The sequence below is a fragment of the Lysobacter defluvii IMMIB APB-9 = DSM 18482 genome (assembly GCF_000423325.1).
GTDB classification, from domain to species: Bacteria; Pseudomonadota; Gammaproteobacteria; order Xanthomonadales; family Xanthomonadaceae; genus Novilysobacter; species Novilysobacter defluvii.
The window spans coordinates 225846-283307 of the sequence record NZ_AUHT01000007.1 but is presented as its reverse complement, the minus strand read 5'-3'; the positions used below and the strand labels follow the sequence as shown (position 1 = coordinate 283307).

Annotated in this window: 47 protein-coding genes (2 of these 47 running past the window's edge); 26 read left to right on the top strand and 21 right to left on the bottom strand. The window is 71.3% G+C overall.

The annotated features are described in order from the left end of the window. On the top strand, window positions 1–6959 hold the 3' portion of the coding sequence (locus G545_RS15635; RefSeq protein ID WP_052347289.1) for a YadA-like family protein. 1690 nt of this gene lie to the left of the window's left edge; 6959 of the gene's 8649 nt are visible here — the last part of the coding sequence; its start codon lies beyond the left edge, outside the window; the stop codon is at window positions 6957–6959. A gap of 46 nt (window positions 6960–7005) precedes the next feature. Then, complete coding sequence (locus G545_RS0107765; RefSeq protein WP_027069888.1) at window positions 7006–8868, top strand: S8 family peptidase; 1863 nt, start codon at window positions 7006–7008, stop codon at window positions 8866–8868. Between the two features lie 300 nt (window positions 8869–9168). Here G545_RS0107765 and rpmG read toward each other — a convergent pair whose 3' ends face one another. The 7 genes from rpmG to G545_RS14045 form a co-directional block, all read right to left on the bottom strand. Further along, the gene (rpmG, locus tag G545_RS0107760) at window positions 9169–9333 is read right to left on the bottom strand and encodes a 50S ribosomal protein L33 (RefSeq protein WP_019398349.1); all 165 of its coding nucleotides are present in this window, start codon (window positions 9331–9333) and stop codon (window positions 9169–9171) included. Between the two features lie 13 nt (window positions 9334–9346). Continuing rightward, window positions 9347–9583: a 50S ribosomal protein L28 gene (gene rpmB / locus G545_RS0107755; RefSeq protein WP_027069887.1), complete on the bottom strand. Its 237-nt coding sequence runs from the start codon at window positions 9581–9583 to the stop codon at window positions 9347–9349. A gap of 469 nt (window positions 9584–10052) precedes the next feature. Then, window positions 10053–11813, bottom strand: a complete 1761-nt coding sequence (locus tag G545_RS0107750) for a DUF885 domain-containing protein (protein WP_027069886.1) — start codon at window positions 11811–11813, stop codon at window positions 10053–10055. 98 nt (window positions 11814–11911) lie between these two features. Then, complete coding sequence (locus G545_RS0107745) at window positions 11912–12886, bottom strand: ParB/RepB/Spo0J family partition protein (RefSeq protein ID WP_052347288.1); 975 nt, start codon at window positions 12884–12886, stop codon at window positions 11912–11914. Next, complete coding sequence (locus tag G545_RS0107740; RefSeq protein ID WP_027069884.1) at window positions 12883–13698, bottom strand: ParA family protein; 816 nt, start codon at window positions 13696–13698, stop codon at window positions 12883–12885. Before G545_RS0107740 ends, G545_RS0107745 begins: the two co-directional genes overlap by 4 nt. A 117-nt stretch (window positions 13699–13815) precedes the next feature. Next, on the bottom strand, window positions 13816–14478 hold the full coding sequence (rsmG, locus tag G545_RS0107735) for a 16S rRNA (guanine(527)-N(7))-methyltransferase RsmG (protein ID WP_027069883.1): 663 nt from the start codon (window positions 14476–14478) through the stop codon (window positions 13816–13818). After that, on the bottom strand, window positions 14475–14975 hold the full coding sequence (locus G545_RS14045; protein ID WP_161625779.1) for a 4'-phosphopantetheinyl transferase family protein: 501 nt from the start codon (window positions 14973–14975) through the stop codon (window positions 14475–14477). The genes rsmG and G545_RS14045 overlap by 4 nt, the downstream gene beginning before the upstream one ends. 216 nt (window positions 14976–15191) lie before the next feature. On the opposite strand from G545_RS14045, the gene G545_RS0107725 reads away from it, so the two are divergent. Both G545_RS0107725 and G545_RS0107720 read left to right on the top strand, forming a co-directional pair. After that, window positions 15192–16535 carry an AMP-binding protein gene (locus tag G545_RS0107725; RefSeq protein WP_027069882.1) on the top strand — a complete coding sequence of 448 codons (1344 nt, stop codon included), beginning with the start codon at window positions 15192–15194 and terminating at the stop codon, window positions 16533–16535. Window positions 16536–16658: 123 nt separating this feature from the next. After that, window positions 16659–16928 carry a GlsB/YeaQ/YmgE family stress response membrane protein gene (locus tag G545_RS0107720; protein ID WP_027069881.1) on the top strand — a complete coding sequence of 90 codons (270 nt, stop codon included), beginning with the start codon at window positions 16659–16661 and terminating at the stop codon, window positions 16926–16928. 105 nt (window positions 16929–17033) lie between these two features. Here the strand turns inward: G545_RS0107720 and xth are convergent, their stop codons facing one another. From xth to G545_RS14040, 4 genes are read right to left on the bottom strand one after another with little or no spacing between them, the layout of a single operon-like run. Continuing rightward, window positions 17034–17810: an exodeoxyribonuclease III gene (gene xth, locus G545_RS0107715; RefSeq protein WP_027069880.1), complete on the bottom strand. Its 777-nt coding sequence runs from the start codon at window positions 17808–17810 to the stop codon at window positions 17034–17036. Window positions 17811–17863: 53 nt separating this feature from the next. Next, a complete protein-coding gene (tssA, locus tag G545_RS0107710; protein WP_331439850.1) occupies window positions 17864–18919 on the bottom strand; it encodes a type VI secretion system protein TssA in 1056 nt (351 codons plus the stop codon). Between the two features lie 41 nt (window positions 18920–18960). Next, complete coding sequence (locus G545_RS0107705; protein ID WP_027069878.1) at window positions 18961–20238, bottom strand: heme biosynthesis protein HemY; 1278 nt, start codon at window positions 20236–20238, stop codon at window positions 18961–18963. Continuing rightward, on the bottom strand, window positions 20235–21110 hold the full coding sequence (locus G545_RS14040; protein ID WP_154656539.1) for a uroporphyrinogen-III synthase: 876 nt from the start codon (window positions 21108–21110) through the stop codon (window positions 20235–20237). The genes G545_RS0107705 and G545_RS14040 overlap by 4 nt, the downstream gene beginning before the upstream one ends. Before the next feature lie 54 nt (window positions 21111–21164). On the opposite strand from G545_RS14040, the gene G545_RS0107695 reads away from it, so the two are divergent. The 5 genes from G545_RS0107695 to G545_RS0107675 all read left to right on the top strand — a co-directional run bounded on the left by G545_RS0107695 (window position 21165) and on the right by G545_RS0107675 (window position 24341). Continuing rightward, entirely contained in the window at window positions 21165–21641 is a 477-nt protein-coding gene (locus G545_RS0107695) for a YiiD C-terminal domain-containing protein (protein WP_036137260.1), read from the top strand. 31 nt (window positions 21642–21672) lie between these two features. Continuing rightward, the gene (locus tag G545_RS0107690; RefSeq protein WP_231553201.1) at window positions 21673–22119 is read left to right on the top strand and encodes a hypothetical protein; all 447 of its coding nucleotides are present in this window, start codon (window positions 21673–21675) and stop codon (window positions 22117–22119) included. Between the two features lie 78 nt (window positions 22120–22197). Continuing rightward, complete coding sequence (locus tag G545_RS0107685; RefSeq protein ID WP_027069875.1) at window positions 22198–22635, top strand: rhodanese-like domain-containing protein; 438 nt, start codon at window positions 22198–22200, stop codon at window positions 22633–22635. Window positions 22636–22735: 100 nt separating this feature from the next. Further along, on the top strand, window positions 22736–23284 hold the full coding sequence (gene secB / locus G545_RS0107680) for a protein-export chaperone SecB (protein WP_027069874.1): 549 nt from the start codon (window positions 22736–22738) through the stop codon (window positions 23282–23284). 22 nt (window positions 23285–23306) lie between these two features. Next, window positions 23307–24341 (top strand): NAD(P)H-dependent glycerol-3-phosphate dehydrogenase, encoded by a 1035-nt coding sequence (locus tag G545_RS0107675; protein WP_027069873.1) that lies wholly within the window; start codon window positions 23307–23309, stop codon window positions 24339–24341. A gap of 105 nt (window positions 24342–24446) precedes the next feature. Here the strand turns inward: G545_RS0107675 and G545_RS0107670 are convergent, their stop codons facing one another. Then, window positions 24447–25001, bottom strand: a complete 555-nt coding sequence (locus tag G545_RS0107670; RefSeq protein WP_027069872.1) for an OmpO family porin — start codon at window positions 24999–25001, stop codon at window positions 24447–24449. A 266-nt stretch (window positions 25002–25267) separates the two neighbouring features. Between G545_RS0107670 and wrbA the strand changes: the two genes are divergently transcribed. The 9 genes from wrbA (at window position 25268) to G545_RS0107625 (ending at window position 34238) form a co-directional block, all read left to right on the top strand. Continuing rightward, entirely contained in the window at window positions 25268–25867 is a 600-nt protein-coding gene (wrbA, locus tag G545_RS0107665) for an NAD(P)H:quinone oxidoreductase (protein ID WP_027069871.1), read from the top strand. 53 nt (window positions 25868–25920) lie between these two features. Beyond that, window positions 25921–26631 (top strand): GTP cyclohydrolase II, encoded by a 711-nt coding sequence (gene ribA, locus G545_RS0107660; RefSeq protein WP_081677784.1) that lies wholly within the window; start codon window positions 25921–25923, stop codon window positions 26629–26631. Between the two features lie 131 nt (window positions 26632–26762). Beyond that, complete coding sequence (locus G545_RS14035; RefSeq protein ID WP_052106774.1) at window positions 26763–27440, top strand: hypothetical protein; 678 nt, start codon at window positions 26763–26765, stop codon at window positions 27438–27440. A 77-nt stretch (window positions 27441–27517) separates the two neighbouring features. Next, window positions 27518–28510: a glutathione S-transferase family protein gene (locus G545_RS0107650; RefSeq protein ID WP_027069869.1), complete on the top strand. Its 993-nt coding sequence runs from the start codon at window positions 27518–27520 to the stop codon at window positions 28508–28510. A gap of 96 nt (window positions 28511–28606) precedes the next feature. Then, entirely contained in the window at window positions 28607–30070 is a 1464-nt protein-coding gene (gene zwf / locus G545_RS0107645) for a glucose-6-phosphate dehydrogenase (protein WP_027069868.1), read from the top strand. A 10-nt stretch (window positions 30071–30080) separates the two neighbouring features. Continuing rightward, window positions 30081–30779, top strand: a complete 699-nt coding sequence (pgl, locus tag G545_RS0107640) for a 6-phosphogluconolactonase (RefSeq protein ID WP_043711514.1) — start codon at window positions 30081–30083, stop codon at window positions 30777–30779. Next, the gene (gene edd, locus G545_RS0107635) at window positions 30779–32617 is read left to right on the top strand and encodes a phosphogluconate dehydratase (protein WP_036138861.1); all 1839 of its coding nucleotides are present in this window, start codon (window positions 30779–30781) and stop codon (window positions 32615–32617) included. Before pgl ends, edd begins: the two co-directional genes overlap by 1 nt. Then, window positions 32605–33567 (top strand): glucokinase, encoded by a 963-nt coding sequence (glk, locus tag G545_RS0107630; protein WP_027069865.1) that lies wholly within the window; start codon window positions 32605–32607, stop codon window positions 33565–33567. The genes edd and glk overlap by 13 nt, the downstream gene beginning before the upstream one ends. Before the next feature lie 35 nt (window positions 33568–33602). Next, window positions 33603–34238: a bifunctional 4-hydroxy-2-oxoglutarate aldolase/2-dehydro-3-deoxy-phosphogluconate aldolase gene (locus tag G545_RS0107625; RefSeq protein WP_407059635.1), complete on the top strand. Its 636-nt coding sequence runs from the start codon at window positions 33603–33605 to the stop codon at window positions 34236–34238. Window positions 34239–34292: 54 nt separating this feature from the next. Here the strand turns inward: G545_RS0107625 and G545_RS0107620 are convergent, their stop codons facing one another. Then, window positions 34293–36974 carry a TonB-dependent receptor gene (locus G545_RS0107620; protein ID WP_027069863.1) on the bottom strand — a complete coding sequence of 894 codons (2682 nt, stop codon included), beginning with the start codon at window positions 36972–36974 and terminating at the stop codon, window positions 34293–34295. Between the two features lie 305 nt (window positions 36975–37279). Here G545_RS0107620 and G545_RS14030 point away from each other — a divergent pair, with 305 nt between their 5' ends. Further along, window positions 37280–38239: a cation diffusion facilitator family transporter gene (locus G545_RS14030; protein WP_036137115.1), complete on the top strand. Its 960-nt coding sequence runs from the start codon at window positions 37280–37282 to the stop codon at window positions 38237–38239. Further along, on the top strand, window positions 38239–38664 hold the full coding sequence (locus G545_RS0107610; RefSeq protein WP_027069862.1) for a GFA family protein: 426 nt from the start codon (window positions 38239–38241) through the stop codon (window positions 38662–38664). Before G545_RS14030 ends, G545_RS0107610 begins: the two co-directional genes overlap by 1 nt. Here the strand turns inward: G545_RS0107610 and G545_RS0107605 are convergent. From G545_RS0107605 to G545_RS0107595, 3 genes are all read right to left on the bottom strand, one after another. Then, window positions 38634–38831: a heavy-metal-associated domain-containing protein gene (locus tag G545_RS0107605; RefSeq protein WP_027069861.1), complete on the bottom strand. Its 198-nt coding sequence runs from the start codon at window positions 38829–38831 to the stop codon at window positions 38634–38636. The two genes, G545_RS0107610 and G545_RS0107605, sit on opposite strands and share 31 nt — an antisense overlap. A gap of 90 nt (window positions 38832–38921) precedes the next feature. Next, window positions 38922–41669: a pullulanase-type alpha-1,6-glucosidase gene (pulA, locus tag G545_RS14025; protein ID WP_052106755.1), complete on the bottom strand. Its 2748-nt coding sequence runs from the start codon at window positions 41667–41669 to the stop codon at window positions 38922–38924. A gap of 9 nt (window positions 41670–41678) precedes the next feature. Then, window positions 41679–43310, bottom strand: coding sequence for an alpha-glucosidase family protein (locus G545_RS0107595; protein WP_027069860.1), 1632 nt, complete (start codon window positions 43308–43310; stop codon window positions 41679–41681). Between the two features lie 245 nt (window positions 43311–43555). Between G545_RS0107595 and G545_RS0107590 the strand changes: the two genes are divergently transcribed. Continuing rightward, on the top strand, window positions 43556–44986 hold the full coding sequence (locus tag G545_RS0107590; RefSeq protein ID WP_244874621.1) for an MFS transporter: 1431 nt from the start codon (window positions 43556–43558) through the stop codon (window positions 44984–44986). 98 nt (window positions 44987–45084) lie between these two features. After that, window positions 45085–46713, top strand: coding sequence for an alpha-amylase family glycosyl hydrolase (locus tag G545_RS0107585; RefSeq protein ID WP_052106656.1), 1629 nt, complete (start codon window positions 45085–45087; stop codon window positions 46711–46713). A gap of 51 nt (window positions 46714–46764) precedes the next feature. On the opposite strand, the gene G545_RS0107580 is transcribed toward G545_RS0107585, so the two are convergent. Genes G545_RS0107580 through G545_RS16110 form a run of 3 tightly spaced genes read right to left on the bottom strand, consistent with a single transcriptional unit; the run spans window position 46765 to window position 50365 of the window. Further along, window positions 46765–47817, bottom strand: coding sequence for a LacI family DNA-binding transcriptional regulator (locus tag G545_RS0107580; protein WP_027069857.1), 1053 nt, complete (start codon window positions 47815–47817; stop codon window positions 46765–46767). Window positions 47818–47854: 37 nt separating this feature from the next. Beyond that, window positions 47855–49951, bottom strand: a complete 2097-nt coding sequence (locus tag G545_RS0107575; protein ID WP_027069856.1) for a TonB-dependent copper receptor — start codon at window positions 49949–49951, stop codon at window positions 47855–47857. Window positions 49952–50008: 57 nt separating this feature from the next. Continuing rightward, a complete protein-coding gene (locus tag G545_RS16110; RefSeq protein WP_407059634.1) occupies window positions 50009–50365 on the bottom strand; it encodes a DUF2946 family protein in 357 nt (118 codons plus the stop codon). Between the two features lie 251 nt (window positions 50366–50616). Between G545_RS16110 and nirK the strand changes: the two genes are divergently transcribed. The 3 genes from nirK to G545_RS15960 all read left to right on the top strand — a co-directional run bounded on the left by nirK (window position 50617) and on the right by G545_RS15960 (window position 54464). Then, window positions 50617–51990: a copper-containing nitrite reductase gene (nirK, locus tag G545_RS0107570; protein ID WP_027069855.1), complete on the top strand. Its 1374-nt coding sequence runs from the start codon at window positions 50617–50619 to the stop codon at window positions 51988–51990. Window positions 51991–52145: 155 nt separating this feature from the next. After that, window positions 52146–53939 (top strand): DUF885 domain-containing protein, encoded by a 1794-nt coding sequence (locus tag G545_RS0107565; RefSeq protein WP_027069854.1) that lies wholly within the window; start codon window positions 52146–52148, stop codon window positions 53937–53939. Window positions 53940–54032: 93 nt separating this feature from the next. Continuing rightward, the gene (locus G545_RS15960; protein WP_036136713.1) at window positions 54033–54464 is read left to right on the top strand and encodes a BON domain-containing protein; all 432 of its coding nucleotides are present in this window, start codon (window positions 54033–54035) and stop codon (window positions 54462–54464) included. A gap of 78 nt (window positions 54465–54542) precedes the next feature. On the opposite strand, the gene sstT is transcribed toward G545_RS15960, so the two are convergent. Together sstT and G545_RS0107550 are read right to left on the bottom strand one after the other, a co-directional pair. Beyond that, a complete protein-coding gene (sstT, locus tag G545_RS14020) occupies window positions 54543–55772 on the bottom strand; it encodes a serine/threonine transporter SstT (protein WP_036136715.1) in 1230 nt (409 codons plus the stop codon). A gap of 87 nt (window positions 55773–55859) precedes the next feature. Then, complete coding sequence (locus tag G545_RS0107550) at window positions 55860–56375, bottom strand: tRNA (cytidine(34)-2'-O)-methyltransferase (protein ID WP_052106653.1); 516 nt, start codon at window positions 56373–56375, stop codon at window positions 55860–55862. A 73-nt stretch (window positions 56376–56448) separates the two neighbouring features. On the opposite strand from G545_RS0107550, the gene G545_RS0107545 reads away from it, so the two are divergent. Next, on the top strand, window positions 56449–57462 hold the start of the coding sequence (locus G545_RS0107545) for a M16 family metallopeptidase (RefSeq protein WP_027069851.1). Its footprint extends 1851 nt past the window's final position; 1014 of the gene's 2865 nt are visible here — the first part of the coding sequence; it begins with the start codon at window positions 56449–56451; the stop codon falls past the right edge of the window.

Genomic DNA, 57462 nt, shown 5'->3' with positions numbered 1-57462 from the left:
ACGAGCGCCAGGTCACCAACGTCGCGGCCGGCACGGAAGCGACCGATGCGGTGAACCTCGCGCAGCTGGAAGAAGCGACCGAGCACACCGGCTACTTCAAGGCCACGGGTGACGGAGAAGCTCTCGTCGACGGCGAGGACGCCACCGCGGCGGGCTCGGATGCGCTCGCGGCTGGCGATTACGCCACGGCACTCGGCGCAGGCAGCAGTGCATTCGGTACTGGCGCCTCGGCAGTCGGAAGCGGCGCCATGGCGATGGCCGACTTTGCCACTGCCAGCGGGTTCAACGCGACGGCCTCGGGCGTGAACAGTTCCGCGTTCGGTGCCAGTGCGGATGCGCAGGGCATCGCCAGCACGGCCGTGGGAGGCCAGGGCGAAGCCTTCGATGAGTTCGGCTGGCCCGTAACCGACGAGGACGGCAATCCCGTCATGGTCGGTGCCACGGCGGGCGACTACGGCACTGCAGTCGGTGCAGGAGCGCAGGCCACGGGAACCTATGCGGCATCGCTGGGCTATGGGGCCCGTGCGCTCGGGGCGTTCACCCTGGCTGCCGGGAACAAGGCACAGGCGCTGGGTGACTACAGCGTGTCGCTCGGCGACAACAGCCGCGCGAATGGTGAGCAGAGCACCGCAACCGGCAGCTACGCGTGGGCGACGCAGTATGGGTCGACCGCGTTCGGCAGCTTCGCCTGGGCAACCGGCGAAGAGGCGACGGCTCTCGGGATCGATTCTTTTGCGACTGGCCGCCGTTCGGTCTCCATCGGCTCCGGAAGCTGGTCGCCGGGCGTCAGCTCCATCGGGATCGGAAGGGGCGCCTTCGGTTACGCCAACTACAGCATAGCGCTGGGCCACCAGGCACTTGGCAACGACATCCACGCCATTGCGGTGGGTACAAACAGCCTCGCCAATGCGGAGAGCGCGATCGCGATTGGTGCTGGTGCGACCGTCGAAGCCGGGGCGCTGAACTCTGTAGCGCTGGGTGCCGGATCCGTCGCCGACCGGGAGATGAGCGTTTCGGTTGGTTCCGCAGGCGGCGAGCGCCAGATCACCAACGTCGCGGCGGGCACCGAGGGCACCGACGCGGTGAACCTCGACCAGCTCAATGCGGTGGCGGAGGTCGCGGAGAATACCGGCCGGTACTTCAAGGCCACCGGCGACAGCGAGGCCCTGGTCGAGGGCGAGGACGCTACTGCGGCCGGCTCCGGCGCCAACGCAGGAGCCGACTACGCGACCGCGATCGGCGCGGGCAGCTCGGCCTGGGCAGTGGGCGCCTCGGCCTTCGGTGCCGGTGCGTTCGCCGAGGGCGAGTACGCCCTGGCTACCGGCTACGGCTCGACCGCAACCGGCGACAACTCGGTCGCCAGCGGCAGCAACGCCCAGGCGACGGGCGACTCCAGCGTCGCCGTCGGCGGCGAGCTCTACATCGTCGACGAGCTCACCGGCGAGGTAATCCTCGACGGCGGGCCGACCCAGGCCAACGAGATGGGGGCAGTCGCCCTGGGCGCGGGCGCCCAGGCCAACGGTGCCTTCAGCACCGCGACGGGTACGGCCGCGATGGCCGATGGCCTCCAGGGCACGGCGAACGGCTACAGCAGCTCGGCCTCGGGAGACGCTGGCGCGGCCTTCGGCGGCTTCAGCGACGCCAGTGGCTTCGGCGCCAGCGCGCTGGGCTACGGTGCAGCGGCCTCGGCCGACGGCAGCACCGCGGTGGGCTTTGCCTCGACCGCGAGCGGCGAGTCGGCCGTGGCGGTCGGCGAGGGCGCACTGGCCACCGGCTACAACAGCGTGGCGGTCGGCGGCTCCAGCTTCTTCGGCCTGCTTCCTACCGAGGCCACCGGCGACTATGCGACCGCGGTGGGTGCGGCGGCCTGGGTCCCGGGTTACAACAGCACGGCCGTGGGTAGCTGGTCGACGGCCTCGGGCGACAACGCGCTGGCACTGGGTGCGGACGCCTCGGCCTCGGCCGACGGCAGCGTCGCGCTGGGCCAGGGTTCGGTCGCCGACCGCGAGAACACCGTGGCCGTCGGCGATCGCCAGATCACCGATGTCGCGGCCGGTACCGAGGGCACCGACGCGGTGAACCTCGACCAGCTCAACGCGGTGGCCGAAGTGGCGGAGAACACCGACCGCTACTTCAAGGCGACCGGCGAGAGCGAGGCCTTCGTCCTCGGAGAGGACGTGGTGGCAGCCGGCTCGAACGCCTTTGCCGACGGCGACTTCACCACCGCGCTGGGTTCCACCAGCGCAGCGGTTGGACTGGGCGCCTCCGCCTTCGGCAGTGGCGCGAGTGCATTCGGCGTGTTTGCCACCGCCTCGGGCTTCAACGCGACGGCTGAGGCGGACTCGAGCACCGCGATCGGCGGATCCCTCTACTACGAGGATCCGGTCACCGGCGAGGTGATCTTCGAGCAGACGACGATGGCGTCCGACTTCGGTGCCAGCGCCCTTGGCGCGGGCGCCCAGGCGAGTGGCTTCCTCAGCACCGCGGTAGGTGCCGCGGCCGTCGCCGAGGGCAGCCAATCGATCGGCTCGGGCTACAGCAGCTCCGCGACGGGCGACTACTCGTCGGCCTACGGTGGCTTCAGCTCGGCCGGCGGCTACCAGTCGACGGCCATCGGCTACGGCGCGGATGCCGGGAGCGACTACGCAACCGCGGTGGGCGTCGCGGCCCTGGCCAGTGGCGCGGGCAGCGTCGCGGTCGGTGAGTACAGCGAGGCCAGTGGCGCCGAAAGCGTCGCGGTCGGCGGAACCGGGTTCGGCCTGTTCTCCACCGAGGCCACGGGCGACGGAGCGTCGGCCCTGGGTGCCGGTGCCTGGGCGTCCGGCGACGAGAGCACCGCCGTGGGCTGGATGAGCAGCGCCGATGGTGACGGGTCCACGACCCTGGGCGCCGCCAGCTGGGCGGCGGAGGCCGACTCCACGGCACTGGGCTACGGTGCTTACGCGGCTGCGGAGAACAGCGTGGCGCTGGGTGCCGGCTCGGTGGCCGACCGCGCGAACAGCGTGTCGGTGGGCGAGGTCGGCGGCGAGCGCCAGATCACCAACGTGGCGGCCGGTACCGAGGGCACCGACGCGGTGAACCTCGACCAGCTCAATGCGGTGGCCGAGGTCGCGGAGAACACCGACCGGTACTTCAAGGCCAGCGGCGAGGGCGAGGCCGCGGTCGAGGGCGAGGACGCCACGGCAGCCGGTTCGGACGCGTTCGCGGGTGCCGACATGGCGACCGCGATGGGCGCCGGAAGCACTGCCTGGGGCGTTGGCGCTTCGGCGTTCGGTGCCGGCGCGTTCGCCGAGGGCGAGTACGCGCTGGCAACCGGCTACGGCTCGACCGCAACCGGCGACAACTCGGTCGCCAGCGGCAGCAACGCCCAGGCGATGGGCGACTCCAGCGTCGCGGTCGGCGGCGAGCTCTACATCGTGGACGAGCTCACCGGCGAGGTGATCCTGGAGGGAGGTCCGACCCAGGCTAACGAAATGGGTGCCGTCGCGCTGGGCTCCGGTGCCCAGGGCAACGGCGCCTTCAGCCTGGCCAACGGCACCGGCGCGATCGCCGACGGCACCCAGGCCTCCGCGGTCGGCTACAGCAGCTACGCCGGGGCGGACGGCGCGTCGGCTTTCGGCAGCTTCTCCGAATCCAACGGTTTCCTCTCCTCCGCGCTCGGCTACGGCGCCGTGGCGTCGGGTGACTACGACACCGCGGTCGGTGCGGCGGCCACTGCCAGCGGCGGCGGCAGCACCGCGGTCGGCGAGTACTCGGAGGCGACCGGCGCGGAGAGCACCGCGGTCGGGGGCACCACCTTCTTCGGCCTGATCAGCACCCGCGCCAGCGGCGAAGGCAGCGCGGCCTTCGGCAACGGCGCCTGGGCCACCGGGGTGTTCAGCACCTCGATCGGCCACAACAGCTACGCGAGCGGAGGCTACTCCGTCGCGCTGGGTGCGAACTCCTTCGCTCCGGCGGCCAACAGCGTCGCGCTCGGTGCGGACTCCTACGCGGACCGCGACAACACCGTGTCCGTCGGCGACGCCGGCATGGAGCGCCAGATCACCAACGTGGCGGCCGGTACCGAGGGCACCGATGCGGTGAACCTGGACCAGCTCGAGGCCGTGGCCGAGGTGGCGGAGAACACCGACCGCTACTTCAAGGCCACCGGCGACGGCGAGGCCTTCGTAACCGGCGAGGATGCGGTGGCGGCCGGCTCCGACGCCATGGCCGAGGGCGACTTCGGCACGGCGGTCGGCTCGGCCAGCAGCGCGATCGGGACCGGGGCCTCGGCCTTCGGCAGCGGGGCGATGGCGGCGGGTGAGTACGCCACGGCCAGCGGCTTCAATGCCAGCGCGATCGGCGACAACTCGGTCGCCAGCGGCAGCGGAGCCACCGCGACCGGTGACTCCAGCGTGGCGGTCGGCGGTGAGCTCTACATCGTCGACGAGGCCACCGGCGAGGTGATCCTGGAGGGCGGGCCGACCCAGGCCAACGAGATGGGGGCGGTCGCCCTGGGCGCGGGTGCCCAGGCCAACGGCGCCTTCAGCACTGCGACCGGCACCGCTGCAGTCGCCGACGGGGTGCAGGCCACCACCAACGGCTACAGCAGCATCGCCTCCGGTGACGGCTCGGCGTCCTTCGGCAGCTTCGCCGAGTCGACCGGGTTCCTCTCCACGGCCATCGGCTACGGAGCCTTCGCCGGCGACGACTACGCCACGGCGGTGGGTTCGGCGGCCACGGCCAGCGGCTTCAACAGCACCTCGCTGGGTAGCTACAGCACCGCAAGCGGGTCCGACAGCACCGCCGTGGGTGCCGACTCCATCGCAAGCGGTACCAACAGCGTCGCGGTGGGTGGAACCCTGTTCGGGTTCCTGCCGACCGAGGCCTCGGGCGCGTACTCCACCGCAGTGGGTGGTGGCGCCTGGTCTGCGGGGCTCAACAGCACTGCGCTCGGCAACGCCGCGATGGCCGTGGCCGACAACAGCGTCGCGCTGGGTGCGGACTCGCTGGCGGAGCGCGAGAACAGCGTCTCGGTGGGCGATGTCGGCAACGAACGGCAGATCACCAACGTGGCCGCGGGCACCGAGGCGACCGACGCGGTGAACCTCGCCCAGCTGGAGGCGGTCGCGGACGTGGCCGGCCAGACCAGCCGGTTCTTCCAGGCCAGCGGAGAGGGCTCGGCCACGGTGACCGGCGAGGAGTCGCTCGCCGCCGGGTCCGGTGCACTTGCCGAAGGTGACTACGCGACCGCCGTCGGCTCCGCGAGCATCGCCATGAACGAGTACGCCACCGCCAGCGGTGCCGAGAGCGAGGCCACCGGCCTGTACGCAACGGCCACCGGTGCGGCGGCGATCGCCAGCGGCGACGGTGCGGTGGCGACGGGTGCACTGGCCGAGGCGGCCGGGGAAGAGTCGACCGCGAGCGGCTTCTACGCCGCCGCGACCGGCGACCTGTCCACCGCGGTCGGCGCGGAGAGCACCGCCAGCGGCATCACCAGCGTGGCCCTGGGCTATGCGGCCGACGCGTCCGGGCTGTTCTCGACCGCGCTGGGCAGCATGTCCACCGCCAACGGCCGCAACAGCACCGCGGTGGGCAACAGCGCCCGCGGTGCCGGGCTCGACACGACCGCGGTTGGCGGTGACAGCCTCGCGGTCGGGGCGGGTGCCACGGCCATCGGCCAGGGCGCCGTGGCGGTCTCGGCCGACAGCGTGGCCATCGGCCGCGATTCGATCGCGGACCGGGAGGACTCCGTGTCGGTGGGCTACGAGGGTGCCGAGCGCCAGATCACCAACGTCGCGGCCGGAACCATGGTGACCGACGCGGTCAACATGGGCCAGATGGGGGCGATGGCGGCGGCACTCGGAGGCGGTGCCGGCTTCAATGGCGGCGTCTTCACCGCGCCGAGCTACATGATCCAGGGCACCGGATACGGCGACGTCGGTTCGGCGTTCGCGGCGGTCGACATGCGCCTGAGCCAGCTCCAGGGTTCCATCGACAACATCCAGGTGGTGCCCGGCCCGACGGGTCCGACGGGTCCGACCGGTCCGACGGGTCCGACGGGTCCGACGGGTCCGACGGGTCCGCAGGGTCCGCAGGGTCCGCAGGGTCCGGTCGGCTCCACCGGTCCGGTGGGTCCGCAGGGGGAGCCGGGCCGGGCGCTGGTGCGCGGTTCGGGTGAGGGCCTCTCGACCGGCAACAACGCCCACGCGCTGGAAGACGGCGACATCGCGATCGGCAACAACGCCACGGTGAACGCCGCCAACAGCACCGCGCTGGGCACCGACAGCTACGTCGCGGCCGAAGCCAGCAACGCGGTTGCGATCGGTGCCAACACCAGCGTGGAGTCCACCGGCGGCACCGCGCTCGGCCAGGGCGCGGCTGTCACCGCGGAAGGTGCGGTGGCGCTCGGCCAGGGTTCGGTCGCCGACGAGGCCAACACCGTCTCGGTGGGCTCGGCGGACAACCAGCGCCGGGTCACCAACGTGGCGGCGGGGACGGCGGCCACGGACGCGGCCAACGTCGGCCAGGTCCAGTCCGGCGACGCGGCGACGCTGACCTCGGCACAGGCCTACGCCGATGCCGGCGCCACGCGCACGCTCAACTCCGCCAACGCCTACACCGACACCACCGCGGCCCAGACGCTGAGCTCGGCGAACGCCTACACCGACCAGCGGTTCACCGTCCTCAACGACGACTTCAACACCCTGCGGGCCCAGGTCGACCACCGCTTCTACGAGGTCGACAAGCGCTTCGACCAGATGGGTGCGATGAGCGCGGCGATGCTGAACATGGCGACCAGCGCGGCCGGCGTGCGGACCCAGAACAGGATCGGCGTGGGCGTGGGCTACCAGGGCGGCGAGTCGGCCCTGTCGGTCGGCTACCAGCGCGCGATCTCGGACCGCGCAACGATGACCATCGGCGGCGCATTCAGCGGCGACGACACCTCGGTGGGCGCGGGCGTCGGCTTCGGCTGGTGACCCGTCCCTCCGTCTACACGACAGTTTCAACCGGAGATCGAAAGGCATGACCGTGAACACCAAAAACCTTCGCGTATCCCTGCTCGCATCGGTGATCGCCGCCGCTGTCGCCGGACCCGCCTTCGCCGCCGGCCAGGCGCCGCTGGAGGTCCGCCCGATGCCCGCCCCGGCCGCCGAGGCCGACGCCGGTACGCGCCTGATCGTCAAGTACCGTGACAAGCGCGCCGCCCCGGCGGTGAAGGCCCAGTCCGTCCAGGCCGCCGCCAAGCGCGCCCTGGGCTCCCGGCTGGTGCGCAACAGTGCCGCCGCCGGTGCCACCGCGCCCGAGGCGCGCCACGTCCGCACCATGTCGATCGGTTCCGACGTGGTGAAGCTGTCCCGCAAGCTGGACGCCGCGCAGCTGGATGCGGTCATCCGCGAGCTGCGTGCCGACCCGGCCGTGGAGCGGGTCGAGGTCGACCGGATGGTCCACCACACCGGCGTTGCGCAGGTCCGGTCCGACGTCCAGCCCTCGCTGGTGCCGGACGATCCGTACTACGCCCAGTACAACTGGCACCTGCAGGACACCCCCGGCGGCATCCATGCCGAGGACGCGTGGGATGTCTCGACGGGGGAAGGCACGGTCGTCGCGGTGGTGGACACGGGCATCGTCCCGCACCCCGACATGGACGCCAACATGCTCGAGGGCTACGACTTCATCAGCGATGCCTTCGTGTCCCGCCGGGATACCGACGACCGCGTGCCGGGTGCCTACGATTACGGCGACTGGAATGACGATGCGGCCGAGTGCCGGGTGAGCACCAGCTCCTTCCACGGCACGCACGTGGCCGGCACCGTCGCCGAACTGACGAACAACGGCCTCGGCATGGCCGGTACCGCGCACGACGCGCAGGTCCTCCCGCTCCGGGTACTGGGCCGTTGCGGCGGCTACACCTCGGACGTCGTTGACGCGGTGGTGTGGGCGGCGGGTGGCGAAGTGCCCGGGATCCCGATGAACGAGAACCCGGCCGAGGTGATCAACCTCAGCCTCGGCGGCTCGGGCGCGTGCCTGCAGTCCGAGCAGGACGCCTTCGCCCTGGCCAGGAGCCTCGGCAGCCTGGTGGTCACCTCCGCCGGCAACTCCAACGCGGACGTGTCCAACTTCTCGCCCGCCAACTGCGACAACGTAATGGTCGTCGCCGCAGGGCGCATCAACGGTGGCCGCGCGTCCTACTCCAACTACGGCTCGCTCGTGCACCTGACCGCGCCGGGTGGTGGCGGCAGCGCGGATGGCAACCCCAACGGCTACGTCTGGCAGGCCAGCAACAGCTCCGACACCTCGCCGGACCTGGGCGACCCGACCTACGTCGGCATGTCCGGCACCTCGATGGCGTCGCCCCACGTGGCCGGCGTCGCTGCAATGGTGCAGTCGGCGGTCGTCGCCGCCGGCGGAGATCCGCTCAGCCCCGCCGAACTGCAGGAGCTGCTGATCGATAGCGTCCGCCCGTTCCCGTCCAATCCGGACCGCCCGATCGGTGCGGGCCTGCTGGACGCGCCGGGTGCACTGGAGCTGGCCCTCGGCAGCGATCCGGGCGACCCGGGTGACCCGGGCGAGCCCGACGCCATCGAGCTGACCAACGGGGTTGCCCTGACCGGCCTGTCCGGCTCCGCGGGCAGCAGCACGCTGTACAGCATCGAGGTGCCGGCCGGCGAGAGCCTGCTGAGCGTGGTGACCTACGGCGGCCGCGGCGACGTGAGCGTGTACGTCAGCGCCGGCGAAGCCCCGACCGTCGAGGACCACGACCGCGCCTCGACCCGGCCGGGCAACAACGAGACCGTGCGCATCGTGCGTCCGGAAGCCACCACGTACTACATCCTGGTGGTGGGCGAGCGGGCGTTCAGCGGGGTCTCGCTGCAGGCGCGCCACTGATCCACTGAAAGGACTGGTTGCCGCACGGATGCGGCGAGGGAGCCCCGGCCTTGGCCGGGGCTCTTCTTGTTTGCGATCGGCCGCCTTGGCGGCGGCGCGGCGCCGGAACGATGAAGGCGGGAACGAAAAAGCCCGCCGGTGGGCGGGCTTCTTCTTGCTCCGGGGGGGCGGGAGGCCTTGCGGGAGCGGTCTGGATCCCCGCGTTCGCGGGGATGACGCGTCGGGAAAGCTGGATCCCCGCGTTCGCGGGGATGACGCGTTGGCAAAGGCGACTGCGCTACGCGCAGGCGCGCCAATGCGTCACTTGATCTTGCCTTCCTTGTAGATCACGTGCTTGCGAACGACGGGATCGTACTTCTTGATCTCCATCTTGTTCGGGGTGTTCTTCTTGTTCTTGTCGGTCGTGTAGAAATGACCGGTTCCGGCCGAGGAGATCAGGCGGATCTTGTCGCGCTTGGAAGCCATGGGTCAGTCCTCCTCAGATCTTTTCGCCGCGGGCACGGAGGTCGGCGAGGACGGCGTCGATGCCGTTCTTGTCGATGGTGCGCAGGGCCTTGGTGGAAACACGGAGCTTGATCCAGCGGTTCTCGCTGGCGACCCAGAAGCGGCGCTCATGCAGGTTGGGCATGAAGCGGCGGCGGGTCTTGTTCATGGCATGCGAGACGTTGTTGCCGGTCGTCGTACGCTTGCCGGTGACTTGGCATACACGGGCCATTACGCACCTCGTAGAGTTCGATTGGACTCCCCTTGGCCAGGGAAGCGGCGGCCCCGCCAGGCCACGGGATGCGGCTGGCGCGCGATGCGGGAAAACGTCCGCCCGGTGGGCGGCGCTGGAACCGGCGGTCCGGAATCGCGCTTCCGGGGTGCCGCCTTGCCGGTCATGCGACGGCTGGACACAGCGAGCCGGGCATTGTGGCAGGGGGGCGGCGGGGGCGCAAGGGGGGGGGAGGGTGAGGCGGGAACCGGGAACAGGGAACAGGGAACAGGGAACAGGGAACAGGGAACAGGAACAGGGAACGAACGGGGTGCCGTTGTTTGCCTTGCGACCCGTACTGTGGCCTTGGAGGCGGTGGCAGTTTGCTACTGCCTGTCGGCGATGAAGAGCACGGGAGCCGTGGCCAGCAATCGCAGGGTGAGCCACGACACAACCTTCGTTCCCTGTTCCCTGTTCCCCGTTCCCGCTCCTACTGCTGTTCCCCAATCCACCTCCGAACCTCCCCCTCCAGCACCGGCAACGGCACCGAGCCCATCGCCAGCACCATGTCGTGGAAGGCCTTGATGTCGAAATCCGCGCCCAGGGCCTGCTCGGCCTCTCCGCGCAGGCGGACGATCGCCAGCTCGCCCAGCTTGTAGCTCAGGGCCTGGCCGGGCCAGGAGATGTAGCGGTCGACCTCGGTGGTGACCTCGTGCTCGCTCAGGGCGGTGTTGTCTCGCAGGTAGGCGAGGGCCTGCTCGCGGGTCCAGCCCTTGGCGTGCACGCCGGTGTCGATGACCAGCCGGGCGGCACGCCACATCTCGTAGGTCAGCCGGCCGAAGTGCTCGTACGGGGTCTCGTAGATCCCCATCTCCTCGCCCAGCTTCTCCACGTACAGGCCCCAGCCTTCGCCGTAGGCGGAGATGTAGGTGTGGCGGCGGAAGTCGGGCAGCACGTCCTGTTCCGCCGCGAGCGCGCCCTGCATGGCGTGGCCGGGGGCGGCCTCGTGCAGGGTCAGCGCCGGCAGGTTGTAGAACGGGCGTGAGGGCAGGTCGTAGGTGTTGACCCAGTACGTGTTGTTGCCGCCGCGGCCGGCGGTCCAGAACGGGGCAATCTCCGGCGGTACCGGCACAATGGTGAAGCGCGCCCGCGGCAGGGTGCCGATGTAGTCGCCGATCACCGCGTCGATGCGCTTGGCGATCCAGGCCGCGCGGTGCAGGAGCTCCTCGGGCGTGGTCGCGTAGAACTGCGGGTCGGTACGCAGGAAGTGGATGAACTCCTCGAAGCTGCCCTCGAAGCCGGTATCGGCGATCACCTCATCCATCTCCGCGCGGATGCGCGCGACCTCGTCCAGGCCGATGCGGTGGATCTCGTCGGGGGACAGGTCCAGGGTCGTGTACTCGCGGATCTGCTGGGCGTAGTACTCCTCGCCGCCGGGCATCTGCGTGGCCCCCAGGGTGGTGCGCGCCTGCGGCACGTACTCCTCGCGGAAAAAGGTGAGGAGCTCCTGGTGGGCCGGGACCACGCTGTCGCGGATCGACTCGCGCGCCGCTTGGCGCAGCTGCTCCTGCTCGCCGGCGGGAATGGAGGCGGGCATGCGCTTGAACGGTTCGTACAGCGGCGACTGCTCCGGGTCCTCCAGCTCGGCGACCATCGCGATCGATACGTCGCGCCCGTCCAGCACCGCGCGCGGCACGCTGAAGCCGCGGGCCAGGCCGGCGCGCATGTTGGCGATCTGCTGGTCGAAGTGGCGCGGCACGTCGTTGAGCCGGCCGATGTAGTCGCGGTAGTCGCCGGCATCCTCCATCCGGCCGCGGGCCATGAAGGCCAGGTTCGACCAGAACGAGGAGTCGGAGTTGAACGGCATCTCGTAGCCGCGCAGTCGGATGTCGGCCGCCAGGTTCTCGATCTGCGGGCGGTACACCGCCAGGTGGATCCGGTTGGCCGGGGACAACTGGTCCTCGTCGATGCCGTCGAGCGCGGCCAGGACCTGCTCCCACTTCTCCAGCCGGGCCTGCTGGCTGGCGGGGTCGACCGAGTACATGCGCGAGGCGTCGGCGTCCTCGCCGCGGCCGTACTGCGCCTGGCGCCAGGCCCACTCCTCCTCGTGGATCTTCGTGAAGAGGCGGTCGGCTTCCGACTCGGCCGCTTGCGGGACCGCGGCCGTGTCGCACTCGCAGGCCACGGGTGCTTGGGCCGAGGCCGGCGCGCCCAGCGCGAGGGCAATGCCAAGGACGAGGGGGGCGATCAGCGGCTTGGGATCCACGGGGCACTCCAGGAAGACGTATCCGCCCGATGATGGCACCCGCGCGCCGGCGGCGACTGTGCCGGACGTGCCGGCCGGGCGGCTCAGCCGGGCTTGCGCAGCCGCCCCAGCACGCCCTCGAGCGAGTCCAGGTCGCTGTAGTGAATCACCAGCCGGCCCTTCCCGCCGCGCCCGTGCAGGACGTTGACGCGGGTGCCCAGGCCCTCGGACAACTCGCGCTCCAGGCTGGCGATGTCGGCTTGGGGCCGCGGGTGCACGGTGCGGGCGCGCTTGCGCTCGGGGACCCGGCCCATGGCGAACTGCTGCGCGCGGTGCTCGACTTCGCGCACCGACCAGCCGTTCGCGGCCGCCTCGTTGGCCAGCTTCACCGCCAGTTCGGGCGCCAGGGTCAGCAGGGCACGGGCGTGGCCCATCTCCAGCTGGCGCTCCTCGACCAGCGCGCGGATTGCCGGCGGCAGCTCCAGCAGGCGCAGCAGGTTGGACACGGACGCGCGGGAGCGGCCTACCGCGTCGGCCGCCTGGGCGTGGGTGAGGTCGAACTCGTCGATCAGCCGCTGCAGGGCCTGGGCCTCTTCCAGCGGGTTGAGGTCCTCGCGCTGGATGTTCTCGATCAGCGCCATCGCGACCATGGTGCGGTCGTCGACCTCGCGCACCACCACCGGCACCTCGGCCAGCCCGGCCTTGCGGCTGGCGCGCCAGCGGCGCTCGCCGGCGATGATCTCGAACACCTTGCTGCCGCGGCCGTCGGGCCCGTCGATCTCGCGGACCACGATCGGCTGGATCACGCCCTGGGCGCGGATCGACTCGGCCAGCTCGTCGAGCTTGTCCTCGTCCCAGTGCTGGCGCGGCTGGTACCGCCCCGGCACCAGCGCGTCGATCGGCAGCGTGCGCAGGCGGTCACCCTCGGCAGCCGACTCCAGCGACGGCGCCTGGGCCGCGGCCTTCGGGCCGAGCAGGGCTTCCAGGCCGCGCCCCAGGCCGCGCTTCTTCGCCGCGGCCCGGCCTGCCGGCGCCTTGGTGGCCTTGGCTGCGGGCGGCTTGGGCGTGTCGGCGCTCATGCGGCGGTCTCCGGATCGGGTTGCGGGGAGGTGGCGGCCAGGCGCGCGCGTTCGCGCTGGCGGCGCAGCAGCTCGCCGGCCAGCCCGAGGTAGGCGATGCCGCCGCGGCTGGAGCGGTCGTAGCCGACGATGCTCTGGCCGTGGCTGGGCGCCTCGGCCAGGCGTACGTTGCGCGGCACGATGGTGCGGAACACCTGGTCGCCGAAGTGCTCGGTCAGCTCCGCCGACACCGCGTTGGCCAGGTTGTTGCGCACGTCGAACATGGTGCGCAGCACGCCCTCGATCTCCAGGTCCGGATTGAGCGAGCCGCGGATCGCCTCGATGGTCTCCATCAGCGCGCTGATGCCTTCGAGCGCGTAGTACTCGCACTGCATCGGCACGATCACCGAGTCCGCCGCCGTGAGCGCGTTGAGGGTCAGCAGCGACAGCGCTGGCGGGCAGTCGATGATCACGAAGTCGTAGTCGCCGGCCACCGGCGCAAGCGCCTGGGCCAGCCGGCGTTCGCGTTCGCCCGACTCCATCAGCCGTATCTCGGCGGCGGTCAGGTCGATGTTGCCCGGCAGCAGGTCGAAGTCCTCGCCGGTGCGCACGATGGCGTCGCGGGCCTCGCTCTCGCCCAGCAGTACCTCGCAGACGGAGGCCTCGAGCTCGCGTTTGTCGACGCCGCTGCCCATGGTCGCGTTGCCCTGCGGATCCATGTCGACCAGCAGCACCTTGCGCGGCATGCGCGCGAGCGCGGCCGCCAGGTTGACCGCGGTGGTGGTCTTGCCGACCCCGCCTTTCTGGTTGGCGACGGCGATGATGCGGGCCATTCGGCGCGTGCCTCGGGATGGTGCTGCGGGAAGTGGCCGGACCGCGCGCGCGGCGCGGCCGGACCGGGGATTATGCCCGCCCGTGGGCCGGGCTGCCGAGGCCGCGTCGGGAAGGGGTCAGCCGGTACCGTCGCGGGCGACCACCACCAGGTGCCGCTCGGCGTCCAGGCCGGGGACCTGCAACCGGTGGGACTCCACGGTGCGCCAGCCCGCGGGCAGGGCGTCCAGCTCTTCCTGCGGATAGACGCCCTTCATGGCCAGCAGTCGGCCGGCGGGCTCGAGCAGGTGCCCGCCCAGCTGCAGGATCAGCGGGATGGTCGCCAAGGCGCGCGCGGTGATCGCCGCGAAGCCGCCGGGCCGGTCGAGCGCCTCGATGCGCGTCTCGGCCACGTCGACGTGTTCCAGGCCCAGCTGGCGCACCGCCTCGCGCAGGAAGCGGGCCTTCTTGCCGTTGCTCTCCACCAGCGTCACCCGCAGCCCGGGACAGGCGATCGCCAGCGGGATGCCGGGAAGTCCGGGACCGGTCCCCAGGTCGGCGAGCCTGCCGCCCGTGGCCACCAGCGGGGCAGCGAACGGCTGCATCGCCAGCGAGTCGAGCAGGTGGCGGTCGACCATCTCCAGCGGGTCGCGCACCGCGGTCAGGTTGTAGGTGCGGTTCCAGCGCGCGAGCAGGGCCAGGTAGGCCAGCAGCGGGTCCCGGGCGGCGGGGTCGATGCCGAGTGCCTCCAGCCCGGAAGCCAGGCGCGGGGCGACGGAGGGGGGCAGGGGGCCGGCGTTCATGGGCGCGCAGTATGCCCCGGGCGGGCCTCCCCGGCAGGGGTCGGCATCGCGTCGGAGTTGAACCAGGCCAGGGCGCCCAGGAATCCGGGTGCGGGACGGACCTCCAGCACCCGCCAGGCTTCCGGGTCGCCCAGCGCGGGATCACAGGCCGCAAGGCGCAGGCAGCCGCCCCGGTCGCGGAACTCCAGCCGGTCCAGCCCGAACGCAAGGCCGCGGCCGTGCGCCTTGAGCACCGCCTCCTTCGCGCACCAGAGTCGAAGGAAGTCGCGGCTGGCGTCCCCGGGACCGTGCGCGGCGAGCCAGTCCGCCTCGGCGGGAGTGAAGAAGCGCCGCGCCAGCTCGAGTGCGCGCGGGCGCGGGCGTTCGCGTTCGATGTCGATGCCGACCCGCATGCGCTCGCCAAGCACCACCGCAAGCAGGCCGCCGGAGTGGCTCCAGTTGCAGTCCCACCCGGCGGGAAGCTCCAGCACTGGCCGGCCGTGGGCGCTGCGGCCCAATCGAAGCCCTTCTGGCTCGCGGCCCAGGCGCGCCGCAAGCCACCGTCGTGCCACCGGCTCGGCCGGCCGGCCGGGTTCCAGGGGGAGGGTGCCCCAGCAGGGAGGCGGCGCGGGACCTTGCATGGCGGGCGGAGAAGGGACTCGTGGCAGCGGCGGGAAGGGGCAGCGTAAAGTAGCGGCGGGGGCGGCGCCGGCCGCAGGAGTCCGCAGCAGGCAATGTCAGCAGTTATCGAGTCACACGCCAGCCGTCCGCGCGCCGTCCTGGTCGCCGGCGATCCGGACCGCCCGCTCGCGTACGGTCCCGGCGGCGCGCTGGTCCGCCGGGCGACGCTGGTCCGGCACGTGCTCGGCGTGGCGGCGACGCTGCCCCACGCTCCCTTCGTGGTGAACCTGTGCGAGGACCGCTACCGGTTCCTGGTCGCCTTCTGCGCGGCTGCCAGCCGTGGGCAGGTGACCCTGCTGCCCTCGTCCCGCGCGCCCGCCGCGGTGCTCGGCGTGCAGGCCGGCCACCCCGGCAGCTACTGCCTCGGCGACCGTCCCCTGCCGGTGCCCCCGGACGGCTTCCACTGCCTTCCCCCGTGCCTGCCGGAGGCCGACGGGCCGATCCCGGGGGTGGACGTGGATGCCCGCGTGGCGATCGGGTTCACGTCCGGCAGCACCGGCCAGCCGGCGGCCCACGACAAGTCCTGGGATTCGTTCACCACCAGCACCCGCCAGAACCTGGCGGCGCTGGAGGACCTGATCGACCCGGCCGGGAGCTGGCTGGTGGCCACGGTGCCGCCCCAGCACATGTACGGCATGGAGCTATCGGTGCTGCTGCCGCTGCTGGGCCCCGTGGCGGTGCACATGGCGCGGCCGTTCTTCCCGGCCGAGGTGGCCGCGGCGCTGGCCGACTCGCCCGCCCCGCCGCTGCTGGCGACCACCCCGGTGCACCTGCGGGCGCTGGTGGAGTCCGGCCTGGCCCTGCCGCCGTTGGCGGGGATCGTCTCGGCCACCGCGCCGCTGCCGCGCGAACTGGCCGCTACCGCGGAGGCGCGCTTCGGCTGCGAGGTGCGCGAGGTGTTCGGGTCCACCGAGACCTGTGTCTTCGCACGCCGGCGCACCGCCCGCGAGGACGCCTGGACGCCGCTGCCGGGGGTGCGACTTGCACCCCGCCCCGACGGCACGCTGGTGCATGCCGAGCACCTTGCGGCACCGGTGCCGCTGGCCGACCTGTTCGAGCTGCACGCCGACGGCCGCTTCGAGCTGCGGGGGCGGCAGGCGGACCTGCTGGAGATCGCCGGCAAGCGCGCGTCGCTGGCCGAGCTCACGCGCCGCCTGTTGGAGGTGCCGGGGGTGTCTGACGGGGCCGTGTTCCAGCTCGACCCGGATGCGGCCGGCGTGCGCCGGATCGCCGCGGTCGCGGTGGCACCGGGCCGCGCCCCCGGCGAAGTACTGGGCGCGCTGCGCCAGCACGTCGACCCGGTCTTCCTGCCGCGCCGGCTGCGGCTGGTCACGGCGCTGCCCCGCGAGGAGAGCGGGAAGCTGCCGCGCCACAGGCTGCTCGCGCTGTTCGCCTGAACGGGCCTTAGTGGCCTGTTCAGCACAGACGTTGCCGTCACGCAAGCCGAAACAGACTGATCCCGCCCCCGGACTCAGGGGTTTGCGCTATCCATCACCGGACGGACGAAGGAGAAAAGCATGATCAGTTTCATCATCTGGCTGATTATCGGCGGCATCATTGGCTGGATCGCCAGCCTCATCATGAAGACCGACGCCCAGCAGGGTGTCTTCCTCAACGTGGTCGTCGGCATCATCGGCGCGCTGCTTGGTGGCTGGCTGGCCGGCATGCTCGGCATCGGCGGCGGATCGATCAACGACGGGATCAGCTTCACCAGCATCCTGGTCTCGCTGATCGGTGCGATCGTGCTGCTCGCCATCGTCAACCTGTTCCGTCGCGGGCGCGTGCGCTGAGCCGCGCGACTCACCGACGGACGACTGGAAGGCCCGGGCAACCCCCGGGCCTTCCTGTTTTTGCGCGCGCGGGGCGCGGTGCCGGGGGCAGGAGCCGTGCCGTGCTCAGCCTGCGGGCGCGAGCTCCACCCAGGCCGGCGCGTGGTCGCTCGGGCGGTCCAGCGTGCGCGGCTCGCGGTCGATGCCGGCGGCGGTGCAGCGCGCCCGCAGGGCATCGGACACGAGCGTCAGGTCGATCCGCAGTCCCAGGTTGCGCCGGAACGCCGCCTGCCGGTAGTCCCACCAGCTGAACTCGCCGGGACCTTCGTGGTGCAGCCGGTAGGCGTCGTGCAGCCCCAGGGCCAGCATTCGCTGTAGCGCCTCGCGCTCCAGCGCCGAACTCAGGATGTGTCCCTCGTGCCAGACCTCCGGGTCGTGCACGTCCCGCTCGTCCGGGGCGATGTTGAAGTCGCCCAGCACCACCATCTCCGGGTACCGCCGCAGCTCGGCCTCCAGCCACGCGGTGACCGCCGCCAGCCACCGCAGCTTGTATTCGTACTTGTCGCTGCCCACCGACTGTCCGTTGACCACGTACAGGTTGACGATGCGGATGCCGCCTACCGTGGCCGCGATCACCCGCTTCTGGTCGTCGTCGAACCCGGGGATCCCCGCCTGCACGTCCAGCGGCGCCTCGCGGCCGAGGATGGCCACCCCGTTGTAGGTCTTCTGGCCGCTGAAGACGCTGTGGTACCCGGCCTCCGCCAGCGCCTCGGCGGGGAAGCGTTCGTCGACCAGCTTGGTCTCCTGCAACCCCACGGCGAAGGGGGCGGCGTCCTGGAGCCACTGCAGCAGGTGCGGCAGGCGTACGTTGAGGGAATTGACGTTCCAGCTGGCGATTTTCATCGCGCCGGGATTCACTGCGAGCGTTTCCATCACGCCAGTCTAGCCCGCCCGCCTCACTCCTCGGAGGCGGGTGCGGCGCTGTCGAGGAGGTCCTCGAGCTGCTCCAGGGTGCCGTGGTCCTTGACCACCCGGCGCAGCCACACGTGCAGCGGCATCTCGCCCCAGTGCGCGGCCTTGTCGGCCAGGTAGGCGACGGGACTGTGGGGCTCGTTGCGGCGGAACCATTCGGCGACCTCGCGCAGCCGTGCGATCGCGTCGCGGCGGCTGGCAATGGGACCGGCCTGCGCCGGTGGCACGAGCGAGGGCGCGGAAGCGGCCGCGGGCTCGTCACCGCCTGCGGGTGCAGCATCGCCCGGTCCCGTCCCGTCGAGCAGCACCCCGGCTTCCCGCGCGAAACGGCGGCCGGCATTGCGCACGTGGTCGAGGGCGTCGCGTAGCGATCCGAAGCTGGGCCCGTCCATCCCCAGCCGGGCGTCCACCGCGGCCTCCATCGCCGCGAGCGCGGCGGCGCATTCGTCCAGCTGCTCCACCAGCCGCACGTAGAAGCCGTGCGGGGTGTCCCTGCGGGCGGCTTCGATGGCGTCACTGTCGGGCCCCTCGGCATCCCCTCCGCGGGCGGCGGCGGCCTCGATCTGCGCCAGGCCCCAGCTGCCGCGCGGGGACTGCACCAGCGGCAGTTCGCGTAACCAACGTACCGAGTGGGTGATCAGCCAGGCGAGGTTGCCGATGCGCTGCTCCTGGTCGCCGTCCTCGGCTAGCGGGTGCAGCTGGTCCCACCAGGCATCGCAGAGGCCGGCGACCAGCCGGTAGCCGCGCGCGAGGCCTTCGAATCCGTGGTTGTGCACCTGTGCCTCGGCCCACCAGCCGGCCAGCCGCAGGTCCTTGCTGCGCGTGCGCAGCAGTTCCCCGGCGAGGCGCTCCACGGCCGGCCAGTCGGCCTGCTTCAGGTCCGCGACCCACTCGCCCTGCTCGAGCGAGGGGTCGTCCGCACGGCGCGCTTCGGCGATGGCGTCGTATTCGGGGGAGAACGACAGGTCCTCCCCGCCCGGGCCCGGGCCGTCGACCGGCCCGAGCAGTGCGTCCAGCTGCTGCATGGCATTCCGTTGCATGGCGTTGGTGCCGGCGATCCTAGCCGATCACGCCCGCGCGATCAGCGAGGGGGTGCCGGTGGCCGCGGGAGGCCGTTATCGTCGCGCGGGTCGGCCGCCGGCAGCGGTGCCGGGTCGCGCGGCGCGGCCGGCGGATCCTCGGGCAGCGCGCTGACCGGCTCGCCACGTGCGGCCTGCAGTGCATTGGCGTAGGCGATCCGGGCGTGCCGCTCGCGCCCGGCCTGCGCGTGGGCGTGCCCGAGCTCCTCCCACGCCGCCGGACCCGCACCGCGTGCAAGTGCGGCGCGCGCATGCTCGTCGGCGTGCGCCCACTGCCCCTGCGCGCGGGCCAGGCGGGCACGCGCGAGCAGCAGCGCGGGGCTGTCGGGGTGGGCCCGGGACCACTGCGACGTGCGCTCCTGGCGCTCGTCCAGCCGGCCCACCGGGAGTCGGCCATACAGGTCGACCAGGGACTCGTCCCAGCCGCTGTCGAGCGCACGCTCGATGCTGCCGGTCGCAGCATCCTCCCAGCGCAGGTCGGCGGCACGGCGGGCATAGGCGGCGACGATCGCCGGGTCACGGCGGGCGGACTCCGGCATGGCCTCCCAGCGGTCGGCCAGGCTGTTGGCATCGGTGGCCTGGAGCAGGGCCTGTTCGGCCCAGCGGGCCTGCAGGCGGTCCAGCTCCGCCGGCGGCAGGGCATGCTGGCTGCGCAGGGCGCCCAGCATGCCGTAGGCCTCGTCGGCCCGGCCTGCCGCCTCCAGCGCCCGTACCCGCAGGGCCAGGCCGTGCGGGGGCAACGGCTGCGCGGCGGGATCGTCGAGCAGGCGCAGTGCCTCGTCCGGGCGGCCGTCACCCAGCGCGGCCTCGGCCTGCAGGATCGCCCGGGTGGCGGGATGACCGTCCAGCGCGGCCAGGTGGCGCTCCAGGCGCGCCCGGTCCCCGGTCGCCATCGCGGCGCGGGCACCGGCCAGGTGGGCCAGCCGCGCGCTGCCGTCGTCTGCCACCACCGGCGAGCGCGCGGCTTCGTCCAGCCGTTCCGCGGCGCGGTCCCAGTGGCCGAGCTCGTAGGCCTCGAGTCCTTCGTAGAGGCGGGCACGGGCGGCCTTGCGGCGGCGCCTGCGCAGCCCCAGCACCGGCACGGTCACCAGCTTCCAGAGCAGCCACAGCGCGACCAGAACGCCCGCGCCAACCAGCACCACCACCGCAAGGGTCGTGGTGTAGTCCATGCCGCGGAAGCGCACCAGCACGTAGCCCGGATCCTGCACCAGCACCTGCGCGACGAGGGCCCCCAGTAGCGCAAGCACGATCCAGAACAGCAGGTTTCGGAACAACTTCATCGGGAATCTCCAGGAAGGCCGGGAGTGGATGGGGGGGCGTCCGCGGATCGGGGTTGCGGTCCGGCGCCGGCGAGTCTGTCCGCCGGGCCCGCAAGCGTCGGTGAAGCCGGCAGGGCCGCCGCCGCCGAAACCATGTCGGCCGGGCGGGCGCTGGCGGCGCGATGGACCTCGCCGAAGCCGAGTTCGCCTGCGAGGGCGCCCAGCCGGTCGCTTGCGACGACCACCGGAAGCGCGCGCAGCCTGGCCAGGGAGGCGGCATCCACGTCCGCGACGATCCGCTGCAGGGCCTCGCCGCTGGACACCGCCACCACGGCCGGAGCCCCGAGCGACCGCAGGCGCTCGAGCTGCCTGCGGGAGACCCGGCGCGGCACCCGCTGGTAGACGTCGGCGCGGATCACCTGTGCGCCCCGCGCTTCGAACGCGGGTACCAGCGTCCCGCGTCCCCCCGGTGCCGTGACCAAACCCAGCCGGCGGCCGGCCAGGCGCTGCAGGGCCGGCATCGCGAGCAGGCCCTCGCTGTCCATGCGCTCCGGGGATTCCACGCCGTCGACGCCGGCGCGCCGCAGCGCCCCTGCCGTGCCGGAGCCGACGCCGAGCCAGTCCTGGTCGGGCTGGCGGCGCAGCGGCGCCAGCGCAGCCGCGGCGTTGGCGGCCGCGGGGCTGGTGAACACGACCACCGGGGCCGACAGCGCGGCGGCGAGGGCCTGGCGCGCCTGCGGGGTGTCGACCGGCTCGATCGACCAGGGGGACAGCGCCAGCACCCCTGCACCGTGGGCGGCCGCGGCGCGCCGGACCGGACCGTGCTGGCCGGTGGGGCGCAGGGAGATCACGTACCATCGAGGTGGCCCGTTGCCGGGCGTGCGGCTGTCCATTGCGCCAGCTTCGCATGACCCATCCACCCCTGCACCCGAGTGGCCGGAACTCCCATGGCGAGCGCGCTTGAACTCCTGCAGCAGCACTACGATTCCATGCCGCCGGTGGCGGTGATGGGCTTGTCGATCGAGGGCTACGCCGGGCACCGCCTCACCCTGCGCGCCCCGCTCGACCGTCACGTCAACGACAAGGGTTGCGCCTTCGGCGGCAGCCTCGCCTCGCTGATGACCCTGGCGGGCTGGGGACTGGTGTGGCTGGAGCTGGAGGCCGCCGGGCTGGAGGCGGACATCTATGTCGCCGACAGCCACCTCCGCTACCTGGCCCCGCTGTACGACGACCTGCGCGTGACCGCATCGGCGGCGGAGGGGGCCGACTGGAGCGGCTTCGCCGACCAGCTGCGCACCCGCGGCCGTGCGCGGATCGAGCTGGTGGCCCGGGTGCCGCTTCCCGACGGGCGCCTCGCCACCGACTTCAGCGGCCACTACGTGGCCATCGCCCGGCCGGTCGCCGGAGCCGGCCACGCCGGCTAGCATGGTGCCCCCGACCGTTCCGGATGGCACGATGCGCCAGCTCCCGACGGGCGCTGCCCCGATGCGCCTGCTCCAGTTCCTGCTCCTTGCCTGCGTGCTCGCGCTCGGCGCCTGCGCCTCGGGCAGTTCCGCCCGCGACGCACTGGAGCGCGCCCAGTACGCCTGGTCCGGTGCGATCCGCTGGGGCGACTTCGCCGGCGCCCGCAACCTGGTGGATCCCGAGGTGCGTGCCGCCAGGCCGCTGAGCGAAATGGAAATGGCGCGCTACGAGCAGGTACAGGTCTCGTCCTATCGCAGCACCGGCGCCAGCACCGACCTGGACGCCGGGCTCGCGGCCCGCGAGGTGCGGATCGGCGTCATCAACCGCCACACGATGGCCGAGCGCGAGGTCGCCTACCGCGAGCAGTGGCGCTGGGATGAGCAGGCGGGCACCTGGTGGCTGACCAGCGACCTGCCGGACCTGTGGTCGGGCCGCTGAAGCTTTTGCACCCGCAGGAGGGCGTGGGCGACAATCGCCACCCCGGCGCCGCCGGTCCCGCTGCCATGAGTCCTGCCCGTGAGCCTTGAAGAACTGCTGGCCTTCGCCAGCCGAAACCTCCTGCTGTCCATCGCCCTGGCGGGCCTCACCGCCGCGATCGTATGGGTCGAGGTCAGCCGGCTGTTCCGCGGCTACAAGGGCCTGCGCCCGGGGGAACTGTCCGCGCTGGTCAACCGCGAGGACGCGCTGGTGGTGGACCTGTCGCCGATCAACGACTACCAGGCGGGCCACATCGCCGGCAGCAAGTCGGTGCAGCCCAGCCAGTTCGATCCGGAGAGCAAGTTGCTGGCGAAGGCCAAGGCGCTGCCCGTCGTGGTCGTGTGCCGCACCGGCATGAGCGCCAACAGTGCCGCGCGCCGGCTGGTGAAGGCGGGCTTCGAGCGCGTGTACGTGCTCGAGGGCGGGATCCAGGCCTGGCGCCAGGCCGACCTGCCGCTGGTGAAGGGCCGCGGCTGAACGGCCGCAGCTGAACCCGGGCGCCTCCGGAGCGGTGGGGAGCGCAGGCGGGGGCGTGCCATAATCGGCCTCTTTCCGCCTTCACGCTGGAGTCACCGCAATGTCCGAAGAGAACGCCAACGGCGCAGCCGCCGGCGCCGCCGCCGCCACCAACCAGGCCGCCACCGGCCCGTCCTTCCGCGTCGAGAAGATCTACGCCAAGGACGTCTCCTTCGAGTCGCCCGGCTCCCCGGGGATCTTCACCTCGCAGGGCCAGCCGCAGCTGCAGATGAACCTGTCGCAGAACGCGCAGCGCATCGGCGAGGACACCTTCGAGGTGGTGCTCGGCATCAACCTGACCTGCACCGTCGAGGACAAGACCGCGTACCTGGTCGAGATCAAGCAGGCCGGCGTGTTCACCCTGGCCGGGTTCGAGGCGCAGCAGCTGGACGTGATGCTCGGCGTGCATTGCCCGAACATCCTGTTCCCGTACGCGCGCCAGCTGACCAGCAACCTGGTCGAGTCCGGTGGCTTCACCCCGTTCCTGATGCAGCCGATCAACTTCGAGGCGCTGTACGCCGAGGGCGTCCGCCAGCGCGCGGCCCAGCAGCAGGCGCAGGCGGGCAACCAGGGCAACCTCGGCGACGCCGAGCCCCAGGGCAACGCCTGATCCGGACCGCGGCGGCATGGGTATGACCGACGGCGGCACCGGCCGCCTGCCGGTGGCGGTGCTGGGCGCGGGATCCTGGGGCACCGCCCTGGCCGCGCTGATCGCCCGCCATGGGCATCCCACCACGCTGTGGGGCCGGGACGCGGACGTGATCGCGGCCATCGATGGCGGCAAGGAGAATCCGCGCTACCTGCCGGGCATCGCGCTGCCGGAGCGGCTGCTTGCCACCACCGACCTGGCCGCCTCGATGGCCGGGGCCGGGCTGGTGCTCGTGGTAACGCCTTCGCACGCGTTCGCCGACACCCTGCGCGCGTTGGCGCCGCACCGGCCTGAAGGCGCCGGCGTGGCCTGGGCGAGCAAGGGCTTCGAGCCGGGCAGCGGGCGCTTCCTGCACGAGGTCGCGGCCGAGGTGCTTGGGCCGCAGGTCCCGCTCGCGGTGGTCACTGGTCCCTCCTTCGCTCGCGAGGTGGCGGCCGGCCTGCCGACGGCGGTGACCGTGCACTCCGAGCAGGCGGACTTCGCCCAGTTGGTGGCCGACGCGCTGCACGGGCCGGCGTTCCGCGCCTATACCGGCAACGACATGCTCGGTGCCGAACTGGGCGGTGCGATGAAGAACGTGCTGGCGGTCGCCACCGGCGTCGCCGACGGCATGGAGCTGGGCCTCAATGCGCGCGCCGGCCTGGTGACCCGCGGCCTCAACGAGATGCTGCGGCTCAACCGCGCGCTGGGTGGCCGTCCCGAGACCCTGATGGGCCTGGCGGGGATGGGCGACCTGGTGCTCACCTGCACCGGCGACCTGTCGCGCAACCGGCGGCTGGGCCTGGCGCTGGGGCGCGGGCAGGGCATCGAGGAGGCGGTCCGCGAGATCGGCCAGGTGGTCGAGTCGCTGCAGACCGCCGACGAGGTGATGCGGCTGGCGAAGCGCCACGGCGTGGAGTTGCCGATCTCCGAGGCCGTGCACTCGGTGCTGCACGGCGGCCTGACCCCGGTCGAGGGCCTGGCGCAGCTGATGGCGCGGGAGCAGAAGGCGGAGTACGTCGATCCGTTGCTGGGCTGAGCCCCGTCCACCGCACCCCGGAAAAGGAAAGGCCCCGGCAATGCCGGGGCCTTTTTTCGCGACCCATTCGGGGGGGAGAGAGAGATGCGTCGCGGAACGCGTCGGTCAGAACGTGATGCGCGGACCGATGAACCACTGGGTGTCGCCGTCGACGAACTTCACGTCGCCGCTCAGGCCCCAGGTCGGGTTGAACTTCACCAGCGCACCCAGGCGGCCGTAGAAGTCGCCGTCGTACTGGTCACCGTCCTCGTAACCGGCCAGGGCGTAGCCCTCGAACTGCGGCGCCAGGTTGCCGCGCACGCCCGCCTCGACGCTCCAGCCGTCGACGTCGAAGCCGCTGCCGGCGTCGAACTTCTCGTAGGCCACGCGGGTCAGCAGGTCGGCACGGGGCGAGATGGTGTGGTTGTAGCCCACGCCGGCGCGCCACTGGTCGAAATCGATGCTGGTGCCGTCGATTTCCTGGTTGGAGAAATCGCCGAACAGGTGGAAATTGGGGGCGATCGCGCCGGAGCCGCGGATGGCCCAGCCGTCGGCGTCGGCACCGTCCACATCGGTGGCGGCGTAGCCGGCCTCGACGTAGTTGTAGGACACGCCGTCGGCAGCCGAAGCGGCGAACGGCAGCGCGGCAAGCAGGGACAGGGCGAACAGGGACTTCTTCATCGGGGTTTTCCCTCTTTTGATGATCCGGTGCTGGCGATCCATGCCACGGAGGCGGCGAATCGGGGGAGGCCGCCAGCCCCGGCGAGTATCCGGGCAGGTGCCCAATCAACCCTGAATCGCGGCGGCCGGGTCGCCGCCGGCCGACATCCCCTGTTCAGCTTCAAGCCATGCCGGCGCCACCGAAACGCTCCGTCCCGGCCGTATACCGGGTACTCCGCCCGGGCGCCCTTACATTCCCGACATCCCCCAACGCAAAGGAGCCCGCCGTGGCCAAGGTCCTCGTCCTGTACTACTCCGCCTACGGGCACATCGAACAGATGGCCGAAGCGGTCGCCGAGGGCGCCCGCGAAACCGGCGCCCAGGTCGACATCCGCCGTGTTCCCGAACTCGTGCCCGAGGAGGTCGCCCGCAAGTCCGGGTTCAAGCTCGAGCAGGCGGCCCCGATCGCGAGGGTCGAGGAACTCGCCGGGTACGACGCGATCATCGTCGGCACCGGTACCCGCTTCGGCCGGATGTCCTCGCAGATGGCCAGCTTCCTCGACCAGTGCGGCGGCCTGTGGGCGAGTGGCGCACTGAACGGCAAGGTCGGCGGTGCCTTCACCTCCACCAACACCCAGCACGGCGGCCAGGAAGCGACGCTGTTCTCGATCCTGACCAACCTGCTGCACTTCGGCCTGGTCACGGTCGGCCTGCCCTACAGCTACGCGCCGCAGATGACGATGGACGAGATCGTCGGCGGCAGCCCGTACGGGGCGACGACGATCGCCGGCGGCGACGGTTCGCGCCAGCCGTCGAAGATCGACCTGGATGGCGCGCGGTTCCAGGGCCGGCACATCGCCGACATCGCAAACCGGCTGTTCCCGTAAGCGGGGCACAATAGGCGGTCGCGGCCCGTCGCCGCGACTTTCCAGGATCCTCCATGCCCGACCCGAAGCCCGCCCCCGACACTGCGCGCAACGTCGCCGCCACCACGCTCGCCCACCAGGAGCTCGGGGGCGAGGTGCGGGTGGCCGGCGAGGGGAGCCCGGCGGAATGGGTACGGCTGGTCGATTCCTGCGACCTGCCCACGCGCTGGGGAGCGTTCCGGCTGCACGGGTTCGTCGACCTGCGCAACGGGCAGGAGCACGTCGCCCTCGCGCTGGGTGACCTGGCGGGGTCCGGTCCGGTGCTGGCCCGGGTGCACTCCGAATGCCTGACCGGCGACGCCTTCGGCAGCCGCCGCTGCGACTGCGGCGCGCAGCTGGAGGCGGCGATGGAGCGGATCGCGGCGGAGGGGCGCGGGGTCATCCTGTACATGCGCCAGGAGGGCCGTGGCATCGGGCTGCTGAACAAGATCCGCGCCTACCACCTGCAGGACGATGGCGCCGACACCGTGCAGGCCAACCAGGCGCTGGGCTTCGCCCCCGACCTGCGCAGCTACGAGCTGGTCGCGCCGATGCTGGCCCGGCTGGGCGTGCAGGCGGTGCGACTGATGACCAACAACCCGCGCAAGGTCGACGCACTGCAGGCCGCCGGCGTGCCGGTGGCGGAGCGGCTGCCGATCCGGGTGGGGCGGAACCCGGCCAACCAGGGCTACCTGGACACCAAGCGCAGCAAGCTGGGACACCTGCTGGACCCGGACGCGGGCTGATCCACCCGGCCGTTTCGGACCCGTGACAGCCGGGGCGCATGGTCACCGCCTGTTCATCCACTGAATGAGGGTTCATTCACAATGTGAGGATTGCGTTAAGACGCAATCCTTCCCCCATTCAGAACCAAGAAATGAAGCAGGATCTTCGAGTCATTGGCGCCCTGTTCGGGCGCTGGACCGGCATTGCCATCCTCGCGGCGCTGCCGGTCGTCCTTTTCCATCTCGACACGCTTTGGCTGGGCAACCAGGTTGGTGAGTGGTCCCTGGTCGAAGTGGTTGCCGAGCTGTTCCTGGCCAGCGCCATCCTCGGTTTCGTCCGTTTGGCCCGCGTGAGCCCGGAAGACCGCGGCTTCGCCGTGCTGGCCGCCGCCTTCCTGGGCTGCATGCTGGTGCGCGAGCTCGACGCGATGCTGGACCTGGTCTTCGACGGCCTGTGGCAGGTGCTGGTGACCGTGATCGCGGTATCCGCGCTCACCTGGGCCTGGCGGAATCGCGCCGACGCGATCGCGTCCACCCGCCGCTTCGTGCTGACCCGGCAGGCGTCGACGCTTGCGGTTGGCATGGCGGTCGTGCTGGTGTTCTCGCGCCTGTTCGGCATGGGCGACATCTGGGGCCAGTTCATCGACCTGGACGCCGCCCGCGTGGTCAAGAACGCGATCGAGGAATGCACCGAACTGCTGGGCTACAGCCTGGTGCTGGTCGGCAGCGCGGGCTATGTCCAGCGCCGCCGCCGTGGCCTGCGCCATGCCCGGGCCGCGCAGGTCGAGCGCGAGGCGCTGGAGTCCGAGCTCCCCGTCGCCCACGGCTGACACACGCCCCGCGTGCAAGGATGGCCTGCAGGGGTGCCGCGGCCGCGGCACCCCCGGCAGGGCACGAGGAGGCGGAGATGGGCTTGTTGATCGACGGTCGCTGGGTCGACCAGTGGTACGACACCGACAGCACGGGCGGGAAGTTCGTCCGCAGCCGGTCGCAGTTCCGCAACTGGGTGACCGCCGACGGGAGCGCGGGGCCGACCGGCGGCGACGGATTCAAGGCCGAGCCGGGCCGGTACCTGCTCTACGTTTCCCTGGCCTGTCCCTGGGCGCACCGCACGCTGATCTTCCGCCAGCTCAAGGGGCTGGCGGGGATGATCGACGTCGCCGTGGTCAACCCGTACATGGCGGAGAACGGCTGGACCTTCGAGCCCGGCCCGGGCGTCACCGGTGATCCGCTGGGCAGCAGCGAGTACCTCTACCAGGTCTACCTGCGGGCCGATCCGGGCTACAGCGGCCGGGTGACGGTGCCGGTGCTGTGGGACCGCGAGCGCGGCACCATCGTCAGCAACGAGTCGGCCGACATCATCCGCATGCTCAACTCTGCCTTCGACGGCGTGGGCGCTGCGGAAGGCGACTACGCGCCGGCGGACCTGCTGGAGCGGATCGACGAGGTCAACGCGCACGTCTACGACACGATCAACAACGGCGTGTACAAGGCGGGCTTCGCCACCGCGCAGGAGGTCTACGAGCGCGAGGTAACGCAGCTGTTCGACGCCCTCGACGGGCTGGACGAACGGCTGCGGACCCGCCGCTACCTGCTCGGCGAACGCCTCACCGAGGCGGACTGGCGGCTGTTCACCACCCTGGTGCGCTTCGATCCGGTCTACCACGGCCACTTCAAGTGCAACCTGCGGCGCATCGCCGACTACCCGAACCTGTCCGGCTACCTTCGCGAGCTGTACCAGTGGCCCGGCGTCGCCGGCACGGTCGACTTCGACCACATCAAGCAGCACTACTACCGCAGCCATCCGACGATCAACCCGAACCGCATCGTCCCGGTCGGGCCGGTGCAGGACCTCGACGCGCCACCAGGACGCGGACACCTGCCCGCCAGCGCGGGCTGAAACCCCCCGCCGCGGCCGCGCCGCGCGTGAAAACGTATGCACCCGCCGTGGCCCGGGGGTGGCGGCTACGCTGCGTGTCCCGCGATGGAGCACGCAATGGCCGAGGCCGCTTCCCTGCTGACGATCTTTGGCGCGACCGGGGACCTGGCGCAGCGCATGCTGTTGCCTTCGCTGTACGGACTGCAGCGCGACGGGCTGCTGCCGCCGCGGCTGCGGATCCTCGGCACCGCCCGCACCGGCCAGGACACCATGGCCTACCGGGCGCTGGTCGCGAAGGCGATCGAGCGCCATGTGCCCGCGGGCGAGCAGGACGCCGGCGTGCTGGCCGCGCTGCTGGAGCGCATCGACTACCACCCGGCCGCGCTGGACGACCCCGAGGGCCTGGCCCGCCTCGGCGGCGTGGTGGCGCGCATGCGCGCGGGTGGCGACGTCCTGTACCACCTGAGCACCGCCCCGGGCTGGTACGCGCCGGTATGCGCCGCCCTCGGGGCACACGGCCTGGCCGGCGAGGGCACCCGGGTGATGCTGGAGAAGCCGCTGGGCCACGACCTGGCCAGCGCGGTGGCGATCAACGACGACGTCGGCCGCTTCTTCGACGAGGAACGCGTGTTCCGGGTCGACCACTACCTGGGCAAAGAAGGGGTGCAGAACCTGATCGCCCTGCGCTTCGGGAACGCGCTGTTCGAACCGCTGTGGAACGCGCGGCACATCGAGCAGGTGCAGATCAGCGTCGCCGAGACCGTGGGCGTGGAGGGGCGCGGGGACTACTACGACGGATCCGGCGCGATGCGGGACATGCTGCAGAACCACTTGCTGCAGCTGCTGTGCCTGTTCGCCTCGGAGCCGCCCTCGCGCTTCGAACCGGCCGCGGTACGCAACGAGAAGCTGAAGGTGCTGCATTCGCTGCGGCCAATCGGCGCGGCCGAGGTGGCCGCCGAAACCGTCGCCGGACAGTACCTGGCCGGCGCCGTCGACGGGGTCGCCGTCCCGGGCTACCGCGACGAGCTCGGCCGCGACAGCGGGACCGAGACCTTCGTCGCCCTGCGCGCCCAGGTCGACAACTGGCGCTGGAAGGGCGTGCCGTTCTACCTGCGCACCGGCAAGCGGATGCCGCGCCGCTGCACCGAGATCCACGTGCAGTTCCGCGACGTCCCGCACTCGATCTTCGACCACGGCGGCGCGCGGCTGCAGCCCAACACGCTGGTGATCGGGCTGCAGCCGCAGGAGCACATCGAGCTGCGGATGATGACCAAGACGCCCGGGCTGGACCGGCAGGGGCTGCGGCTGTCTCCGGTCGCGCTGGACCTGGACATGCAGGCCGAGTTCGGCGACCTGCGGCGGCGGCCCGCCTACGAGCGCCTGTACCTGGATGCGCTGGAGGGCAACGGCACGCTGTTCGTGCGCCGTGACGAGACCGAGGCCGCCTGGGCCTGGGTGGACGGGATCCGCGATGGCTGGAACGCCCACCAGATGGCGCCGCGCGGCTACCAGGCGGGGACCTGGGGCCCGGCCCGCGCGGTCACCCTGGCCGAGCGCCACGGCCACGCCTGGCGCGAATGAGGAGGACACCATGGGCTGGACCCTGCACGAGTACCCCGACACCGGCAGCCTGGCCGAGGCGCTCTCCGGCGAGCTGGCGCGGTCCTGTGCCGACGGGTTCGCACGCGACGGCCGGGCCGTCCTCGCGCTCGCCGGCGGGCGCACCCCGTGGCCGGTGTACGAGCGGCTGGCGCGCGCGGCACTGGACTGGAGCCGGGTGACGGTGATGCCGACCGACGAGCGCTGCGTGCCCCACGGGCACGAGGCGAGCAACCTGCGCGGCTTGCAGGCGGCGTTCGCCGCGGCCGACGGCATCCGGGTCGAGGCGCTGACGGTCCCCGGCGGCGACTGCGACGCGTCCGAACGGCACGCCCGCGACCTGCTTTCCGGACTGCGGCGGCGCTTCGACGCGGTGGTGCTCGGAATGGGAATCGACGGCCATACGGCCTCGCTGTTCCCCGGCGCCGCGCGCCTGGCCCGCGGCTTCGACCCGGCGCTGGATGCCTGCCGCATCGACCCGGACCCGCTGCCGCCGGAAGCCCCGTTCCCGCGCATCAGCCTGGGCGTGCGCCGGCTGCTGCGTACCCGCGCGCTGCACCTGGTGATTACCGGCGTGGAGAAGCGTGACGTGCTGGAGACGGCGATCGCCGACCCGGACCCGCTGCGGCGTCCGGTGGCTGGGATCCTCCACGCCCCGGGCACGCAGGTCCGGTTGCACTGGTGCCCGTGATGGCCCTGCACCCCACCGTCGAACGCGTCACCGCCCGCATTGCCGAGCGCAGTCGTGCAACGCGCGCCCGCTACCTGCAACGCATCGACGCCGCGCGCGACCAGGGGCCGGCGCGGATGCGGCTGTCCTGCGGCAATCTTGCCCACGGCTTCGCCGCCGCCGGCACCGACAAGCCGGCGCTGCGCGCCGGGCGCGCCGGCAACCTCGGCATCGTCACCGCCTACAACGACATGCTCTCCGCGCACCAGCCGCTGGAGCAGTACCCGGCCCTGATCCGCATGGCCGCACGCAACGCCGGCGGCAGTGCCCAGGTCGCCGGCGGGGTGCCCGCCATGTGCGATGGCGTCACCCAGGGCCGGGCGGGCATGGAGCTGAGCCTGTTCTCGCGCGACACCATCGCGTTGGCCACGGCGGTCGCGCTGAGCCACGACATGTTCGACGCCGCGCTGATGCTGGGCGTCTGCGACAAGATCGTGCCGGGGCTGCTGATCGGCGCACTCAGTTTCGGCCACCTGCCGGTGCTGTTCGTGCCCGCCGGGCCGATGCCCTCGGGCATCCCCAACCGCGAAAAGGCCGCGGTCCGCCAGCGCCACGCCGAGGGCCGCGCCAGCCGCGAGGAGCTGCTGGAAGTGGAGGCCCGGAGCTATCACGGGCCGGGCACCTGCACCTTCTACGGCACCGCCAACTCGAACCAGATGCTGATGGAGGTGATGGGCCTGCACCTGCCGGGCGCCGCCTTCGTCCACCCGGGTACGCCGCTGCGCGACGCGCTTACCGTAGCGGCCGCCGAGCAGGCACTGCGCATCACCGCATTGGGTGACGACTGGCGCCCGCTGGGCCGCACGGTCGACGAGAAGGCGATCGTCAACGCGATGGTCGGACTCGCCGCGACCGGTGGCTCGACTAACCACGCCATCCACCTGGTGGCGATCGCGCGGGCCGCGGGGCTGGTGGTCGACTGGGACGACCTGGACGCGCTGTCGCGCGTCACCCCGCTGCTGGCGCGGATCTATCCCAACGGCAGTGCCGACGTGAACCACTTCCAGGCCGCCGGGGGGCTTGGGTTCGCGATCCGCGAGCTGCTCGGCGCCGGGCTGTTGCACCCGGACATCGCCTGCGTGCATGGCGGCGACCTTCGCCAGCAGGCGATGGAGCCCTGGCTGGACGACCTGGCGCTGCGCTGGCGCGAGCCGCCCGCACGGTCGCTGGACGACACGGTGCTGCGCGGCGTCGCGGAACCGTTCGACAGCGAGGGCGGCCTGCGCCGGTTGGACGGCAACCTGGGGCGCGCGGTGGTGAAGGTTTCGGCGGTGGCACCGGAGCATCGCGTGATCACCGCCCCGGCCCGCGTGTTCGATTCCCAGGAGGCGGTACTGGAGGCGTTCGCGGGCGGGCTGCTGGAAGGCGATTTCGTCGCCGTGGTGCGGGGGCAGGGACCGCGCGCCAACGGCATGCCCGAGCTGCACAGGCTCACGCCCACGCTCGGACTGCTGCAGGACCGCGGCCAGCGGGTCGCGCTGCTGACCGACGGCCGCATGTCGGGGGCGTCCGGCAAGGTGCTGGCGGCGATCCACCTCACCCCGGAATCGGCGGACGGTGGCCCGGTCGCGCGGCTACGCGACGGCGACCTGGTGCACGTCGATGCCGGTGCGGGCGTGCTGGAGGCTCGCGTGGACGCCGCCGAGTGGGATTCGCGCGAGCCGGCCCCGCCGCCCACGGCCGGCGGGCAATGGGGCATGGGCCGCGAGCTGTTCGGACTGATGCGCCGCAGCGCCGGGACCGCCGAGCAGGGGGCCTGTAGTCTGTTCGACGAGGCCGACCGACCATGCACGCACTGATCGCCGACGTAGGGGGGACCAACGCGCGCTTCGCGCTGACCGACCCTGCCTCGCCGCGGCCGGAGCTGCTGGAGCCGCGTTCGCTGCGCAACGCCGACTTCGCCAGCCTGCAGCACGCCGCCGAGCACTACCTGGCCGGAGTCGGCGCCACGCCGCGGCGGGCCTGCATCGCGCTGGCCTGCCCGGTGGGCGGCGACGAGATCCGCCTGACCAACCGCGCCTGGTCCTTCAGCCGCGGCGAGTTGAAGGCCGCGCTGGGGCTGGAGGAACTGCGGCTGCTCAACGACTTCGGTGCGGTCGCCCTCGCCGCGCCGGCACTATCGCCGGAGGAACAGGTCACGCTGCACGGGCCCGCCGCGGACCCGCTCGCCGGCCCGGTCAGCGTGCTGGGTCCCGGCACCGGCTTCGGCGTCGCGTTGCTGGTCGGTGGCCAGGGCCGGTGGACCGCGGTGGAGACGGAAGGCGGCCACGTGACCTTCGCACCGCTTGGCGCCGAGGAGCAGGCGATCGCGCGCTGGATGGACTCTCGCCACGGCCGCACCTCGTACGAGCGGGTGCTGTCGGGCAGCGGGCTGGCCTGCATCGATGCGGTGCTGCGCGGCGCCGATGCCAGCGGCCAGGTGCGCGAGCCGCGGCACCCCGCCGAGGTGGTCGGCGCGGCGCTGGACGGCCACGACGTGGCCTCGCGCCGCGCGCTGGCGCGCTTCTGCGCGATCCTGGGCAGCGTCGCCGGCGACATCGCACTGGTCCACGGCGCACGCACGGTGATGATCGCCGGTGGCATCGTCCCGCGCTTCATCCCGTTCCTGAAAGCGAGCGCCTTCCGCGAGCGCTTCCTCGCCAAGGGGCGCTTCGCGGCCTACCTGGAGTCTGTTTCCATCCGGGTGGTCACCCATCCCAACCCGGGGCTGCTGGGCGCGGCGGTCGCCCTCCGCGACCCGGTACGTTGAGCCTTGTTGCCATGGACCACGTCGATCCGCGACTGCTGGAAACCCGCGCCGCCCGCGTCGACGCCGTGCTGTCGCGTGCGCCGGTCCTGCCGGTGCTGTCGATCGAACGCGTGGAGGACGCGGTTCCCCTGGCGCGTGCGCTGGTGGAGGGTGGCCTGCCGGTGCTGGAAGTGACCCTGCGCACCGACGCGGCGCTGGAGTCGATCACGCGGATCGCGGGCGAGGTGGAGGGCGCGATCGTCGGCGCGGGGACGGTGCTCGACGCCGACCACCTGCGTGCGGTGGAGGCCGCCGGTGCCCGCTTCGCGATTTCGCCCGGAGCCACGGCCGCGCTCTACCGGGCCGCCGAGGACACGTCGATCCCGTGGATTCCCGGCATCGCCACCGCCAGCGAGCTGATGCTCGGGCTGGAGCACGGCCACCGACGCTTCAAGTTCTTCCCCGCCGAAGCCTCCGGCGGCATCGCGGCGCTGCAATCCTTCGCGGGCCCGTTCCCGCACGCGCGCTTCTGCCCCACGGGCGGCATCACCGCCGCCACCGCACCGGCCTGGTTGGCACTGGGCAACGTGGCCACGGTGGGCGGTTCGTGGATGGTGCCGCCCGAGGCCGTCGCCACGGGCGACTGGGACCGCATCCGGGCACTCGCACGCGAAAGCGCCGGGAAGCGGTAGCTCCCCGGCGCCTGGTGAGTCCGGTGCGGCCGGGATGCCCGGCCGGCGCCCCTGTCAGAACCGGTAGCTGATCCCCGCCAGGTAGGTCCGGCCGAACTCGAAGTACTGGTGCGGCCGCTCGCTGAGCCCGTCGTGGATGGTGCGGTAGGGCTCGTTCTCCAGGTTGTTGACCTGCAGCAGCAGCGAGAGGTTCTCCAGCGGCCCGGACTGGAAGGTGTAGCCCAGCTGCACGTCGGTCACCGCCTCGCCGTCGAAGTACACCTTGGTCCGGTCGCCGCCCGCACCCTGCACCTCGCCGAGGAAGCGCGAGCGCTTGCGGTGCGCCACGCGCGCCGAGAAGCCATGGCGCTCGTAGTAGGCGGTGACGTTGGAGACGTAGCGCGACAGTCCCGGGAGCGGCTCGTTGCTGCCCGGGCCCAGCGGCTCGATCTCGCTGTCGGTCTCCGAGTAGCTGCCAACGATGCCGAAGCCTTCCAGCGGCGCCCACAGCAGTTCCAGGGGTACCGACAGCGCAAGCTCGTAGCCTTCGAGGGTGCCGCCCTCGCCGTTCACCGGCTGGGTGTACTCGCCTTCCCACCAGCCGTCCGGCAGGCCGGGCGGAAGCGGGCCCAGCGGCAGCTGGCGGAAGTCGAAGGCCGTGGTCTGGCTGTAGATGTAGGTCTTCAGGTCCTTGTGGAAGTACGCGGCGCTGACATAGCCCCGGCCGCCGAAGTACTTCTCGTAGGACAGGTCGAACGCGTCGGCCAGCCACGGGTCCAGTTCCGGGTTGCCGCCGCTGCCGGAGAGGATCCCGCGCTGCGAGTCGAAGCCGTAGGCGGCGTTGGCGCGCAGGTCGTCCATGCGCGGCCGGGCCATCTGCCGCGCGGCGCCGAAGCGCAGTACCTGGTCGGCCGGCAGTTCGAAGGACAGGTTCAGGCTCGGCAGTACCTCGGTGGTGCTGCCGCCCCGGGTGGCGGCCGCCTCCAGCGCCACGCCCTGGAAGGTCGCCACGCCGGTGGAGTCCTGCTCGGCGTCGACGACCTGCACCCCGACGTTGCCGCGCACCGGCACGCTGCCCAGCATCGCGTCCAGGTCGGCCTGCACGTAGAAGGTCGCGACCTCCTCGTTGACACGCCAGTTCTTGTTGTCGATGTCGCCGTGGTCCTTGTGCCACAGCTGGAACACGCCGCCCTCGAGCATGCCCAGGGCATCCAGGGCGATCACGCCAGGCAGCCCGAAGTGGCCGAAGTCGTTGCCCAGGACGTACTGCTCCGGGATCGCCATCTCCACGTTGTCGACGCAGGCGGCGGTGGCGCACAACGTCGCCTCGGAGGAGGCGCGGCTCTTGGCGCGGTCGGTCAGGTTGGCGCCGAAGTGCAACGCGCTCAGCACGCCCTGCTCGAAGCTGCGGGTCAGGCCCAGGCGGAGCGAGGTGAGCTCGTCCGTGACCTCGAAGTCCTTCAGGTAGCCGGCCTGGGCGCGGTCCACGCCCCAGCCACCCGGGTCGAACATGCGCAGCTGGCTGGGATCGCTGTAGTCCTGGCCCAGGGTGAAGTCGAAGAAGCCCTCGGGGTTGTAGACCAGGTCGACGGTGTCGCGGCCGCCATCGGGCAGCCCGGCGTACACCTCGAGGATGCGCTCGTCGCGGGTCGCCGAGGAGTGGCCGATGTCCGCAGTCACCGTCCAGTCCTGGTTGAGCCTGAGCTCCTGGTTCCAGCCCAGGGCGAACAGCCGGTCATCGGCGGCGTTGTAGTCGCTGCGGGCGACGATCGGCTTCACGTCCTCCCAGTGCGCCTCCACCATGGTGCCGGTGTCGTTGGTGGCGCCGCCGACCAGGTTGGAGCCGTTGCCCCAGACCAGCCCCATCTGCAGGCCGTGCTTGCGCTCTTCCTTGTCGAAGGAGGAGTAGAAGACGTCCAGGGTCGAGTGGTAGGCGTCGCTCGGCCGCCACTCCAGCACGCCCATCAGGCCGTCGCGCTCGTTGGTGCCGTGGATCGCGTGCAGGTTGGCGCCGCCGAGCACGCCGTTGTCGTAGCCCCAGGACTCGAACTGCCGTCCCTGGGTCGGGTTGTCCATGCGTGCGAAGCCCACCGCCACGCCCACGGTGTCGTCGGCGAACTGGTCGATGTAGGAGATGCTGCCGCGGCCGCCCCACTCGTCCTCGTCGCCGAGGCGGTTCATGTCCGCGCGCAGGTTGACCGCGGTGACCCGCTCGGCGAACGAAAGCGGCCGGACCGTGCGCAGGTCCACCGTGCCCGACAGGCCCTGGCCGACCAGCGCTGCGTCGGGGGTCTTGTAGACCAGCACCTGGTTGACCAACTCGGACGGGTACTGGTCGAACTCCACGCCGCGGTTGTTGCCCAGGCTCACCTGCTCGCGGCCGTTGAGCAGGGTGGTGGAGAAGTCGCCGGCGAAGCCGCGGATGTTGATCTCCTGCGGGCGGTTGCCGAAGCGTTGCGCGGTAAGGCCGGGCAGGCGCGCGAGCGAGTCGGCGATCGACATGTCCGGCAGCTTGCCGATGTCCTCGGCGGAGATCGCCTCCACGATCGAGGTCGACTCGCGCTTGGTGTCGATGGCGTCCTCGATGCCGCGGCGGATGCCGGTGACCACGACGGCGTCGAGTTCGGTGGCATCGGCGGCGGGAGTGCCCGCCGGCTGCGTGGCCGTATCCTGCGGCGCGGCTTGCGCCCCGGCGGCGAGCATCAGCAGGCCGGTGGCGAGCGCGGTGCTCAGCAGGTTGCGTTGGTGGTTCGGCATATCCCCCCTCCTGGTCCGGGTCGTGCCCGGTAGTGCGGCAGGCCACGCATCGGCCCGGGTCGATTGGTTCGGGCACGTCCCCCCTGAACGTCCCGGCGCATCGATGGTAGGGGGAGCCGCGCCGGTGGAAGCGGCGCTGAAAACGTATTCATGGCGACGCCGGGGCGGGATCGCGCATTCAGCGCAACATTCCCGTGGGCCGGAAGGGCGGGACGGGCGGCTGCGCGGCGTTGGTGGTGCGGCGCCCTTGACCTTGCAAGGGTGGCAGGGTTCAAGCTCGAGGCTGGATTCTAGGGCAGACCGGCATGACCCCAGGCAGCATCCACCCCCACGGCACCCCCGGCGGCCATTCGCACCGCCACGCGCAGGGCCACCACCACGGGCCGGCGGTGACGCGCGAGAGCGAGCGCCGCATCCGCTTCGTGCTGCTGCTCACCTTCGGCTACGCGCTGGTCCAGGCGGCGGGCGGCTGGTGGTCGGGCTCGCTGGCGCTGATCGCCGACTCCGGGCACATGCTGTCCGATGCCGCGGCGCTGCTGCTGGCGCTGGTGGCGTACCGGGTGGCGAGGCGCCCGGCCGACCGCATCCGCACCTACGGTTTCCACCGGGTGCGGGTACTGGCGGCGCTGGCGAACGGCGCCGCGTTGTTGCTGCTCGTGGCCTGGATCGCCTGGGAAGCGATCCAGCGCCTGCAGGAGCCCACCGCGGTGATGGCGCTGCCCATGCTGGGCGTGGCGGCGGTCGGCACGCTGGTGAACCTCGCCGCGGCCTGGATCCTGTGGTCCGGCGACCGCGCAGACGGCAACCTGCGCGGTGCCTTCCTGCATGTCATGGGCGACCTGCTGGGCTCGGTGGGTGCGATCGCCGCGGCGGTCGGCATCCTGCTCACCGGGTGGAGCGTGCTCGACCCGATCCTGTCGGTGCTGGTGGCGCTGCTGGTGGTGCGCTCGGCCTGGCGGCTGGTGTCGGATTCGATCCGCGTGCTGATCCAGGCGGTGCCGCAGGGGCTGGACGTCGACGAAGCCATGCGCGGGCTCGCGGGCCTGCCGCAGGTGGCCGATGCAGGGCACTTCCACGCCTGGACCCTCACCGACGAATCCAGCGTGGCCACCGTCCACGTCAGCCCGGCCGAGGGAGTGGACCCCCTGTCACTTCCGCCACTGGTCGCCGACTGGCTGCACGAGCGATATTCGATCGACCACGTCACGGTGCAGGTAGATCCGCCCGGGCGCTGGGGCGCGGCCGGTCAGCGAGGAGAACCGTAATGCTCAAGCAAGTCGACGGAGTTCCGGTAGGACCCGTGCACCGGGCGACCTGCCACTGCGGCGCGGTCGAGCTGGAACTGCAGCTGCCCGACGGCATTGTCCGTCCGGAACGCTGCGACTGCTCCCTCTGCCGGCGCAAGGGTGCGGTCGTCGCCTCCGTGCCGCTCCCGGGCCTGCGCGTGGTCCGCGGTGCCGACCAGCTGAGGCTGTACCAGTTCGGCACGCACGTGGCGCGCCATTACTTCTGCGGCAACTGCGGCATCTACACGCACCACCAGCGCCGCTCCAACCCGGAAGAGTTCGGCTACAACGTGGGCTGCCTGGAAGGGATCAACCCCTTCGCGATCGCGGACGTGCCGGTCAGTGACGGCGTTCACCACCCGAGCGACCGCCCTCAGTCGCGGACCACCATCGACACGGAATAGCCGGCTTCCTCGATCGCCCGGTGCACCGCCACGGCATCCTCGGTGCCCGTCACCACCACGACGCCCTGCTCGAGGTCCACCTCCGCCGTACCGCCCACTGCTTCGATCGCCTTCTGTACCGCGCGCTCGCAGTGGCCGCAGGTCATGCCTTCCACTTTCAGTCGCATTGCTGCTCTCCTGTCCTCATCGCTGCCGACAGGATCGGCCCTGCCCCCATGGGAAGGTCAACTCTCCGCAGGCGGGTGCTAACCCGGTATTCAGGACGGGCCGTCCAACCCGGCGGGATGCTGGTCGGCCACGTAGACCACTGCGGTCCGGCCCGGGACACGGAAGCGCCCGCCGTCGTGGTACGGCGCCGGCCGGTCCTTGCCGCGCAGCGCCGGATGCAATCGCCAGGAGCGGCCAGGAGGGGTTTCGACGCGGACCTCCTGCGCCTCCGGCGAAACATTCACCAGGTACAGCACGGACTTGAACGTCGCGCCTGGATACCCGCGCCCATCAAGCTCGCCCACGATCACCAGCGGGTTCTGGTCCGGCCCGGTGTTATGGAGCCGCAGCCGCTGTTTCACGTCCTCCGCGGTCCGCATCCGGAACAGCGTCGTGCTGGCGCGGATCCGCAGCAGGTCCAGGTACGACTCGCGCACGAAGGCGATCTCCTCTGGTCCAGGCTTGATGCCCGGGTCGCCCAGCAGCGGCGCCATCTGCGGCCAGCTCGCTTCGTTGTCGGTCGCCGGTGGCAGCCCGATGCCGAAGTGGTTGCCGCTGCCGGTCCAGTCGATGCGGTTGAACCAGTCGCCGGAGTCGTAGCTGTTGCGGTCCAGTGACTTCGAGCGCATCAGCTCGCCGCCCGCGTGGAAGTAGGCCACGCCCTGGCTGAAGGCGTTGAGGGCCAGGGCGAGCACCTGCACGCGGGCGCGGTCCATCGGGCTGGTATCGGGCGGCAGGCGCAGCGCGCTGACGTCGAACAAGGTCTGGTTGTCGTGGTTCTCCACGTAGTTGACCACCTCGCCCGGCTCGGCGGCGTAGCCCGCCGGCATGCCCTTGTAGTCGAGCGCCGACAGCGGGATATCGGCGCCGGTGTAGTCGGTCATGCGGTAGTCGGCGAGGGTGCCGGCGAGGCCGGCGCGGACCAGGTCGGCAGCGTGCAGCAGTTCCTCGCGGGTCGCGTCGTGATGGCCGTTCGGATCGTAGTGCAGGCCGTTGACGTAGCCCTGGGTGTGGAGCGCCTCGCCGGAGTCACCCGCGCTGCCGCCGCGGATCGCGTCGCGGGCGCGGTCGCTGAAGGTGGCGATGCCCGAGTGTTGCAGTGAATCCTGCGATGCCTGCACGAAGCGTGCGCCATTGGCGACCTCGCCGAAGTTCCAGCCTTCGCCGATCAGGTTGACGTGCCGGCCCGCGGCCTCGTTGACGCGTTGCTGCAGCTGTTCCATCACCGCGCGCGGCTGGTGCCCCATCAGGTCGAAGCGGAACGAGTCGATGCGGTAGTGGCGCGCCCACAGCCCGGCCGAATCGAGCATGAGCTTGCCCATCATCAAATGCTCGGTGGCGGTGTTGTCGCAGCAGGTCGAGGTGGTGACCGCGCCGCGGCCATCGAGCCGGTGGTAGTAGCCCGGCACGATGCGGTCGAGCACCGAGCGCGGGTCCTGGCCGGACGCCGTGGTGTGGTTGTAGACCACGTCCATGCCCACCCGCAGGCCGGCGGCGTGCAGCGCCTGCACCATCGCGCGCAGCTCGCGGATGCGCACCGCGCCCTCGGCGGCGTCGCTCGCGAAGCTGCCCTCCGGTGCGTTGAAGTGGAACGGGTCGTAGCCCCAGTTGAAGCAGTCGCGGTCGGCGACCGCCATGACCGCTGCCTGCTGTGCGGGACTATCGGGTGCGGCGTCGGGAATCGCCGGTTGGAGGCAGTCTTCTTCCGGCACGGTGGCGAGGTCGAACACCGGCAGCAGGTGGACGTCGGTCAGGCCCGCCTCCGCCAGCGCCCGCAGGTGGCGCATGCCGTCGCTGTCGGCTTCGGTGAAGGCCAGGTACTTGCCGCGGTTTGCCAGGCCCACGGTCGCGTCGTCGCGCGAGAAGTCGCGCACGTGCAGCTCGTAGATGACCATGTCGGTCTGGGAGGCGAGCGGCGCGGGGCGCGGGGCGCCGTCCCACCCCTTGGGCTTCAGCTCCGGGTCGTCGAGGTCGGCGACGTAGCTGCGGGCCGAGTCGGTGGACAGGCTGACCGAGTACGGGTCGGTGACGCGGTTGCGGACCAGGCCGGTGCCGGGCACGAACACGTCGACCAGGTACGTGTAGTAGTTGCCGGAGAGGTCACCAGGTACTTCGGTGGACCAGGCGCCGGTGGTGTCGTCGCGCTGCAGGGGGATGCGATCCGTGGCGGGGGTGTCGCCGGCGTCATGCAGGCAGACGAAGACCTCCCGCGCCGTCGGCGCCCATAGACGGAATCGCGTGGAGTCTTCCGTCGGCGTGGCACCCAGGTCGTCGAGGCGAAAGGCGGCGGCGTACAGGTCGTCCAGCGCACCCGGGTGTTGCAGCGTGGTGGCCGCCAGGACCCGGCCGTCCGCATCCTCGCGGGTGAGGACCAGTTGTCCGCGCAGCAGGGCCGGCAGCCGGACAACCTCCACGCCGGGCAGGGCAAGTACGACGCCTTCGTCAATGAAGCGGAAGCGCTCCGCCACCGCAGGGGGCAGCTGGCCACCGAATGCCTGCAGGTCGATCGCGCCGTCAGCGCCTTCGACCCCGGGGCCCTCGGGCACCGTGATCGTGCCGGGCTGCGAGTGGTGCAGGCGGAAGCGCTCGCCCGGCCGCGCCGCGGCCTGGCCCGGCCATTGCAGCAGGCGCCGGTCCAGCCAGTACGCCTCTGCCAGCGTCGGCGAATCCGGCGCCGCGTGCAGCGTGGTGGCGAAGGCGGTCGCGTCGCATGCCCCGGTGTCGGGCGTCGCGGCGTCGGCGGGCGCAAGGCTGCCGAGGACCAGCAGGGCGAGGATCGGCAGCGTGCACCGGGCCATGGCGGTTCCTCAATCGATACGGGCGAAGAACACCCCGTGCGGCGGAAGTTCCAGGGTGCCGGCTTCCGGCGTTGCGGTCGGCAGCCCATGGTCCTCGACGGCCCTCGGGGCCATGCCCTCTGGCAGCGTCCACTGCACCGGGCCGCCGGACAGGTTGAACACGACCAGCAGGCGATCGTCCGCGGCGCTGCGGGTGAAGGCGAGCACGGGCTCCGGCGCGTCGAGGAAGGCGATGTCCCCGGTCACCAGCGCGGGCCACTGCTTGCGCCAGCGCAGGAAGCGCCGGGTGCTGTTGAGCACTGAAGCCGGGTCGGCGTCCTGGGCGGCGACGTTGCGCTGGCGGTGCGCCTCCGGCACCGGCAGCCACGGGTCCTCGCTGCCGAAGCCCGCATCGGGGCCGTCGGTCCACGGCATCGGCGTGCGGCAGCCGTCGCGGCCCTTGAAGTTCGGCCAGAAGGTGATGCCGTACGGGTCGCGCAGCTTTTCGTAGGGCACCTCCGCCTCCGGCAGGCCGAGCTCCTCGCCCTGGTACAGGCACACCGAGCCGCGCAGCGAGCACACCAGGGCCACCAGCTGGCGGGCGAGGTCGTCGCTGGGGTCCGGTCCGCCCCAGCGGGTCACCGCGCGCTGCACGTCGTGGTTGGAGATCGCCCAGCACGGCCAGCCATCGGTCATCTTTGCTTCCAGGTCCTCCACCGTCCTGCGGATGTAGGCGGCGCTGTGGTCCTCGACCAGCAGCTCGAAGCTGTAGCCCATGTGCAGGCGCCTGGCGGTCACGTACTCGGCCATGGTCGCCAGCGAGTCCTCGGTGGAGATCTCGCCCAGCGTGGTCGCGCCCGGGTAGCGGTCGAAGAGCGCGCGCAACTCTTCCATCAGCGCGACGTTCTCGGGCCGGGTGTTGTTGTAGTGGTGGTACTGGTAGGCGTACGGGTTGTCGGCGCTGAAGCCGCGGCCCACGCGCAGGTGCGCCGGCTTGGGCGGGTTGTCGCGCAGCTGGGCGTCGTGGAAGCAGAAGTTGATCGAGTCCAGGCGCATCCCGTCCACGCCCCGGTCCAGCCAGAAGCGCAGGTTGTCGAGCATCGCCGCGCGCACGTCCGGGTTGTGGAAGTTCAGCTGCGGCTGCGCGGACAGGAAGTTGTGCAGGTAGTACTGCTCGCGCCGCGGCTCCCAGGTCCAGGCGACGCCGCCGAACAGCGACATCCAGTTGTTGGGCGGGGTGCCGTCGGGCTTCGGGTCGGCCCACACGTACCAGTCGGCGCGCGCGTTGTCGCGGCTGGAGCGGCTCTCGGTGAACCACGGGTGGCGGTCCGAGCTGTGGCTCAGGACCTGGTCGATCATCACCTTGATGCCCAGGCCGTGCGCCTTCTCCAGCAACCGGTCGAAGTCGGCGAGGGTGCCGAACATCGGGTCGACGCCGCGGAAGTCGGCGATGTCGTAGCCGTAGTCGGCCATCGGCGAGGTAAAGAACGGCGAAACCCAGATCGCCTCCACGCCCAGGCTGGCGACGTGGTCCAGGCGCTCGAGGATGCCCGGCAGGTCGCCGATCCCGTCGCCATTGGTGTCCCGGTAGCTGCGCGGGTAGATCTGGTAGATCACCGCGCCACGCCACCAGTCGATGTCCGTGCTGCGCTCGTTGCCCATGGTTCCCCGCGTGCGTTGCCGAAGTCCGCCGCGCACCGGGGCCGGTCGCGGCGGGGGCCACTATTCCATGGCCATGCAGGCGGGTGTTGCCGGCGGGCGGCAGCCGCCGATGAATACGTTTGCAAGCCGCCGGCGCGCCCGGCCCGCTGGCTACCATGGGCCGGAAACCGCCACCGGCGAGGGGAACCCACGTGGAGCGAAACCGCACCGGCAAGCCGGAACTGTCGTTCTGGCAGATCTGGAACATGTGCTTCGGGTTCCTGGGCATCCAGTTCGGCTTCGCACTGCAGAACGCGAACGTCAGCCGGATCTTCCAGACCCTCGGCGCGGAGATGGACCAGATCCCGCTGCTGTGGATCGCCGCCCCCCTGACCGGGCTGATCGTGCAGCCGATCGTCGGCTACCTGTCCGACCGCACCTGGACCGGGCTGGGCCGGCGCCGGCCGTACTTCCTGGTCGGCGCGGTGCTGGCCACGCTGGCGCTGTTCGTGATGCCCAACTCGCCGGCGTTGTGGATCGCGGCCGGCACGCTGTGGGTGCTCGACGCGTCGATCAACATCGCGATGGAACCGTTCCGGGCCTTCGTCGGGGACCAGCTGCCGGTTCGCCAGCGCCCGGGCGGCTACGCGATGCAGAGCTTCTTCATCGGCGTCGGCTCGGTGGTCGCCAGCGCGCTGCCGTTCCTGCTGGCGGCCGGCGGCGTGGACAACACCGCCGGCCCCGGCGAGGTGCCGGCCACGGTGCGCTACGCCTTCTACTTCGGTGGCGCGGTGCTGCTGCTGTCGGTGGGCTGGACCGTGCTGCGCACCCGCGAATACCCGCCTGCGCAGCTGCAGGCCTGGGACGAGGCGCCGGTGGTCCGTCGCCCGCCGCTGGACCTGGCCCGGCTGGCGCGGCACGGCGCGGCCTGGCTGTTGGCCGGCATGGTGCTGGCGCTGGCGGTCGCGGCCGCCGGGCTGGATCCGCAGCTCTACATCCTGGCGGGCCTGCTGGTGGCGTATGGACTGGCCCAGTTCGCCCTGCGCCGGCTGCACCCGGACAACCCGCTGGGCAGCATCCTCGGCGACCTGCACCACATGCCACGGGCGATGCGGCAGCTGGCGGTGGTGCAGTTCTTCAGCTGGTTCGCGCTGTTCGCGCTGTGGATCTACACCACCGCCGCGGTCACCGGCGTGCACTACGGCAGCGACGACCCGACCTCGGCGGCGTACAACGAGGGCGCGAACTGGGTGGGCGTGCTGTTCGCCGCCTACAACGGCTTTGCCGCGCTGGCGGCGATGGTGATCCCGGCCATGGTGCGCCGGTTCGGGCTGCGCACCAGCCACCTGCTCAACTGCATCCTGGGCGGGGTGGGATTGCTGTCGTTCCTGGTCATCGACGACCCGCGCTGGCTGCTGCTGTCGATGGTTGGGGTGGGCTTTGCGTGGGCCTCGATCCTGTCGCTGCCCTACGCGCTGCTGTCCGACAGCCTGCCGGCGGCCAAGATGGGCGTGTACATGGGCATCTTCAATTTCTTCATCGTCATCCCGCAGCTGGTCGCGGCCAGCTTGCTGGGCTTCCTGCTGGCGACCTTCCTGGGTGGCGAGCCAATCAACGCACTGGCGGTGGGCGGCGTGAGCCTGGTGGTGGCCGGGCTTTGCACGCTGCGGGTGCGCGAGCCGGGGGCGCAGGCATGACGGGGAGGCGGGCTTCCGCGTTCGCGGGATTGACGGTGGCGGGGCTGCTGGCGGCGTGCGCCCATGGTGTCGCGCCGGTGGATCGCGCCGTCACGGCGATGGGCCCGTCGGCGGCCGGGGATGCGGAGTACTACGGCACCCGCGAGCCCTTCGCGGCGAGCGCCGTCTATTTCGTCCTGACCGACCGTTTCGTCAACGGCGATCCGTCCAACGACCATCGCGGCCAGGGCGGCGACCACCCGACCTTCGACCTGCCGGTACCCGGGGCGCCCGAGGGCCGCAGCGCCAACGTGGGCTACCTGGGCGGCGACTTCCGCGGCCTGCTCGACAACGCCGGCTACATCGCCGGCATGGGCTTTGGCGCGGTATGGCTGACGCCGATCGTCGACAACCCGGACGAGGCCTTCACCGGTGGCGACCCGGTGGCGTGGGAAGGCAGCTTCACCGACCGCGGCAAGACCGGCTACCACGGCTACTGGGGGGTGAACTTCTTCGAGCTCGACGAGCACCTGCCCAGCGATGGCCTGGACTTCGCGGGGCTGACCGCCGGCCTGGCGGAGCATGGCCTGGTCACCGTGCTCGACATCGTCGCCAACCACGGCTCGCCCTCGTTCACGATGCCGGCCGACCAGCCGAAGTTCGGCGAGCTGTACGACGAGGACGGCCGCCTCGTGGCGGACCACCAGAACCTCGCGCCGGAGGACCTGGACCCGGAAGGCAATCCGCTGCACGCGTTCTTCCACGCCGAGCGTGACCTCGCCCAGCTGTCGAACCTGGACGACACCAACCCGGCGGTGCTGGACTACTTCGTGCGCGCGTACTCGAAGTGGATCGGGCAGGGCGCCGGCGCGTTCCGCATCGACACCATCCGCCACGTGCCGCACGCGTTCTGGAAGCAGTTCACCGACCGCATCCGCGGACAGCACCCGGGCTTCTTCATGTTCGGCGAGTCCTTCGACTACGACGCCGGCAAGATCGCGCCGCACACCTGGCCGGAGAACGGCGGGGTCAGCGTGCTGGACTTCCCGCTCAAGGAGCGGATGGACGCGGTGTTCGGCCGCCAGCAGCTCGGCTTCGAGCACCTGGCGGACGCGCTGCACCTGGTCGACGGCCCGTACGCCAACCCGTACGAGCTGATGACCTTCTACGACAACCACGACATGCCGCGCATGGACGCCAGCGACGAGGGCTTCATCGACGCCCACAACTGGCTGTTCACCGCGCGCGGGATACCGGTCGTCTACTACGGCTCGGAGGTCGGCTTCGAGCGTGGACACGGCGAGCACGCCGGCAACCGCAACTACTTCGGCCAGGCGCGCATCGACGCCGCCCCGGCGCACCCGATCCACCAGGCGCTGGTGCCGGTCGCCCGGCTGCGCGCCGCCACCCCGGCCTTGCAGCGGGGCCTGCAGCTCAACCTGGAGCTGCAGGGCGATCGCGCCGCGTTCTACCGGGTGCTGCAGGACGGAAACGTCGAACAGATCGCGCTGGTGCTGCTCAACAAGGGCGACGTGCCGGCGCGGTTCGAGGTGGAACGTTATCTGCAGCCCGGGTCGTGGCGCGCGGCCCTCGCCGGGAACACCATCGAGGTGGTCGAAGGCGGGAGGCTGCAGGCCACCGTTCCCGCGCATGGGGTGGAGGTGTTCGTCCTGGACGCACCGGTGCTGGACCCGGCACTGGCGGCGGCGCTGCAACCGCTGATGGAAGGAGCGCGGCGCTTCGAGTAAGCGGCCCCGGCGCGGCCCGGCGCGGGCGCGCGTGGTTGCCGCCGCCCCGGCTCAGGCGGACGGATCGCTCGACTGCCGCACCCGCAGCGTCGCCGGCAGCATCACGCTCCCGGCCGGCTCGCCACGCACCTGGTGCATGACCGTGTCCACCAGCATGGCGCCGGCGCTGGCGGTGTCCTGGGCGACGGTGGTCAGCGGCGGGTGGCTGAAGCGCGCGGCGGGGATGTCGTCGAAGCCGGCCACCGCGACGTCCTGCGGCACACGCAGGCCGTGTTCGGCGAGCGCCCGCAGGGCGCCCACCGCGATCAGGTCGCTGGCGGCGAACAGGGCGTCGAAGCGCCGGCCGCGCCGGATCAGTTCGACCGCCGCGGCGTGCCCGGACTCCTCGGAACTGTGCGCATCGACCTGCAACTGCGGATCCAGTGAAAGGCCGGCCTCGGTCAGCGCGGCGGCGCAACCACGGTGCCGGTCGTGGAATTCGGGGAAGCGCTGCGAGGCATCGCCCAGGAACGCGACCCGGCGCCGCCCGAGCCGCACCAGGTGCCCGCCGACCAGCCGCCCGCCCTGGAAGTTGTCGCAGCCGATCGACAGCCCGGGCTGGTCCGGCAGCACCGCCCCCCAGCGCACGAATCGGGTCCCCTGCGCGACCAGCTTCTCCAGCTTGCAGCGATAGGCGAGATAGTCCCCGTAGCCCAGCAGGATCAGCCCGTCCGCCTTGCGGCTGTCGGCGTAGTCGGCGTGCCAGTCGTCGGACAGCTGCTGGAACGAGACCAGCAGGTCCTGTCCGGCCCGCGCGCAGGCCCGGGTGATCGAGCCGAGCATCGACAGGAAGAACGGGTTGATGTGCGAGTCGTCGTCGGTCGGGTCCTCGAACAGCAGCAGCGCCAGCGTGCCGGTGCGCTGCAGGCGCAGGTTGGAGGCCCGGCTGTCGACCGTGTAACGCAGCTCCTGGACCGCGGCCATGACCTTGTCGCGGGTAGCCTGGCTGACCCGCGGCTCCCCGCGCAGCACCCGCGAAACGGTGGCTTGGGACACGCCGGCGAGGTGGGCGATGTCAATCGACGTCACCCGCCCGCGCTTGCCCCCGTCGCTTCCCCTGTCCATGGGCCGAGTCTAGCAACGGGGGCGGGCGCACAAGCGCTTACCAGCGGTAGTTGAGCTTCACCCAGGCGGTCCGTCCGGGCTCGTTGATCCGCACCGGGTCGGCGGGGTAGCCGAAGTCGGCGTTGCCGGCCAGGTTGAGGTGCTCGCTGTAGGTCCGGTCGAAGACGTTGTCCACGCCCGCGGTCAGCTGCACCTTGTCGCTGAAGCGGTAGCCGCCGTTGAGCGCCAGGGTGGCGAAGCCCGGGCTGGCCCCGAGGTCCTGGCCAACCACGTTCCCGTAGCCGGGGGCGACCCGGTCCTGTCCGTCGACCGCGCGCAGCAGCACGCCGGCCGACCAGGTGCCGTTGTCCCAGGCCGCGGTCAGGCGCGCCTCCAGCGGGGTCATCTGCGGCATCGGGCGATTCGCGTCGCGGATCTCGCCGCGTGCGTAGGCGAGGCTGCCGCCGAGCTTCCACTGCTCGTCCGGCCGGTACTCGACGCCCAGCTCGGCGCCGCGGATGTCGGCATCGACATTGCCGGCCGCGCTCATCCCCGAGTCCATGTAATGGAACTGGATGTAGTCGTCGATCCGTCCGGCGTAGGCCGACACCCAGGCGTCGAACTTCTCGCCGCCGTACTGCAGGCCGACGTCGAGCTGGGTGGTCTTCTCGGTGTCGACGCCGGCGAAGGCGTTGGGTGCGCCCATCGGGCCCATGTCGGGCGAGAACAGCTCCCAATAGTCGGGCATGCGCTCGGTGTGGCCGAGGCCGGCGTACCAGGTCAGCGGGGCGTCGGCGGCGTCGCGCTCGTAGCGGACGAAGGCGGCGGTGAGGGTTTCCTCGCGCTCTAGCCCGGCAGTCGGGTTGGGCATGGCGTGCCCGCCGCCGTGGCCCCCGCCGGAGAGCACCTGGCGCTCATCCGTTGCACTGGCGCGATCGAGGCGCGCGCCGGCCACCAGCCGCGTGTAGTCGCCATGGAACCAGGTGCCCTCGGCGAACACGCCCAGGTTCTCGAAGCGCGCGTCCGTCGACCAGGGCGCCGCGCGGAAGGCGCCCCGTCCCATCGCGCTGCGGCGCCGGTGCCGGCTGTCCTGGTAGTCCATGCCCGCGGTCAGCTCCCACTGCGCCGCGCTCCACTCGGCGGCCACGCGGCCACCGGCGGTCCGGCGTTCGACGTTGGAGGCCATCGGCATCGGCATGGGGCCGTCCGGGTTGGGGTCGCGCAGGCTGTAGTTGTCCATCACGTGGTCGGCGAGGTTGTGGTACGCGGTCGCCTCGACGTGGTGCAGGTACTCGCCCAGGTTGTGCTTCTCGAAGCGCAGGCCGAAGTTCTCGCGCTTGAAGCGGCTGCCGTCCATGCCGCGGGTGGCGTAGCGCGACTCGCCGTCGCCAAAGCCCGCCGAGGCCTCCAGCAGGGTGTCCTCGTCGGGCGTCCAGCCCGCGGCGACGTCGGTGTTCCACTTCTCCCAGGCCGAGCCGACCTCGTTGCCGTCGCCGTCCTCGTAGTCATCCGATTCGGAACGGTTCCCGCTGAAGCGCAGGTAGCCCAGGCGGTCGCCGTACGTGGCGTCGATGACCTGGTCGTTGCGGCCGAAGGAGCCGCCGAGCAGGCTGCCGGCGAATTCGACCGTGGGTGCCTCGTAATGCCCGCGGTTGCGTTCGAAGCGCACCGTGCCGGCCGAGGCGCCCGGCCCCCAGAGCACGGTCTGCGGCCCCTTGATGACGACGAGGTTGTCGTAGGTTTCCGGCGAGACGTAGGACATCGGGTTGTCCATGCGCGACGGGCAGGCGCCGGGCATCGCGCCGTCATTGGTCATCAGGTTCAGGCGCGAGCCGAACATGCCGCGCAACACCGGGTCGCCGTTGGTGCCGCCGTTGCGGACGGCGGAGAAGCCGGGAATGGTCTTGAGGTAGTCGGCGCCGTCGCTGGCCGGAACCGGTTGGCGCGGGAGCTTGGGACTGGCCTCGAACTGCAGGGGCGACACCGGCGCCAGCGCGGTGACGAGGATCGCATCGAGGTTGACCGGCTCGCTGGACGGTGCGTCGGCGGAGGCATCGGCCAGGGCGACGGGGGAGGCGAACGCCAGCACGAGGGCTTGGGCGATGGCCAGGGACAGGCGCGACGAACCCTTCGCCGCATTGCGCGAAACATGCATGTGGTTGCTCCTTGGAATACGGGCGTGCGCGGCGGTGCGCGCGCGTGGATGCCGTACTCAGGCCATGGGCGGGCCGCGGGATCCCAGGCCCCACGGATGCCGCCAAGGCAGCCGTGGCTCGGCTGCATGAACCCGCACGCGGGCGTGGCAAGGACCGGTGGGGAGTACGCCGCAGGCAGGCGCCGACGGCAGCATCGAGGCCAGCAGCGGGCAGTAGGCACAGTCGTAGTGCGTGGTAGCGGCCGGTTGTAGCGGGGCCGGTGCCGTCGGCGCGCCAGGGCCGCCATGCGTGCCATGCCCGCCGCCGGCGTGCATGGCGTGCCCCGCAGATGCCATTGGGCCGGTGCCCGCGAGGCGGCCCGCGGACGGCATCACCACCAGCAGCGCGACGGCGGCGAGTGCCAGGCGGAGCATCCAGCGATGGAGCGGCAGGTGCCTCATGGGTGCAAGTCTGCGGAGACCTTGCGCGGCGCGACATGACACGGGTCAAGACGCACGCGTATGGTGTCGCCCCTTCGCGGGCACCCCCCCGCGACTGCGTCACCAAACTGTCCCGTACGTGAGCGTACGGCGATTCTTGACGCAGGTCATGGAGGGCCCCTGGGCCAGCCGCCACCATTCACCCCAACGAGTCGACCGGCTCGGTTCAAGCGAAGGAAGAGACGATGAAAAACCTGGTTCTGCTGTTCGCCCTCGCGGCAGCCGCAGGGTTCACCCCCCACGCCATCGCCCAGGGTTCGGCTTCGGTCACCCCGGTCGCGGACGTGACCTTCACCCTCAAGACCGCGATCCACGAAGGCCGCATGGTGTTCGTGGGCGACGCAGGCGCCATCAAGGGTGAGATCAACCCGGACCTCAAGGTCGAGGAGGGGGCGGTGGTCGCCATCACCCTGGTCAACGGCGACGGTGCGATGCACGACATCGCCGTGCCGGAGTTCGGCGCGCAGTCGGACCAGCTGATCGGCGACGGCGCCGCGACCACGATCGTGTTCCGCGCCACCAAGGGCGGCCAGTTCGAGTACTGGTGCACCATCCCCGGCCACAAGGCCGCCGGCATGTCGGGCATGCTGATCGTCGGCGACGTCGAGGAGACCGAATCCACCGCCCTCAACGTCGGCAAGGATCCCGCCGAGGTGGGCGAGCCGGTCGGCGACCGGGCACCGCAGCACGTCACCTTCGACCTGCTGACCACCGAGGTCGAGGGCAAACTGTCGGACGGCAGCACCTATCGCTACTGGACCTTCAACAACACCGTGCCCGGCCCGATGCTGCGGGTGCGCCAGGGCGACGACGTCACCATCAACCTCAAGAACGACGAGAGCAGCGTCAACATCCACTCGGTGGACTTCCACGCGGTCACCGGCCCCGGTGGCGGCGCGGCGGTCACCCAGGTCGCCCCCGGCGAGACCAAGAGCTTCAGCTTCAAGGCGCTGCAGCCGGGCCTGTACGTGTACCACTGCGCGACCCCGATGATCGCCCACCACATCTCCAACGGCATGTACGGGATGATCCTGGTGGAGCCGGAAGGCGGCCTGTCCGAGGTGGACCGCGAGTACTACGTGATGCAGGGCGAGCTCTACACCGTGCAGAAGCACGGCTCGCGCGGCCTGCAGGAGTTCTCGCTGGAGAAGCTGCTGGCCGAGCAGCCCGAGCACATCATGTTCAACGGCTCGATGACGGCCCTGACCAAGGACCACGTCATGAAGGCCAACGTGGGCGAGACGGTGCGCATGTACTTCGGCGTGGGCGGCCCGAACCTGGTCTCCAGCCTGCACCTGATCGGCGAGATCTTCGACAAGGTCTACGACCAGGCCTCGCTGACCAGCCCGCCGCTGACGGACGTGCAGACCACGCTGGTGCCTTCGGGCGGGGCGACGATGGTGGAGTTCAAGGTGGACTACCCGGGCCGCTACATCCTGGTGGACCACTCGCTCAGCCGCGCCGAGAAGGGCCTGACCGGCTTCCTTGACGTCGAGGGGGAGGCCGACCCGGCGATCTTCCACAGCGAAGAGGGCATCGACCCCAACTCGGGCCACTAGTCCGCAACAGGCAGTACGGGGAACCGGGCCGCATCCGCGGCCCGGTTTCTTTTTGTGCGCGCGGTGGCGGCCTGACCAACGGCACGACGCTGGCTGGCGGGACCCGGCTACCATCGGCCGGTCGCGGCCCCGCCGCCCCTGCCTGGAGCCTTCCGATGCGCAAGCGCACCCTTTCCGTGGCCCTGGTGGCCGCCCTCGGCCTCTTTGCCGGATGCCAGTCCTCGCCTCCGGATGCCAACGCCGCCGCCGTCGCCGCGGCGCCGGACGCCGACTTCGCCCGGGTGGCGGAGTCGCTGCTGATGCGCGCGCTGGACCGCAGCCCGGAGTGGTCGATCTTCGCCGGTCGCTACGACAACGCCGCGCAAATGACCATTCCCGACGCGGCGCGCCGCGCCGACGACCTGGCCTTTGCGCAGGCGGCATTGGCCGAGCTGTCCGCGTTCGATCCGGACCGGCTGCCCGCCTCGCAGCGCATCGACCACATGCTGCTGGTGAACCAGTTCGAGTCCTCGATCTGGTACCAGCGCGAGTTCCGCGACTGGGCCTGGGACCCGTCCAACTACAACGTCGCCGGCACCGTCGCCCTGCTGCTCAACACGCCGTATGCGGACGAGGACGTGCGCCTTCGCACGGTCATGGAGCGCATCGCCGCCGTGCCGGAGTACTACGCGGCCGCGCGCGCCAACATCGACGACCCAACGCCCGAGCACGTGGAGCTGGCGATCCTGCAGAGCCGTGGCGCGCTGGGCGTGTTCGACGACGGACTGCGCGAGCGCATCGCGGGCTCGGGGCTCGACGGGGGCGAGCAAGCGCTGTTCAACGAGCGCATCGACGCCGCCCGCGGCGCGATCGAAGGCTGGATCGGCTGGCTGGAGGGCGAGCAGCAGCGCCTCGCGACCGTGGCGGAGCCGCGCTCGTTCCGCATCGGCGAGGCGCTGTACGAGCAGAAGTTCGCCCATGACATCCAGTCGCACTACAACGCCAACGAGCTCTACCAGCGCGCCGTCGAGGAGAAGGAGCGGCTGCACGAGCGCATGGACGGGATCACGCGCGAGCTGTGGCCGAAGTACTTCCCGTCCACCGCGATGCCGGACGACCGCCTGGAGCGGATCGGCATGATGATCGACCACCTGTCGGCCCGGCACGTGGAGCGCGGGGAGTTCGTCGACGAGATCAAGCGCCAGATCCCGCTGCTGGGCGAGTTCGTGCGCGAGCACGACCTGCTCGACCAGGACCCGACCCGCCCGCTGGTGGTCCGCGAGACCCCGGAGTACATGCGTGGGGGCGGCGCCGGCGCCTCGATCAGCCCGCCGGGCCCGTTCAACCCCACCGCCGACACCTACTACAACGTCAGCCCGCTGGACGCCTACAGCGACGAGCAGGCCGAGAGCTTCCTGCGCGAGTACAACCACTGGGTGCTGCAGGTACTGAACATCCACGAGGCAATCCCGGGCCACTACACCCAGCTGCTGCACGCCAACAAGAGTCCCAGCCTGGTAAAGAGCCTGCTCGGCAACGGCGCGATGATCGAGGGCTGGGGCGTCTATGCAGAGCGGATGATGCTCGAGGAGGGCTGGGGCAACCACGAGCCGGAAATGTGGCTGATGTACGGCAAGTGGAACCTGCGCGTGGTCACCAACGCCATCCTGGACTACGCCGTGCACGTGCAGGGCATGACCGAGGACGAGGCCATGGACCTGCTGCGCCGCGAAGCCTTCCAGGAGGAAACCGAGGCGGCCAACAAGTGGCGCCGCGTGAAGCTCTCGCAGGTGCAGCTGACCAGCTACTTCACCGGCTACGCGGAGATCTACGACCTGCGCGAGCAGCGCAAGGCCGAGCTGGGCGACGCATTCAACCTGAAGGACTTCCACAACCGGTTCCTGTCCTACGGCAATGCGCCGGTATCGGCCATTGCCGAGCTGCTGCGGGAGGAGTACCCCGAAGGCTGAACGGTTTCCGCTTGCTAACAGGGGACTCACGGGGCCTGAACGCGTGCCGCGGATGATCGGGCGCCATCCCCCAACGCAGTGGAGAAACAACCGATGACCAAGTCCAGGATCGCCATCGCCCTTGCCACCGGCCTGATGTTCGCCGCGGGTGCCGCGATGGCCAACGACCCGGTCAACGATCCGGTCGACACCCAGGCGCAGGCCACCCAGGAGGTGCAGGACGCCGACGCCGTGCAGGACGCCCAGGTGAGCAACACCGACGTGCTGGACGAGATGGACTCCGACCAGCCGGTCGAGGACACCTGGATCACCACCAAGGTCAAGTCCAGCCTGCTGGCCGACACCGACACCTCGGGCCTGCAGATCGAGGTCGAGACCAACAACGGCGTCGTCGGCCTGTCCGGCCAGCTCGACAGCCAGGAGCAGGTCGATGCGGCGGTGCGCATCGCCGAGGGCATCGAAGGCGTGGTGGAGGTCGACGCGAGCGACCTGAACTACGGCACGATGGCCGATTACGAGCAGTAATCCGGTACGCCGGTCAGACGGGCCGGCACGACCCGCGGGGCGTGGCACCAAGGTGCCACGCCCTTTTTGCTGCCCGGGTCAGGGAGTCGCGGCAGGTTCTGGCGGAAGCCGGGGCGGCTCCGGCGAAGCCGCCGCGGTGAACAGCGCGTCGGTGGACGAGTTCAGGGCCGTTTCGGCGGAGTCCTGCACCACGCCCACGATGAAGCCGATCGCGACCACCTGCATGGCCAGGTCCGTGGAAATGCCGAACAGCCCCGTGGCCAGCGGGATGAGCAGCAGCGAGCCGCCCGGCACGCCCGATGCCCCCGTGGCACCGACTGTGGCAAGCAGGCACAGCAGCAGCGCGGTGGGCAGGTCGACGCTGATGCCCAGCGTGTGCACGGCGGCCAGGCTCAGCACGCTGATGGTGATTGCCGCGCCCGCCATGTTGATGGTGGCGCCGATCGGGATCGACACCGCGTAGGTCTCCTCCGGCAACCCGAGGCGGCGGCACAGCTCCATGTTCACCGGGATGTTGGCGGCCGAGGAGCGGGTGAAGAAGGCGGTGATGCCGCTCTCGCGCAGGCAGGTGAACACCAGCGGGTAGGGGTTGCGGCGGGTCTTGAGGAACACGATCAGCGGGTTGCCGACCAGGGCCATGAACAGCATGCAGCCCAGCAGCACGGCGAGCAGCCGGGCGTAGTCCAGGAGCGTGGCCAGGCCGGTATCGGCCAGGGTGGCGGCCACCAGGCCGAAGATGCCGAGCGGTGCCAACCGGATCACCAACCGGACCACCCAGGTCACCGCGCCGGCGAGGTCCTCCAGCACCGCGCGGGTGCCTTCGCCGGCGTGCCGCAGCGCCAGTCCAAGGGCGATGCCCCAGGCCAGCAGGCCGATGTAGTTGGCGTTCGCCAGCGCGCTCACGGGATTGTCGAACACCTGCATCAGCAGCGTGTGGAGCACCTGTCCGATGCCCTCCGGCGGGGTCAGCTCGATGCCCTCGGGCAGCACCAGCCGCAGCGTGGTGGGGAACAGGAAGCTCGCCGCAACCGCGACCAGCGCCGCCGAAAAGGTGCCCACCAGGTAAAGCCCCAGGATCGGCTTGATGCCCGTCCGCTGCCCGCGCCGGTGGCCGGCGACCGCCGCGGCCACCAGCACCAGCACCAGCACGGGCGCGACCGCCTTCAGTGCGGCGATGAAGACCGTGCCCAGCAGTCCGGCCGCGGCACCGGCGCGCGGCGAGGCGAGCGACAGAAGCGTGCCGGCGACCAGGCCAATGACGATCTGGGTGACCAGGCTGGGGCGGCGCAGGAAGGCGGGAAGCGGCATTGGCGGGTTCCGTCGGGACGATGTGGCCGGAGCACGAAGCGCCCGATTGTGGACCGCGCGGCAGTGTTCGCGCGACCCCGGGGGGCCTTAGCCTGCGGCGCCCTGGAAGCCCTGCTGCCGCCAGGCCTCGAACACGGTCACGGCCACCGCGTTGGACAGGTTGAGGCTGCGGTTGCCGGGACGCATCGGCAGGCACAAGCGCTGGTCGTCGGGCACTGCCTCGAGCACCTCGCCCGGCAGGCCCGCGGTCTCGCAGCCGAACAGGAAGGCGTCCCCGGGCCGGTAGGCCGGTGCATCGAAGCGGGTCGTACCGCGCGTGCTCAGCGCGAACAGGCGCGGCGGGGCGCCCGCCTCCGCCGCGATCGCGGCGAGGGCATCGTCGAGCTCGTCATGCACCCGCACCGGCGCGTACTCGTGGTAGTCCAGCCCCGCGCGCCGCAGCTGCCTGTCCTCCAGCGTGAACCCCAGTGGCCGCACCAGGTGCAGCCTCGACCCGGTATTGGCGCACAGCCGGATCACGTTGCCGGTGTTGGGCGGGATCTCCGGGCGGAACAGGATGACTTCGAACATCGGCGGATTGTAGGGCCACGACTTGTGACCCATGCAGGCTCCCCCCGCCGCGGCTAGCATCCGCGGGACGCCCGACCGGGCAAGCCGATCCAACAAGGAGTGTGCAATGACCGTGCTGTTGAACAAGGGCGTGCTCGCCCTGGCCTTGTCCACCGCCCTCGTGGCGACCCCGCTGGCGCTGCATCCGGCCTCCGCGCAGCAGGCCTCCGCGCCCGCCGCCACGGTCGACATCCCCTACGAGGAGTTCACGCTGCCCAACGGCCTGCGCGTGGTCGTGCACACCGACCGCAAGGCGCCGATCGTGGCGGTCAACATCTGGTACCACGTCGGCAGCAAGGACGAACCGAAGGGCCGCACAGGCTTCGCCCACCTGTTCGAGCACCTGATGTTCAACGGCTCGGAGAACCACCGCGGCGAGTACTTCGAGCCCTTCGAGCTGGTCGGCGCCACCGACCAGAACGGCACCACCAACACCGACCGCACCAACTACTTCCAGAACGTGCCGACCACCGCGCTGGATACCGCGCTGTGGATGGAGTCCGACCGCATGGGCCACATGCTCGGCGCGGTTGACCAGAAGACCCTGGACGAGCAGCGCGGGGTGGTCCAGAACGAGAAGCGCCAAAGCGAGAACCAGCCCTACGGGCAGGCGTGGACCAAGCTGATGGCCGCGCTGTATCCGGAGGGCCATCCGTACCACCACGGCGTGATCGGCTCGATGGCCGACCTGGACGCGGCCTCGCTGGAGGACGTGCACCAGTGGTTCCGCGCCTGGTACGGCCCCAACAACGCGGTGCTGGTGCTGGCCGGCGACATCGACGTGGAGACCGCCCGCGAGAAGGTCACCAAGTACTTCGGCGACATCCCCGCCGGCCCCGACATGGCGCAGCCGGAAGTGGACGTTGCCAAGCGCCCCGCCGACACCCGCGAGGTGATGGAGGACCGGGTCCCGCAGGCCCGCATCTACCGCGCCTGGAACGTCGCCCAGACCGGCACCGTCGACTCCGACCGGCTGCAGCTGGTGGCCAACATCCTGGGCAGCAGCAGGACCTCCCGGCTGGAGCGCCGGCTGGTGCACGAGGAGCAGCTGGTTGACTTCATCAGCGCCTTCCAGAGTGAT

Coding starts and splice junctions, on each gene's coding strand:
- G545_RS0107765 (WP_027069888.1), top strand. CDS start 7,006: ATGACCGTGAACACCAAAAACCTTCGCGTATCCCTGCTCGCATCGGTG.
- rpmG (WP_019398349.1), bottom strand. CDS start 9,333: ATGGCTTCCAAGCGCGACAAGATCCGCCTGATCTCCTCGGCCGGAACC.
- rpmB (WP_027069887.1), bottom strand. CDS start 9,583: ATGGCCCGTGTATGCCAAGTCACCGGCAAGCGTACGACGACCGGCAAC.
- G545_RS0107745 (WP_052347288.1), bottom strand. CDS start 12,886: ATGAGCGCCGACACGCCCAAGCCGCCCGCAGCCAAGGCCACCAAGGCG.
- G545_RS0107740 (WP_027069884.1), bottom strand. CDS start 13,698: ATGGCCCGCATCATCGCCGTCGCCAACCAGAAAGGCGGGGTCGGCAAG.
- rsmG (WP_027069883.1), bottom strand. CDS start 14,478: ATGAACGCCGGCCCCCTGCCCCCCTCCGTCGCCCCGCGCCTGGCTTCC.
- G545_RS0107725 (WP_027069882.1), top strand. CDS start 15,192: ATGTCAGCAGTTATCGAGTCACACGCCAGCCGTCCGCGCGCCGTCCTG.
- xth (WP_027069880.1), bottom strand. CDS start 17,810: ATGAAAATCGCCAGCTGGAACGTCAATTCCCTCAACGTACGCCTGCCG.
- tssA (WP_331439850.1), bottom strand. CDS start 18,919: ATGCAACGGAATGCCATGCAGCAGCTGGACGCACTGCTCGGGCCGGTC.
- G545_RS0107705 (WP_027069878.1), bottom strand. CDS start 20,238: ATGAAGTTGTTCCGAAACCTGCTGTTCTGGATCGTGCTTGCGCTACTG.
- G545_RS14040 (WP_154656539.1), bottom strand. CDS start 21,110: ATGGACAGCCGCACGCCCGGCAACGGGCCACCTCGATGGTACGTGATC.
- G545_RS0107695 (WP_036137260.1), top strand. CDS start 21,165: ATGGCGAGCGCGCTTGAACTCCTGCAGCAGCACTACGATTCCATGCCG.
- G545_RS0107690 (WP_231553201.1), top strand. CDS start 21,673: ATGCGCCAGCTCCCGACGGGCGCTGCCCCGATGCGCCTGCTCCAGTTC.
- secB (WP_027069874.1), top strand. CDS start 22,736: ATGTCCGAAGAGAACGCCAACGGCGCAGCCGCCGGCGCCGCCGCCGCC.
- G545_RS0107675 (WP_027069873.1), top strand. CDS start 23,307: ATGACCGACGGCGGCACCGGCCGCCTGCCGGTGGCGGTGCTGGGCGCG.
- G545_RS0107670 (WP_027069872.1), bottom strand. CDS start 25,001: ATGAAGAAGTCCCTGTTCGCCCTGTCCCTGCTTGCCGCGCTGCCGTTC.
- ribA (WP_081677784.1), top strand. CDS start 25,921: ATGCCCGACCCGAAGCCCGCCCCCGACACTGCGCGCAACGTCGCCGCC.
- G545_RS14035 (WP_052106774.1), top strand. CDS start 26,763: ATGAAGCAGGATCTTCGAGTCATTGGCGCCCTGTTCGGGCGCTGGACC.
- G545_RS0107650 (WP_027069869.1), top strand. CDS start 27,518: ATGGGCTTGTTGATCGACGGTCGCTGGGTCGACCAGTGGTACGACACC.
- zwf (WP_027069868.1), top strand. CDS start 28,607: ATGGCCGAGGCCGCTTCCCTGCTGACGATCTTTGGCGCGACCGGGGAC.
- pgl (WP_043711514.1), top strand. CDS start 30,081: ATGGGCTGGACCCTGCACGAGTACCCCGACACCGGCAGCCTGGCCGAG.
- edd (WP_036138861.1), top strand. CDS start 30,779: ATGGCCCTGCACCCCACCGTCGAACGCGTCACCGCCCGCATTGCCGAG.
- glk (WP_027069865.1), top strand. CDS start 32,605: ATGCACGCACTGATCGCCGACGTAGGGGGGACCAACGCGCGCTTCGCG.
- G545_RS0107620 (WP_027069863.1), bottom strand. CDS start 36,974: ATGCCGAACCACCAACGCAACCTGCTGAGCACCGCGCTCGCCACCGGC.
- G545_RS14030 (WP_036137115.1), top strand. CDS start 37,280: ATGACCCCAGGCAGCATCCACCCCCACGGCACCCCCGGCGGCCATTCG.
- G545_RS0107610 (WP_027069862.1), top strand. CDS start 38,239: ATGCTCAAGCAAGTCGACGGAGTTCCGGTAGGACCCGTGCACCGGGCG.
- G545_RS0107605 (WP_027069861.1), bottom strand. CDS start 38,831: ATGCGACTGAAAGTGGAAGGCATGACCTGCGGCCACTGCGAGCGCGCG.
- pulA (WP_052106755.1), bottom strand. CDS start 41,669: ATGGCCCGGTGCACGCTGCCGATCCTCGCCCTGCTGGTCCTCGGCAGC.
- G545_RS0107595 (WP_027069860.1), bottom strand. CDS start 43,310: ATGGGCAACGAGCGCAGCACGGACATCGACTGGTGGCGTGGCGCGGTG.
- G545_RS0107590 (WP_244874621.1), top strand. CDS start 43,556: ATGTGCTTCGGGTTCCTGGGCATCCAGTTCGGCTTCGCACTGCAGAAC.
- G545_RS0107585 (WP_052106656.1), top strand. CDS start 45,085: ATGGGCCCGTCGGCGGCCGGGGATGCGGAGTACTACGGCACCCGCGAG.
- G545_RS0107580 (WP_027069857.1), bottom strand. CDS start 47,817: ATGGACAGGGGAAGCGACGGGGGCAAGCGCGGGCGGGTGACGTCGATT.
- G545_RS0107575 (WP_027069856.1), bottom strand. CDS start 49,951: ATGCATGTTTCGCGCAATGCGGCGAAGGGTTCGTCGCGCCTGTCCCTG.
- G545_RS16110 (WP_407059634.1), bottom strand. CDS start 50,365: ATGCTCCGCCTGGCACTCGCCGCCGTCGCGCTGCTGGTGGTGATGCCG.
- nirK (WP_027069855.1), top strand. CDS start 50,617: ATGAAAAACCTGGTTCTGCTGTTCGCCCTCGCGGCAGCCGCAGGGTTC.
- G545_RS0107565 (WP_027069854.1), top strand. CDS start 52,146: ATGCGCAAGCGCACCCTTTCCGTGGCCCTGGTGGCCGCCCTCGGCCTC.
- G545_RS15960 (WP_036136713.1), top strand. CDS start 54,033: ATGACCAAGTCCAGGATCGCCATCGCCCTTGCCACCGGCCTGATGTTC.
- sstT (WP_036136715.1), bottom strand. CDS start 55,772: ATGCCGCTTCCCGCCTTCCTGCGCCGCCCCAGCCTGGTCACCCAGATC.
- G545_RS0107550 (WP_052106653.1), bottom strand. CDS start 56,375: ATGGGTCACAAGTCGTGGCCCTACAATCCGCCGATGTTCGAAGTCATC.